Source organism: Streptomyces sp. NPDC059743 (assembly GCF_042732975.1).
Lineage (GTDB): Bacteria > Actinomycetota > Actinomycetes > Streptomycetales > Streptomycetaceae > Streptomyces.
In genome coordinates, this window is the sequence record NZ_JBHWGS010000010.1 from 130,368 (window position 1) to 187,640 (window position 57,273).

The 57,273-nt window shown below is 69.1% G+C and carries 51 protein-coding genes, 1 tRNA gene and 1 pseudogene (1 of these 53 cut by a window edge); 15 read left to right on the forward strand and 38 right to left on the reverse strand.

Features of this window, described 5'->3' with window-relative positions:
- Positions 1–143 precede the first annotated feature (143 nt).
- The 6 genes from pyrE to ACFV6H_RS19250 form a co-directional block, all read right to left on the reverse strand.
- Entirely contained in the window at positions 144–683 is a 540-nt protein-coding gene (gene pyrE / locus ACFV6H_RS19225; protein WP_385543369.1) for an orotate phosphoribosyltransferase, read from the reverse strand.
- A 127-nt stretch (positions 684–810) separates the two neighbouring features.
- On the reverse strand, positions 811–1,605 hold the full coding sequence (locus tag ACFV6H_RS19230; RefSeq protein ID WP_385543372.1) for an aldose 1-epimerase: 795 nt from the start codon (positions 1,603–1,605) through the stop codon (positions 811–813).
- Between the two features lie 9 nt (positions 1,606–1,614).
- The gene (locus ACFV6H_RS19235) at positions 1,615–2,676 is read right to left on the reverse strand and encodes an SRPBCC domain-containing protein (protein ID WP_385543374.1); all 1,062 of its coding nucleotides are present in this window, start codon (positions 2,674–2,676) and stop codon (positions 1,615–1,617) included.
- 157 nt (positions 2,677–2,833) lie between these two features.
- Positions 2,834–4,432, reverse strand: a complete 1,599-nt coding sequence (locus ACFV6H_RS19240; RefSeq protein ID WP_385543377.1) for a polyamine aminopropyltransferase — start codon at positions 4,430–4,432, stop codon at positions 2,834–2,836.
- A gap of 54 nt (positions 4,433–4,486) precedes the next feature.
- A complete protein-coding gene (locus ACFV6H_RS19245) occupies positions 4,487–5,005 on the reverse strand; it encodes a DUF2617 family protein (RefSeq protein ID WP_093599765.1) in 519 nt (172 codons plus the stop codon).
- A gap of 334 nt (positions 5,006–5,339) precedes the next feature.
- Positions 5,340–5,678, reverse strand: a complete 339-nt coding sequence (locus ACFV6H_RS19250) for a hypothetical protein (protein WP_384978565.1) — start codon at positions 5,676–5,678, stop codon at positions 5,340–5,342.
- Between the two features lie 199 nt (positions 5,679–5,877).
- Between ACFV6H_RS19250 and ACFV6H_RS19255 the strand changes: the two genes are divergently transcribed.
- The 4 genes from ACFV6H_RS19255 (at position 5,878) to ACFV6H_RS19270 (ending at position 8,055) form a co-directional block, all read left to right on the forward strand.
- Positions 5,878–7,035, forward strand: a complete 1,158-nt coding sequence (locus ACFV6H_RS19255) for a pyridoxal phosphate-dependent aminotransferase (RefSeq protein WP_385543380.1) — start codon at positions 5,878–5,880, stop codon at positions 7,033–7,035.
- An 88-nt stretch (positions 7,036–7,123) separates the two neighbouring features.
- Complete coding sequence (locus tag ACFV6H_RS19260) at positions 7,124–7,384, forward strand: CopG family transcriptional regulator (protein WP_385543383.1); 261 nt, start codon at positions 7,124–7,126, stop codon at positions 7,382–7,384.
- Positions 7,381–7,824: a PIN domain-containing protein gene (locus ACFV6H_RS19265; RefSeq protein ID WP_385543386.1), complete on the forward strand. Its 444-nt coding sequence runs from the start codon at positions 7,381–7,383 to the stop codon at positions 7,822–7,824. The genes ACFV6H_RS19260 and ACFV6H_RS19265 overlap by 4 nt, the downstream gene beginning before the upstream one ends.
- A gap of 75 nt (positions 7,825–7,899) precedes the next feature.
- On the forward strand, positions 7,900–8,055 hold the full coding sequence (locus ACFV6H_RS19270; protein ID WP_385543389.1) for a hypothetical protein: 156 nt from the start codon (positions 7,900–7,902) through the stop codon (positions 8,053–8,055).
- A gap of 47 nt (positions 8,056–8,102) precedes the next feature.
- Here ACFV6H_RS19270 and ACFV6H_RS19275 read toward each other — a convergent pair whose 3' ends face one another.
- The 5 genes from ACFV6H_RS19275 to clpB all read right to left on the reverse strand — a co-directional run bounded on the left by ACFV6H_RS19275 (position 8,103) and on the right by clpB (position 14,709).
- Complete coding sequence (locus ACFV6H_RS19275) at positions 8,103–9,275, reverse strand: serine hydrolase domain-containing protein (RefSeq protein WP_385543392.1); 1,173 nt, start codon at positions 9,273–9,275, stop codon at positions 8,103–8,105.
- Positions 9,276–9,453: 178 nt separating this feature from the next.
- Positions 9,454–9,981 (reverse strand): YbjN domain-containing protein, encoded by a 528-nt coding sequence (locus tag ACFV6H_RS19280; RefSeq protein WP_384783051.1) that lies wholly within the window; start codon positions 9,979–9,981, stop codon positions 9,454–9,456.
- Between the two features lie 81 nt (positions 9,982–10,062).
- Positions 10,063–10,653 carry an RloB family protein gene (locus ACFV6H_RS19285; protein WP_385543396.1) on the reverse strand — a complete coding sequence of 197 codons (591 nt, stop codon included), beginning with the start codon at positions 10,651–10,653 and terminating at the stop codon, positions 10,063–10,065.
- On the reverse strand, positions 10,631–11,824 hold the full coding sequence (locus ACFV6H_RS19290) for an ATP/GTP-binding protein (RefSeq protein ID WP_385543399.1): 1,194 nt from the start codon (positions 11,822–11,824) through the stop codon (positions 10,631–10,633). The genes ACFV6H_RS19285 and ACFV6H_RS19290 overlap by 23 nt, the downstream gene beginning before the upstream one ends.
- 239 nt (positions 11,825–12,063) lie before the next feature.
- Positions 12,064–14,709, reverse strand: a complete 2,646-nt coding sequence (gene clpB / locus ACFV6H_RS19295; RefSeq protein WP_385543402.1) for an ATP-dependent chaperone ClpB — start codon at positions 14,707–14,709, stop codon at positions 12,064–12,066.
- A 328-nt stretch (positions 14,710–15,037) separates the two neighbouring features.
- On the opposite strand from clpB, the gene ACFV6H_RS19300 reads away from it, so the two are divergent.
- Positions 15,038–15,442, forward strand: coding sequence for a pyridoxamine 5'-phosphate oxidase family protein (locus ACFV6H_RS19300; RefSeq protein WP_093601117.1), 405 nt, complete (start codon positions 15,038–15,040; stop codon positions 15,440–15,442).
- A 156-nt stretch (positions 15,443–15,598) separates the two neighbouring features.
- Here the strand turns inward: ACFV6H_RS19300 and ACFV6H_RS19305 are convergent, their stop codons facing one another.
- On the reverse strand, positions 15,599–15,919 hold the full coding sequence (locus ACFV6H_RS19305; protein ID WP_066951740.1) for a (2Fe-2S)-binding protein: 321 nt from the start codon (positions 15,917–15,919) through the stop codon (positions 15,599–15,601).
- 341 nt (positions 15,920–16,260) lie between these two features.
- Between ACFV6H_RS19305 and ACFV6H_RS19310 the strand changes: the two genes are divergently transcribed.
- The gene (locus ACFV6H_RS19310; RefSeq protein ID WP_384978589.1) at positions 16,261–17,274 is read left to right on the forward strand and encodes a helix-turn-helix transcriptional regulator; all 1,014 of its coding nucleotides are present in this window, start codon (positions 16,261–16,263) and stop codon (positions 17,272–17,274) included.
- 202 nt (positions 17,275–17,476) lie between these two features.
- On the opposite strand, the gene ACFV6H_RS19315 is transcribed toward ACFV6H_RS19310, so the two are convergent.
- The 4 genes from ACFV6H_RS19315 to dnaK all read right to left on the reverse strand — a co-directional run bounded on the left by ACFV6H_RS19315 (position 17,477) and on the right by dnaK (position 21,752).
- On the reverse strand, positions 17,477–17,947 hold the full coding sequence (locus ACFV6H_RS19315) for a heat shock protein transcriptional repressor HspR (RefSeq protein ID WP_384783062.1): 471 nt from the start codon (positions 17,945–17,947) through the stop codon (positions 17,477–17,479).
- Positions 17,948–17,952: 5 nt separating this feature from the next.
- Positions 17,953–19,140: a molecular chaperone DnaJ gene (dnaJ, locus tag ACFV6H_RS19320; protein WP_093601110.1), complete on the reverse strand. Its 1,188-nt coding sequence runs from the start codon at positions 19,138–19,140 to the stop codon at positions 17,953–17,955.
- Between the two features lie 96 nt (positions 19,141–19,236).
- Positions 19,237–19,899: a nucleotide exchange factor GrpE gene (grpE, locus tag ACFV6H_RS19325; RefSeq protein ID WP_093601108.1), complete on the reverse strand. Its 663-nt coding sequence runs from the start codon at positions 19,897–19,899 to the stop codon at positions 19,237–19,239.
- Positions 19,896–21,752: a molecular chaperone DnaK gene (gene dnaK / locus ACFV6H_RS19330; protein ID WP_384783068.1), complete on the reverse strand. Its 1,857-nt coding sequence runs from the start codon at positions 21,750–21,752 to the stop codon at positions 19,896–19,898. The genes grpE and dnaK overlap by 4 nt, the downstream gene beginning before the upstream one ends.
- 248 nt (positions 21,753–22,000) lie before the next feature.
- On the opposite strand from dnaK, the gene ACFV6H_RS19335 reads away from it, so the two are divergent.
- From ACFV6H_RS19335 to ACFV6H_RS19350, 4 genes are all read left to right on the forward strand, one after another.
- Positions 22,001–22,798, forward strand: a complete 798-nt coding sequence (locus ACFV6H_RS19335) for a sugar transferase (RefSeq protein ID WP_385543409.1) — start codon at positions 22,001–22,003, stop codon at positions 22,796–22,798.
- A 197-nt stretch (positions 22,799–22,995) separates the two neighbouring features.
- A complete protein-coding gene (locus ACFV6H_RS19340) occupies positions 22,996–25,323 on the forward strand; it encodes a (Fe-S)-binding protein (RefSeq protein WP_385543412.1) in 2,328 nt (775 codons plus the stop codon).
- Between the two features lie 230 nt (positions 25,324–25,553).
- A complete protein-coding gene (locus ACFV6H_RS19345) occupies positions 25,554–26,792 on the forward strand; it encodes an FG-GAP repeat domain-containing protein (RefSeq protein ID WP_385543415.1) in 1,239 nt (412 codons plus the stop codon).
- 134 nt (positions 26,793–26,926) lie between these two features.
- Positions 26,927–27,901, forward strand: coding sequence for a Yip1 family protein (locus ACFV6H_RS19350; protein ID WP_385543418.1), 975 nt, complete (start codon positions 26,927–26,929; stop codon positions 27,899–27,901).
- Between the two features lie 68 nt (positions 27,902–27,969).
- On the opposite strand, the gene ACFV6H_RS19355 is transcribed toward ACFV6H_RS19350, so the two are convergent.
- From ACFV6H_RS19355 to ACFV6H_RS19365, 3 genes are all read right to left on the reverse strand, one after another.
- Complete coding sequence (locus ACFV6H_RS19355; RefSeq protein WP_385543792.1) at positions 27,970–28,422, reverse strand: phosphoribosyltransferase; 453 nt, start codon at positions 28,420–28,422, stop codon at positions 27,970–27,972.
- Between the two features lie 43 nt (positions 28,423–28,465).
- Entirely contained in the window at positions 28,466–29,041 is a 576-nt protein-coding gene (dcd, locus tag ACFV6H_RS19360; RefSeq protein ID WP_093601385.1) for a dCTP deaminase, read from the reverse strand.
- 70 nt (positions 29,042–29,111) lie between these two features.
- Complete coding sequence (locus ACFV6H_RS19365) at positions 29,112–29,306, reverse strand: hypothetical protein (RefSeq protein WP_363081940.1); 195 nt, start codon at positions 29,304–29,306, stop codon at positions 29,112–29,114.
- A gap of 217 nt (positions 29,307–29,523) precedes the next feature.
- Here ACFV6H_RS19365 and ACFV6H_RS19370 point away from each other — a divergent pair.
- Positions 29,524–29,597 (forward strand) — tRNA-Gly (locus tag ACFV6H_RS19370).
- 426 nt (positions 29,598–30,023) lie between these two features.
- On the opposite strand, the gene ACFV6H_RS19375 is transcribed toward ACFV6H_RS19370, so the two are convergent.
- Positions 30,024–30,659 carry a flavodoxin family protein gene (locus ACFV6H_RS19375; RefSeq protein ID WP_385543422.1) on the reverse strand — a complete coding sequence of 212 codons (636 nt, stop codon included), beginning with the start codon at positions 30,657–30,659 and terminating at the stop codon, positions 30,024–30,026.
- Positions 30,652–31,443, reverse strand: a complete 792-nt coding sequence (locus ACFV6H_RS19380; RefSeq protein WP_385543425.1) for a hypothetical protein — start codon at positions 31,441–31,443, stop codon at positions 30,652–30,654. The genes ACFV6H_RS19375 and ACFV6H_RS19380 overlap by 8 nt, the downstream gene beginning before the upstream one ends.
- 259 nt (positions 31,444–31,702) lie before the next feature.
- Here ACFV6H_RS19380 and ACFV6H_RS19385 point away from each other — a divergent pair, with 259 nt between their 5' ends.
- On the forward strand, positions 31,703–32,680 hold the full coding sequence (locus ACFV6H_RS19385) for a LuxR C-terminal-related transcriptional regulator (RefSeq protein ID WP_385543429.1): 978 nt from the start codon (positions 31,703–31,705) through the stop codon (positions 32,678–32,680).
- A gap of 65 nt (positions 32,681–32,745) precedes the next feature.
- Here the strand turns inward: ACFV6H_RS19385 and ACFV6H_RS19390 are convergent.
- The 15 genes and pseudogenes from ACFV6H_RS19390 to ACFV6H_RS19460 form a co-directional block, all read right to left on the reverse strand.
- Positions 32,746–32,847: pseudogene (locus tag ACFV6H_RS19390) on the reverse strand (S-adenosylmethionine synthetase N-terminal domain-containing protein); the annotation flags it as partial.
- Positions 32,848–32,889: 42 nt separating this feature from the next.
- Entirely contained in the window at positions 32,890–33,696 is an 807-nt protein-coding gene (locus ACFV6H_RS19395) for a thioesterase II family protein (RefSeq protein ID WP_385543432.1), read from the reverse strand.
- A complete protein-coding gene (locus ACFV6H_RS19400) occupies positions 33,693–34,655 on the reverse strand; it encodes a 3-oxoacyl-ACP synthase III family protein (RefSeq protein WP_385543435.1) in 963 nt (320 codons plus the stop codon). The genes ACFV6H_RS19395 and ACFV6H_RS19400 overlap by 4 nt, the downstream gene beginning before the upstream one ends.
- A 56-nt stretch (positions 34,656–34,711) precedes the next feature.
- Entirely contained in the window at positions 34,712–35,773 is a 1,062-nt protein-coding gene (locus ACFV6H_RS19405) for a MupA/Atu3671 family FMN-dependent luciferase-like monooxygenase (protein ID WP_385543438.1), read from the reverse strand.
- A 48-nt stretch (positions 35,774–35,821) separates the two neighbouring features.
- Positions 35,822–37,060 (reverse strand): MFS transporter, encoded by a 1,239-nt coding sequence (locus ACFV6H_RS19410; RefSeq protein WP_385543441.1) that lies wholly within the window; start codon positions 37,058–37,060, stop codon positions 35,822–35,824.
- 9 nt (positions 37,061–37,069) lie between these two features.
- Positions 37,070–38,656, reverse strand: coding sequence for an amino acid adenylation domain-containing protein (locus ACFV6H_RS19415; RefSeq protein WP_385543444.1), 1,587 nt, complete (start codon positions 38,654–38,656; stop codon positions 37,070–37,072).
- Positions 38,649–39,785, reverse strand: a complete 1,137-nt coding sequence (locus tag ACFV6H_RS19420; protein ID WP_385543795.1) for an HAD-IIIC family phosphatase — start codon at positions 39,783–39,785, stop codon at positions 38,649–38,651. The genes ACFV6H_RS19415 and ACFV6H_RS19420 overlap by 8 nt, the downstream gene beginning before the upstream one ends.
- A 44-nt stretch (positions 39,786–39,829) precedes the next feature.
- Positions 39,830–40,813, reverse strand: a complete 984-nt coding sequence (locus ACFV6H_RS19425; RefSeq protein ID WP_385543447.1) for a 3-oxoacyl-[acyl-carrier-protein] synthase III C-terminal domain-containing protein — start codon at positions 40,811–40,813, stop codon at positions 39,830–39,832.
- The gene (locus ACFV6H_RS19430; protein ID WP_385543450.1) at positions 40,810–41,955 is read right to left on the reverse strand and encodes an acyl-CoA dehydrogenase family protein; all 1,146 of its coding nucleotides are present in this window, start codon (positions 41,953–41,955) and stop codon (positions 40,810–40,812) included. Before ACFV6H_RS19430 ends, ACFV6H_RS19425 begins: the two co-directional genes overlap by 4 nt.
- Positions 41,948–42,223 carry an acyl carrier protein gene (locus ACFV6H_RS19435; protein ID WP_384079847.1) on the reverse strand — a complete coding sequence of 92 codons (276 nt, stop codon included), beginning with the start codon at positions 42,221–42,223 and terminating at the stop codon, positions 41,948–41,950. The genes ACFV6H_RS19430 and ACFV6H_RS19435 overlap by 8 nt, the downstream gene beginning before the upstream one ends.
- Positions 42,220–43,143: a 3-hydroxyacyl-CoA dehydrogenase family protein gene (locus ACFV6H_RS19440; protein ID WP_385543454.1), complete on the reverse strand. Its 924-nt coding sequence runs from the start codon at positions 43,141–43,143 to the stop codon at positions 42,220–42,222. The genes ACFV6H_RS19435 and ACFV6H_RS19440 overlap by 4 nt, the downstream gene beginning before the upstream one ends.
- Positions 43,140–46,652 carry a beta-ketoacyl synthase N-terminal-like domain-containing protein gene (locus ACFV6H_RS19445; protein WP_385543457.1) on the reverse strand — a complete coding sequence of 1,171 codons (3,513 nt, stop codon included), beginning with the start codon at positions 46,650–46,652 and terminating at the stop codon, positions 43,140–43,142. Before ACFV6H_RS19445 ends, ACFV6H_RS19440 begins: the two co-directional genes overlap by 4 nt.
- A gap of 23 nt (positions 46,653–46,675) precedes the next feature.
- Entirely contained in the window at positions 46,676–47,038 is a 363-nt protein-coding gene (locus ACFV6H_RS19450) for a phosphopantetheine-binding protein (RefSeq protein ID WP_384978704.1), read from the reverse strand.
- Positions 47,035–50,154: a condensation domain-containing protein gene (locus tag ACFV6H_RS19455; protein WP_385543461.1), complete on the reverse strand. Its 3,120-nt coding sequence runs from the start codon at positions 50,152–50,154 to the stop codon at positions 47,035–47,037. The genes ACFV6H_RS19450 and ACFV6H_RS19455 overlap by 4 nt, the downstream gene beginning before the upstream one ends.
- Positions 50,151–52,055 (reverse strand): non-ribosomal peptide synthetase, encoded by a 1,905-nt coding sequence (locus ACFV6H_RS19460; RefSeq protein WP_385543464.1) that lies wholly within the window; start codon positions 52,053–52,055, stop codon positions 50,151–50,153. Before ACFV6H_RS19460 ends, ACFV6H_RS19455 begins: the two co-directional genes overlap by 4 nt.
- A 1,147-nt stretch (positions 52,056–53,202) precedes the next feature.
- On the opposite strand from ACFV6H_RS19460, the gene ACFV6H_RS19465 reads away from it, so the two are divergent.
- The 3 genes from ACFV6H_RS19465 (at position 53,203) to ACFV6H_RS19475 (ending at position 55,597) form a co-directional block, all read left to right on the forward strand.
- The gene (locus ACFV6H_RS19465; RefSeq protein WP_384978712.1) at positions 53,203–53,511 is read left to right on the forward strand and encodes a hypothetical protein; all 309 of its coding nucleotides are present in this window, start codon (positions 53,203–53,205) and stop codon (positions 53,509–53,511) included.
- A gap of 82 nt (positions 53,512–53,593) precedes the next feature.
- The gene (locus tag ACFV6H_RS19470) at positions 53,594–54,157 is read left to right on the forward strand and encodes a GNAT family N-acetyltransferase (RefSeq protein WP_385543468.1); all 564 of its coding nucleotides are present in this window, start codon (positions 53,594–53,596) and stop codon (positions 54,155–54,157) included.
- Positions 54,158–54,652: 495 nt separating this feature from the next.
- A complete protein-coding gene (locus ACFV6H_RS19475) occupies positions 54,653–55,597 on the forward strand; it encodes a CPBP family intramembrane glutamic endopeptidase (protein WP_385543471.1) in 945 nt (314 codons plus the stop codon).
- Between the two features lie 631 nt (positions 55,598–56,228).
- Here ACFV6H_RS19475 and ACFV6H_RS19480 read toward each other — a convergent pair.
- Positions 56,229–56,570, reverse strand: coding sequence for a hypothetical protein (locus tag ACFV6H_RS19480; protein WP_385543474.1), 342 nt, complete (start codon positions 56,568–56,570; stop codon positions 56,229–56,231).
- Positions 56,571–56,647: 77 nt separating this feature from the next.
- On the reverse strand, positions 56,648–57,273 hold the 3' portion of the coding sequence (locus ACFV6H_RS19485; protein WP_385543478.1) for an IS630 family transposase. The gene runs 385 nt beyond the window's last position; 626 of the gene's 1,011 nt are visible here — the last part of the coding sequence; its start codon lies off the right edge, out of view; it ends in the stop codon at positions 56,648–56,650.

Consider the following 57,273-nt stretch of genomic DNA (forward strand, 5'->3'; position numbering starts at 1 on the left):
ACGCGCCGCCTTTGTTTTTTTTTTAAAACGACCTTGTTATCCCCCCCCGCCCAAACCCCCCGGGGGGGGGGGGGTTACCCATAAAACCCCCCCCCCCCCGCGCCAAATGCCCAGCTCAGGGCCGGACTCAGACCAAGCCCAGCTCAGGCCAGACCCAGCTCGTCCGTCCCATAGACAGCGATATACGGAAGTCCCGCCTCGGCAATGGCAGGAGCCGCACCTCGCTCCACGATGACCGCGACCGCGACGACCTCGCCGCCGGCCTCCCGTACCGCCTCGACGGCCGTCAGCGGAGAGCCGCCCGTGGTCGAGGTGTCCTCGACCACCAGACAGCGGCGGCCCTTCACCTCCGTGCCCTCGATCCGGCGCTGAAGGCCGTGCGCCTTCTGCGCCTTACGGACGACAAACGCGTCCAGCCGCTTTCCGCGCGCGGCCGAGGCATGCAGCATCGCCGTGGCCACCGGATCGGCGCCCAGCGTCAGCCCGCCCACACAGTCGAAGTCCAGCTCGGCGGTGGTGTCGAGCATGACCTGACCGACCAGCGGCGCGGCATGACCGTCCAGGGTGATCCGGCGGAGGTCGATGTACCAGTCGGCCTCACGACCCGAGGAGAGGACCACCTTGCCGTGGACCACGGCCTTGTCCTTGATCAGTTGCAGCAGCTCAGCCCGTGCGTCAGTCATGGCCCCGAGCTTATGCGGTCACCCCGGCCGGGCCGTCAGAGCCGCCGCCCGTTCACAGCCGCTGCCCGTCAGAGCCACCGCCAGCCCAGCCACCCGCCACAGCCACCGCCCGTCAGACCACCGTCCGTCAGAGCCGCCGCCAGTTCCAGTTCGCCGTGATCTCCAGCGGCTCGACGGGAGTGACCAGCCGCGGCATGGTGTTGAGCCCGTTCGGCGGGCCCGACTGCGGCTCCACACAGACCGCCTCGGCCTGCTCGTCGTAGACCACGACCCACTCGGCCCGGCTCGTGACCTTCAGCTCCAGCTCGTCCGGCCAGGTGAGCGTCACATCCACACCGTCGGGCATCCCGAAGCAGTCGTCCCAGGGACCCGGGCGCGGTGTCACCCGGCGGCCGGTGGGCAGATGGTCGCTGCCGCGCTCCTCCTGCCAGTCGGGCGCGAAGTCGATACGTACGTCGCTGCCGCCCAGATTGCGCAGGAACCACGGGTGCCAGCCGGCCTGGGCGGGGAAGGACGTGTCGTACGTCTCCACGCCCAGCGCCAGCGACAGCCCGTCCTCGGTCAGCTCGAAGGTCTGGGTGACCCGGCCGCTGTACGGCCACGGATCGACCAGGTCATAGGTGAACGCCGCCTCGCTCCCGCCCACCCGGGCCGTACGCCAAGCCGTGTTCCGGCCGGTGCCATGGATCGCGTGGGGCGGGGAGTTGAGGGGCATCTGATGGACCACACCACCGTTGCGGAACTGCCCGTTCTCGATCCGCCCGCACCACGGCACCATCGGGAAGCAGCCGTACCGCTCGCCCTGACGCAGCAGTTCGGTCCCGCCGATCCGCAGGCTGCCGATCCGGCAGCCGTTCTCCGGAGTGATGGTCAACTCGGCGTCGCCCGCCGCCAGTCGGATGCTCTCTTCGCTGCTACTCACACCCCGACACTACTTGCGGCGGCGCAGTGCGCGCCCGACCACCACGGCGGACGCGAGCGCGAGTGCGGCGGCCGGCGCGACCCACCGGAGCGTGGCTCCCGCACTGCCGGACTCGGGCGCGGGCACGGGCGCGTACCGGCCGCGCGGCGGCGCGTGGTCGACCTCCTCGGCGCTGCGGCCGATCATGGTGCGCCGGGCGTGCGCGGCCTCGGCGGGCGGCTCGTCGGGAACGAGGAAGTTCCCTTCACCGGAGAAGGTCTCGCCGTCGAGGGACGACGGCGGTGCGTCCACCTCGAAGACGGATGCGTCCAGCTCGTCGTCGTCCTCATCATCGGTGCGGTCGTCGTCAAGGTCATCGGCATCAAGGTCATCGGCATCGAGGCCGTCGGCGTCCGGCCCACCGTCGCCAAGCGCGTCGTCCGCCAGTTCGCCGCCCACCAGCTCGTCGTCGTCCAGATCGTCTTCGAGCTCTTCGGCGACGCTGTCCTTCTGATCGATGACGTCGTTGACATCGTCCGGCTCCCGGTCGTCCCGGTCGTCCCGGTCGGCATCAGCGGCCTTCGCGGCCTCAGAGGTGTCTGCGTCAGAGGTGTCTTCCGTCTCCGTCACCTCCGGCGTCTGCGGTGCCTCCGCCGCCTCCAGCGGGATCGACAGCTCGCCCAGCCGCGCCGCCAGACGGTCCAGCAGCCGGTGCGCCGCCGCCGTCACCGTCTCTCCGGGCAGCTCCGCGAGCCGGCCCTCCGCGCGCGATCCGCCCGTGAAGGTGAGCGTCGTACCGCCCGGCGCCTCGGCCAGCCGGAGCGCGAGCGTCAGCTTGGCGGAGCCCGTGCCACGGGCCTCCGTGCCCTCGCCCTCAGCGGTGAAGACGCCGTCCCGTTCGGCGAGCGTCAGCGCGCCGCGATAGGTGATCGTATGGCCGCCGATCCGGACCTTGAGACGCCCGGAGAGCGGCCCCGCCGACTCATCGGCGTCCTGTTGGAGCCCTGGGACACAGCGGGCCACCCGTGAGGGATCCCGCAGCGTCTGCCGGAGAGCCTCTGTCACCACCGGAACGAACACCTCATGCTCCATGGAAACCGAGCCTACTCAGCCCCGGCGCCGGAAGCGGCCTTCTTGCCGAGCGGATTCACCGGCGCCCCACCCGACTCACCGCCCGCTCCCCCACACGTCACACCACCCGCCCCACCGCCGACCTCGCCACTCGCCTCACCCCGCCCCCGTCCCCGCTTCACTCCGTGTACCTCGGATGCACCAGCGTCGACGGCGGCAGATCCGGTATCCGCGTACGCTCCACTCCCCGCGCGCCGGCCGCCAGCAGCGGCATTCCCAGGGACCGCAGCCGAGGCGCGTCGGCCGCGAGGCCGAGCTGCGGCCGGCTTCCCAGCTCGGCCAGCTCGAATCCCCAGTCGGACAGGGCAGGCGTGCCGTCCTTCACCCGGTCGGGTCCCGCCGTGAAACCGGTGGGCGGGCCCGTCGCGCTGTACGGAGTGGTACCGAAGCCGGCCGCGCGCAGCGTGGCGTCGACCGTCCAGTACGTACGCGGCTGGGACGTGGGCGAGCCCGCGTGCACCGCCAGTCGGCCGCGGTCGGTGAGCACCCGGGTGGCCAGACCGTAGAACTCCTCCGAGTACAGCTTCGTACTGGCCGTGATGCCCGGGTTCGGCAGATCCGAGATCACCACGTCATACGTACGCTCCGGCGCCGCCCGCAGCCAGGTGAACGCGTCCGCGTAGACGGCCCGCAGCCGTGGATCGTCGTACGCGTGCCCGTTCAGCGCGGCCAGCGCCGGGTCCGTACGGGCCAGCCGGACGACTCCCGGGTCCAGCTCGACCACCGTGACCGCGCGGACGCTCCCGTACCGCAGGACCTCACGCGCGGCCAGTCCGTCGCCTCCGCCCAGGATCAGCACATGCGCATGGGGCCCGCGCATCGCGGGGTGCACCAGCGCCTCGTGATAGCGGAACTCGTCGCGCCCGCTGACCCGCAGCCGCCCGTCCAGATAGAGATCCAGTGGTCCGTCCCGGCCGCCCGTGAGCACGACCTCCTGGACATCCGTATGGACGGCGACCCGCACCCGGTCGCCGTACACCGCGCGCCGCGCCGCCCGCTCGAAGTCGTCGACCAGCACGGCCGCGGTGGCCAGCACGGACAGGACCAGGACATTGACGATCACCAGCAGCCAGCGCGAACGCGGCGTCAGATCCCGCCGGAAGAGCCACAGGACCAGCGCGCCGCCCGCCACCGCGTTGACCGCGCCCGTCAGCAGCGCGCCCGTGAGCTGGCCGAGCCAGGGCAGCAGCAGAAACGGGAAGGCGAGCCCGCCGACCAGCGCGCCCACATAGTCGGCGGCGAACAGATCGGCGACCGTCCCTTCCGCGTCCTGCCGGGAGAACCGCTGTATGAGCGTCATCAGCAGCGGGATCTCGGCGCCGATGAGGATGCCGATGGCCAGCGAGAAGCCCACCAGGGCATACCGCGACTCGCCCATCCAGACGAAACTCCCGTACAGCACCAGCGCCGAGCAGCCGCCCAGCAGCGCGAGCGCCGCCTCCAGCAGCCCGAAGCCGACCGCCGCCCGGCAGCGCAGCCGCTTGGCGAGCAGCGAGCCCACGCCCATCGCGAAGACCATCACCGACAGGACGACGGACGCCTGGGTGACGGAGTCCCCGATCAAATACGAGGCGAGTGCGACCAGCTCCAGCTCGTACACCAGCCCGCACGCGGCACAGATGAAGACCACGGCGAGGATCAGGAAACGCCCGGCATCCGCGCGCACGGGCAGCCGTTTCTCACCCTGGGACGGCGAGGACGCGGCTTGCTCGATCATGCCCGTAACGCTACGTCACGAATTCATTGCGGTTTGTCACCCACACGGGTGTAACTACAGCACCGCAGGCATACGCACGCCAACTCGTGTCCGCGTCACCACGAGCTGTCCTTCCTGGGGGTACGCATGCCAGGTACGCCAGTGGACCTGGCCCTCGTCGCGCTGCGCCAGCATCGCGGTGAAGGCGTACGGAGCACCGGGAAAGATGCCCGCCAGCCCGTTCGGATGGTCGGCGACCAGTGCGAGCAGTTCCTGCGCGCGCCCCGCGAACGAGCCGTGCGAGAGCGTCTCGACGCGCGCGGCGAATTCGTACTCCCAGTCCCCGAGCCGTTTGGAGACACCGAGCGGCAGTGGTGTGCTGCTCCCTGGGATACAGGCGACGGTCTCGGAGCAAGTGCCGTGCTCCTCCTCAAGTAACACCTGGTGGGAGGCGCCGAGCAGGCGGAGCTGGAGTCCGGCGCCGTCGAGTTCGAGGTCGAGGACGGCCAGGGCGGGGAGTGGATCCCGGCCCAACGCCCAGGCCAGATCGGCGGCACGGGAGTCGGTGTAGGCCGTATTGAGATTGGTGAGCATGGGCAGGCTCCGCTAACACGCTTGACGGGTGGACCGGGACGACCCGGACGATGAGCGGGAACTTGTGGGGGAGATCGCCGGCTCGGCTCCGCGTGAGGTCCGAGGGCTGGAAGCTCTCAACAGCGAGGGAATCACGAAGTACGCGACGCTCACAGCGTTTTTACCCAACTTGGCGGGGTTTTCCATCCGCTCGGGGGCCCTACAGTTCAACTGTTCAACCAAAGCGTCGAAGACCGGTGGCGAAGGGCCCTCGAACGGTCAACATGGAGATGCCCGGCGGGAGTTCGTTCCCCGCCGGGCATCGCCGTCGGCACCGCGGACCGGCTGCCCCGTGTCAGCCGCCTCCGCCGCCGCATCCCCCGCCGCCACCGCACGACGAGCCTCCTCCGCAGGAGGAGGAACCGCCGCCGCACGAAGCGGACGTACCGCCACCGCAACCCGCTCCGGATCCGGCCGCGCCGCCGCCTCCGGCCCACCAACTGCCCTTGGAGCGGCGCTTGGCGCCCTTCTTCTTCATCGAGATACCGGCAGTGGCACGGCTGCTGCCGGCCGTGGCACGCGCCGCGCCACGGCGCCGCCTGCGCGCCGCGCCCCCGTTGCCCACGCTCGCCACGAGCCCGACGAACGCGATCGTCGCCATGACCACGACGACCGCAATCCCCAAACCAGTCATCGATCCCACCCGTCCTTCTGTTCCCCCGTAGCGAAGCCCGCCGCGCTCCCTCGCACGACGTCATCGCTTCATTGCTTCGTTGACTGCGTTGCTTCGTTGCTTCGTTCATGAACCTCGTGCGTGACTGGGGTGTCCCCTCGGCGTCCGCGGCCCAAAGCTGACTTGAGCAACTCCAGAGGTTCGGCACAGGATGGCCGCCATGACCAAAGAATGGCTCGGCGGCACGACGATCTTCGCGGAGATGTCGGCGCTGGCGGTACGGACCGGAGCGATCAACCTCGGCCAGGGCTTCCCCGACACCGACGGCCCGGAGGAGATCAGGGAGGCCGCGGTCCGCGCCCTGCGCGACGGGCGCGGCAACCAGTACCCGCCGGGCCCGGGCGTACCCGAGCTGCGTACGGCCGTCGCCGCGCACCAGCGGCGTTTCTACGGCCTGACGTACGACCCGGACACCGAGGTCCTCGTCACGGCGGGCGCCACCGAGGCGATCGCTGCCGCGCTGCTCGCACTGGTCGAGCCGGGTGACGAGGTGATCGCGCTGGAGCCCTACTACGACTCGTACGCGGCCTGTATCGGCATGGCGGGCGGCACACGCGTCCCGGTCACCCTGCGCCCGCACGACGGCGCGTACCACCTGGACCTCGACGAACTGCGCGCCGCCGTCACCGGCCGCACCCGGCTGATCCTGCTCAACACCCCGCACAACCCGACCGGCACGGTCCTCGGCCGCGAAGAACTGGCGGCCATCGCCGAACTCGCCGTCGAACGCGATCTGCTCGTCGTCACCGACGAGGTCTACGAACATCTCGTCTTCGAGGGCGAGCACGTACCGATCGCAAGCTTCCCGGGCATGCGCGAACGCACCCTGACGATCAGCTCCGCCGGCAAGACGTTCTCCTTCACCGGCTGGAAGGTGGGCTGGGTGACGGGACCGCCCAAGCTGGTGACAGCCGTCCGTTCCGCCAAGCAGTTCCTGACCTATGTGGCCTCGGGACCGTTCCAGTACGCGATCGCGGAAGCCCTACGCCTCCCCGACAGCTACTTCGAGAAAATCCGCACCGATCTCCGGGCCAAGCGCGACGTACTCTCCGCGGGCCTCACCGCGGCCGGCTTCGAGGTCTACCGCCCGTCCGGCACCTACTTCGTCACCACCGACATCCGCCCCCTGGGCGAAACCGACGGCTTCACCTTCTGCCGCGCCCTCCCCGAACGCTGCGGCGTCGTCGCAATCCCGAACGCCGTCTTCTACGACCACCACGACGAGGGCGCACCCTTCGTACGCTTCGCCTTCTGCAAACGGAAGGGTGTCCTGGCGGAGGCCGCCGACCAGTTGCGGGAGTCGTTCGCGCGCCACTGACAGCCATCCCTTCCCCGTCGTCGGCCTCCGCAGGGGGACGACGATGCGGTACATGCACCGCTTCCAGCACATGGACTAAGCTTGGTACATGTCCATGAAGCGCACGAACGTCTACGCCGACCCCGAAGACCTCGCCATCATCAAGGAAGCGGCAGCTCGTCGCGGCATCAGTGAGGCCGAGATCATCCGCCAAGGCATCCACCTCGCAGCCATGGCGAACCGCGTCTGGGACGAGCCGCTGTTCTCGCGCACCTTTGAAGGCTCCGGCCGCACACCGAGCAAGGAGGACCTGCGCAACGCCGTGGCCGACTCCGTCCGGCGTGAGAGCGGGTCCGGGACCACCGCGTGATCATCGTCGTCGCCGACACTTCTGGCCTCTTGGCCGCACTCGACTCGGCACACCCGGAACACCAGGGAGCCAATGAAGCGCTTCTGGCCGCCGGCCTTCTCGTGATGTCGCCGCTGCTCCTCTCCGAGATCGACCACGTCGCCACCCGTGAGCTGGGACGAGAGGCGGCCGTGAGCGCCATCGACGACATCCGGCGCTGGATGCGGGTGAGCCGGATCGTCGTACCGGAGATCACCGAGTCCCACCTGGCGAGTGCACAGTCAGTGCGAGTCAGGTACGGCGCGCTCGACCTCGATCTTGCCGACGCCGTGAACGTCGCACTGGCCGCGGACTACGACACCGATGCTGTCCTCACCCTCGACCGCCGCGACTTCCGCGCCGTGCGCCCGTTGGGCCGACACAAGTGCTTCCGTCTCTTGCCCGACGACCTGCCCCTATGACCGATGAGTGCATGAACGAGGAGTGGCCTGGGTGACGGGACCGCCGGAGCTGGTGACAGCCGTCCGCTGCTGCTGGTGCGCGAACTCGTCGCGTACGCCTGCTCGTTCACCGGGGACGGCGACAGCGTCCGCCTCGTCCTCCGGCACCGGGCGGAAACACTGCGCGTCACGGTGTGCGACACGCACCCCGCCACGCTCACCCAACGGGCTGTGGCCCGGGGCGACCCGTAGCTGAAGCGTCGTATGCGACCCGAGCGTGTGCCAACTCCGTCCGGCAGCTACGCCAGCGACCTGCTCACCGCCTCCACCAGTGACGACGCGCGTACATCGTCGGGGCCCTCGATGATGTGGTTCATCACGTAGCCGAAGGCGATGCCGTGCTCGGGGTCGGCGAAGGCGAGTGAGCCGCCTCGGCCGGCGTGGCCGAAGGAGGTTGGCCCGGTCATGGGGTTGGTTCCGGTGGGCAGCATGTATCCGGAGCTGAAGCGGCTCGGTATCAGCATCACCTGGTCCGTCCCGCCGGCCTGTTCCTTGGTCGCCGACGCGAGGGTTTCCGGGGTGAGCAGGCGTACACCGTCCACCTCGCCGATCAGTGCGGCGTACATGCGTGCCAGTCCGCGGGCGGTGCCTATGCCGTTGGAGGCCGGGAGTTCCGCGGCCTGGACCTCGGGTGAGTTGAAGTCGATCTCGGCCGGGTCGGTGACCGCGAAGGCTCTGTTGCTGAGCGAGTTCGGGTCAAGCATGGCGGCGACCAGTTCGCGGAGTTCCTCGGGGATCGACTCCGCAGGCGCGGTGGTAAAGTCGGCGTCCGGCTGCTGGTACACCATCCGGCTGAGCCGGTCGCGTTCACTCGTCGGCAGCCCGATGAAGAAGTCCAGCCCCAGCGGGGCGGCGATCTCGTCGGCGAAGAAGCGGCCCGGCGTGCGGCCGGACACCCGGCGGATCACCTCACCGACCAGCCAGCCGAAGGTCCGGCCGTGATACCCGTGCGCGGTGCCCGGAGTCCACTGTGGAGGCTGAGCGGCCAGCGCGGCCACCATCGGCTGCCAGGCCAGTGCCTCGGCCAGCGGCACCGGTTGGTCCAGCGCAACCAGGCCGGCCTGGTGGGAAAGCAGCCAGCGCACCGGGATGTCCGCCTTGCCGTTCGCGGCGAACTCCGGCCAGTACGTGGCCACCGGCGCGTCCAGGTCCAGCGCGCCGCGCTGAGCCAGCAGATGCGCCGCGGTCGCGGTCGCGCCCTTGGTCGCCGAGTAGACCAGTTGCAGCGTCTCCCGCGTCCACGGACGACCGGTGTCCGGGTCGGCTGTCCCACCCCACAGGTCCACCACCGGCCGGCCGTCCCGGTACACGCACACCGCCGCGCCGATGTCCCCGTGCCGGGCGAAATTCACCGCGAACGCCTCACGCACCGGCTCGAACCCGGCCGCGGCCTCACCGTCGATCGTCGTCATGCCGCCCATCCTGGCACTCCGGCCGCCAGCTCCGAGAGGGCGGACTCGCCCTCGGTGTACACGGAAGTACCGATCGGCAAAGCACAGAGCCCGGCCGGGGTCGTGACCACGATGGTCACGGCCCGGACCGGGCTCTGTCGTACGGCTACCGGGCGGCGGGCGCCGCAGACGGCCGAAGTCAGGCGTCCTCGGGCTTCTCGTCGCCCGGCTCAAGGCCGAGCTGCTCCACGAGCCACTTGTCGAACTCGATCGAGGCCCGCACCCAGCTCACCGTCGACGACACGAAGTGCTCCAGGCTGACACCCATGCCGATCAGCATCTGGGCCTCGCCGATGAGCCGGACGGTGGGCGGGCCGTCGCCCTCCTCGTGGATGTGCGTGTAGACCTTGGGCCACAGCGTGCGACGGTTCCAGTCGTCGATCGCGTCCAGGACCTTGGACTTGTCCGCGATGGGGTGCGGCCGGTCGTAGAACGTCCGCACCGAGAAGACCTGCTGGTCCTCCTCACCGCGGAACATGAAGTACGTACGGAATTCCTCCCACGGCGCCGCGAGGTCACCCTCGTCGTCGACGACGTACTTCAGCTCCATCTGTTCGAGGAGCTGCTTGACCAGATCCTGGTCAGGGACGACGGGGCCCGCCGGTCCTGCACCCTGCGGTTGGGGCTGGCCCCCGAAATTCGGAATCGAGGACGGGTCGATGCTCACCGTGTATTTCCCTTCGTACGGTTCCTGCCATCCTCCCCCATCCCCCGAGGGCCCTGGCAACCCCGGCCACCCTTCAGCGGGTCACGGGTTCGCCATCCGGTCCGTGAGCTGCCAGACGCCCGTCGAGGGATTCAGCGTGTGCTCCGCGCCGGACGGGTCGAGTTTCCGGGCCAGCTCCCTTGCCTGCGGTACCCCGTCCCGGTATCGGGAGAAGTCCACCCGGGTCTTGTCGTAGCCGGGCACATGCTTCTCCAGGAGCGGAAGCAGCTTCTTGGGTGTGTCAATGTGCGCGCGGTGGTCCGAGAAGTGCAGCAGGAGCCACAGCTCGAAGCACGGGTTGGAGACAGCGACTCTGATGTTGTGCCGACGAGCGGCGAGGGCGGCCCGGTCGACATCCGGGTACTCATCGACGTCGAAGACGCACCACACCTCGTCGTAGCCGCCCTTGTTCAGGTCCCGCTGGCCGCGTGCGTACGTCACGAGCTGTGTCGGGGAGCATGGCTTGCCGCGTACGACTACGGAGACGGCGGGGTTACGAAGATCGTCGCGCAGCCCTTGTAAATACTGCCGCTCGGTCTCCTTGCTGCCGCAGACGATCAGCATCGTGCGCGCGGAACGCCGGACCGGGCCGCGCCGGCGGCCCGATCCCTCACGCGGAAACGACCTCGCCACGAGCCCCCCAGTACTTCTTGAGCATGTCCTCGAACGCCGTCTCCGGCAGCAGCGGCACGGCTCCGTAGCTGCCTGCCAGATAGCGGCGCTCGAAGTTCTCGCCCTTGCGCGGCTTGAAATCGGTGAGCGGATACAGCGTCGAGGCGCCGGTTCCGGCGTCCTTCTCCACGAACCAGACCTGGTCACGGCGGAGCACTTGGTCCCCGAGCATCGTGCCGAGGAGGGAGGCGTCGTGGGTGGTGAAGACCAGTTGGGCCCCGAGCGGGTTCAGCTCCGGACTCTGGAAGAGCGTGAGCAGCTTGGCGGTGAGCATCGGGTGGAGGCTGACATCGATCTCGTCGACGCACACAGGCGTTCCGTCCAGGATTGCCATGACCGCCATGGTGACCAGGCTCAGCCAGGTCTTGGTTCCGGCCGACTCGGCGTCGACCGGCAGAACGAACTCATCGTCGCCGACCCGGTGAATGAACTCCAGCGACTGCAATGCCGCATCCTTGAAATCCTCCGGCATCTCTTCCCACAGCGATTCACCCAACTGCTTTACCTGATGCGCCTCGAATTTTCTATTTTTCTCCACTTTGCGCCGAATGCCATGTACTCCTACATCCGCCGCCGCCAGAACCTCTGCCCCAAGTGGCAGTCCCAGCCTCGCGAATGCCTCGTACGTCAGAGTGGCCACCGCGCCGAGTTCTGCGACCGCCTGCCGCGAGCCGTCACCGATGACGAGCCAGTCGCCCGCAGCGTCCCACACCCGCGCAAGCTGCCCATGCGAGACTTGGGCTCCGGCCGAGAGGTAGAGGCTGTTCGGCCGCATGATGCGCTCGGCGGCCACCCGCTCACCGGTCAGCGTCGCACCATAGGTCATGGCCATTCGGTCACGCTCAAAGAGAACGCGCCTGCGGCCCTTCGGATAGGCGTACAGCCACTCCTCGGCGACTTCCCTGTCCGTGACGCTGAAGCCGTACACGTATCGCACGCCCTCCAGCAGGAGGTCCACCGCATACGACGACGGCTCATGACGGCTCTCGCGGTCAAGGAGGAAGGACCGCCGCCGCACCGGAGCGTCCGGCAGCCACCGGGCCTGCGACTCGCGCACTGCCGCCCTGAAGAACCGGAACGCGTCCACCACCGTCGACTTCCCCGAAGCGTTCGCCCCGAAGATCGCCGCCACGGGCACCGCCGGCCGGTCGTCGTCCCCGTACGTCGGTACGAAGTTCAGCTCCTGGGGTTCGCGAAGAGAGCCGTGATTGGCCACACGAAAGCTCAGCAGCACGGGCTACCCACCCCCTTAATAGCCTTGTGAACAAGTGAATCGCAAAATGCCCGGACAAGGTGATGGTAGTTCCCCATTACGAACCCGAACAGGCCCGCCACCCGGGCGGGTGACGGGCCTGGAGGCAGCCGGATCGGCTACAGCGTCTTCCGACCCGGCTCAGCAGGCCCCGCCGGTTCCGCCGGTTCCTCGGGCTCGGGCGTTGCCTTGCCCACGATCAGGCCGTCCGTGAAGCGGTCCACGCGGACCGTGTCGCCGTCGGTGATCTCGCCTGCGAGGATCTCCTTGGCGAGGCGGTCGCCGATGGCTGTCTGGACCAGGCGGCGCAGTGGGCGGGCGCCGTAGGCCGGGTCGTTGCCCTTGTCGGCCAGCCATTCCAGGGCCGCCGGAGTGACGTCCAGGGTGAGGCGGCGCTCGGCGAGGCGGCGGGCCAGGCGGTCGATCTGGAGCTTGGCGATATGCGCCAGATCGTCCTTCGTCAGGGCGGAGAAGACCACCAGATCGTCCAGACGGTTCAGGAACTCCGGCTTGAAGGAGGCCCTCACCACCTCCAGGACCTGCTGCTTCTTCGTCTCCTCGGTCGTGGTCGGCTCCACGAGATACTGACTGCCGAGGTTCGACGTCAGGACCAGGATGGTGTTGCGGAAGTCCACCGTCCGTCCCTGGCCGTCCGTGAGCCTGCCGTCGTCCAGCACTTGGAGCAGGATGTCGAAGACCTCCGGGTGCGCCTTCTCCACCTCGTCCAGCAGGATGACGGAGTACGGGCGCCTGCGCACGGCCTCCGTGAGCTGGCCGCCCTCCTCGTAGCCGACATAGCCGGGAGGCGCGCCGACCAGCCGCGCCACCGAGTGCTTCTCTCCGTACTCGCTCATGTCGATACGGACCATGGCCCGCTCGTCGTCGAAGAGGAAGTCCGCGAGGGCCTTGGCCAGCTCGGTCTTGCCGACGCCGGTGGGACCGAGGAAGAGGAAGGATCCGGTGGGCCGGTCGGGATCGGCGATCCCGGCGCGCGTACGGCGTACCGCGTCGGAGACCGCGCGTACCGCCTCCAGCTGGCCGATCAGCCGCGCACCCAGCTCCTCTTCCATACGGAGCAGCTTCTGTGTCTCGCCCTCCAGCAGCCGCCCGGCCGGGATCCCGGTCCAGGAGCCGACCACATCGGCGATGTCGTCCGGGCCGACCTCCTCCTTGACCATCGTGTCCTTGGCGGCCTCCTGCTCGGCCGCGGCGGCCTCCTTCAGCTCCCGCTCCAGGCCCGGGATCTCCCCGTACAGCAGCTTGGACGCGGTGTCGAAGTCACCGTCGCGCTGCGCGCGCTCGGCCTGGCCGCGCAGATCGTCGAGACGTTCCTTCAGCTCACCGACGCGGTTGAGGCCCTGCTTCTCCTTCTCCCAGCGGGCGTTCAGACCGCGCAGCTCCTCCTCGCGGTCGGCGAGATCGCGGCGCAGCTTCTCCAGCCGCTGCTTGGAGGCCGGGTCGGACTCGTTCTTCAGCGCCAGTTCCTCCATCCGGAGGCGGTCGACGGCGCGCTGGAGCTCATCGATCTCCAGCGGCGAGGAGTCGATCTCCATCCGGAGCCGGGACGCGGCCTCGTCCACCAGGTCGATGGCCTTGTCCGGGAGGAAGCGCGAGGTGATGTAACGGTCGGAGAGCGAAGCGGCGGCGACCAGGGCCGCGTCCGCGATCTGCACCTTGTGGTGCGCCTCGTACCGGCCCTTGAGCCCACGCAGGATCGCGATCGTGTCCTCGACGGTGGGCTCGGCGACCAGCACCTGCTGGAAGCGCCGCTCCAGCGCCGCGTCCTTCTCGATCCGCTCGCGGTACTCGTCCAGCGTGGTCGCGCCGACCATACGCAGCTCACCGCGCGCCAGCATCGGCTTGAGCATATTGCCGGCGTCCATGGCGGAGTCGCCGCCGGCGCCCGCGCCCACGACGGTGTGCAGTTCGTCGATGAAGGTGATGATCTGTCCGTCGCTCGCCTTGATCTCGGAGAGGACGGTCTTGAGGCGCTCCTCGAACTCACCGCGGTACTTGGCACCGGCCACCATCGCGCCGAGGTCCAGCGAAACCAGCCGCTTGTTCTTGAGCGATTCCGGCACGTCGCCCTTGACGATCCGCTGCGCGAGTCCCTCGACCACGGCGGTCTTGCCGACGCCGGGCTCGCCGATCAGCACCGGGTTGTTCTTCGTACGGCGTGACAGCACCTGCACCACACGCCGGATCTCCTGGTCCCGGCCGATGACCGGGTCGAGCCTGCCCGCGCGGGCCGCGGCGGTGAAATCGGTACCGAACTTCTCCAGGGCCTTGTACTGGCCCTCCGGGTCGGGTGTGGTCACCCGGCGCCCTCCCCTTGCCTTCTCGAACGCGTCCAGCAGCTTCTTCGCGTCGGCGCCCCGCCGGTCCAGCACCTCCCCGGCCTGACCGCCCTTGGCCGCGATGCCGATGAGCAGATGCTCGGTGGAGAGATATTCGTCCCCCAGCTCCTTCGCCCGCTGGGCCGCGTCCGCGATGACGGCGAGCATCTCGCGGTTGGGCTGCGGAGGCGCGACGGTGGAACCGGTCACGCTGGGCAGCGCGGCGAGCACCCGCTCGGCACCGGAGCGTACCGCCACCTGGTCCACTCCGACGGCGGCCAGCAGATCGGTGACGTTCTCGTTGTCCCGGCCTTCGAGCAGCGACAGCAGCAGATGTGCGGGGGTCAGATCGGGATGGCCGGCCGCCACGGCGCGGTTGGTGGCGGCGTTGATCGCGTCCCGGCTCTTGTTGGTCAGCTCGGCGTCCACGTGCCCACTCTCCTCCTTGCATGTCCTTGCACAGGTCGTAAGTTCTCCGGCTTTGACTGAAGCAACATGCGCAAAGTTGAGTCTATTTCACTCAAGCCTGAACCGGGAGCCCGGTCCGTACCCGGTCCCGACAGGTTTCGCCCACCTCGCGCCCTAGGGCCTCTCGTTTGGATCTCGCTGGGCTCGCGTGCCCTGGCACCGCGCCTCGCCGCGTTGTCGTCACTCAACGACGCTCCGCGTCGCCTCCCTCCTCCGCCTTGCGATCCACGGCACCAGACCCCGCTCCCTGATCCAGCCAGACCCAAACGAAAGACCCTAGGCTTCCGGTATGTCCATCGACGTACGCGATCCCAGCCCCGATTTTCTCGCGTTCTGGCGCGAGCACCATGTGTGCACCCTGACCACACTCCGCCCGGACGGCACTCCGCATGTGGTGCCGGTGGGCGTGACGTACGACCCGGAGGCCGGGCTCGCACGGATCATCACCAACAAACACAGCACCAAGGTCGCCAACATCCTGGCGGCCGGTCCTGAGGGCGCGCGGGTGGCGGTGTGCCAGGTCAAGCCCGGCCGCTGGGCGACGCTGGAGGGCCGCGCCACGGTCCGTACGGAGGCGGAGCTGGTGGCGGACGCGGTGAGCCGCTACGCGGAGCGGTACGGACGTACCCCCACGCCCAATCCGGACCGCATCGTCATCGAGATCGCCCTGGACCGGGCGCTCGGCCGCGTGTGAAAGCGCGTGAGCCGCGAGTGAGCCGCGCGTGAGAGCGCGTCGGCCCAAGCCGTGACCGAACGCGGACAGCACAACGGCGCCATCGTGTTTCAGGTCCACGATGGCGCCGTTGTGTGGGGGAAGCGCCGGAGCGATTTACAACGACGGGGGAATCGCTCAGGCGCTGCGGGGGGTGGCGATGGTGGTCTTGGGTTCGACCAGTTGGTGGTCCCGTTGGTCGAGGTTCACGAAGATCATGTCGTAACGGATGGCACACCGGACCGGCTGCGGAGCCCCCCGCGGCCTCCGAAGGCAGCGGTAGGCACGGACGTCCTCGTCCTCCTCGCGTACGACGACGATCGGCTCGCCGAACAGAGTGACCATCAGCGAGTCGCCACGGTGAGGAATGGCCGTGACGAGATCGATGAAGTGCCACCCCGACCGGTAGGCCGAGGCCATCTCGCGCCGGAAGACCCGGTCGTCCGGCGGGACGGTCACGCGCTCGAGTCGGCCGATGCGGGGACCCGGCCGATTTGCGCCGGCGCCGCGTCCGAGCCGGTGCCCTTCGGAGCGATGTCCCAGCTGATGTCACCCGACTTCAGAACCTGGACACTCTGGACAGTGGTTCCGGCAGGCGTGGAGTCCCAGCTGATGTCCCCCCCGACAGCCAGCGCGCCATAGGCCAGAGCCGCAGAGAAAGCAGTGGCAACCACCGCGCGAAGCATTCTCTTGTACATAGTCGGCTTCGTCCTCACTTGATGGATTCCTCTCCCCCGCCATGTAGACGATGTCTCACCCGGGCACGTCAACACCACCGGGACGAGGCATCATGTTCCTGTATGTTCAGGACCCTGGGGGGTGGAGATTTGCCCGCGAACGACTCAAAAACGACACATCCCCATGCCGTCACCGATATGTGTGATGACGGCAGGCGGCTTTACGCCAGTGCGCTGCGCTCCGGACGCATAGCCCGGAGCGAGGCCGCGGGGACTCCATGCCTCATGGAGTTCGCTCTTCTGCACCCCGATCCGGACGACGCCGACTGGCTTCGCCCTGTTCCGCCGTCCGCGGCGCTCGCCAAGCGCCTCCATCCGATCGAGCGGGAGATCCAGGAACGCCGGCACTTCGCTGTCGAACTGACCGACTCTTTCGAGCCGTTCATGACGATCAGCGCACAGGACCCGCCGACCACCCACGCGATCACGGTTCTGGAGGGCCTGAGCCGTATCAACGCGGCGCTCGACCTCTCCACCGCAGAGTGTCGTACAGAAGTACTGACAGTGCAGCCCGGTGGTGGCCGCAGCGAACACGCGCTGGCCGAAGCCCTGGAGCGGGGCCGCGATGTGGTCGACCGCGGCATCAGTCTGCGCACGCTGTACCAGCACACCGTCCGGCACAGCCAGGGCACGCTCGCATACGCGGAGCGGCTGGCCGAGGGCAAGGTCGAGATCCGGACGTTGGAAGAGCTGATCGAGCGTCTGATCATCTTCGACCGCACCGTCGCGTACATACCCGCGCGCTCCGACCGTCAGATCGCGCTGGAGCTGCGCCATCCCGGGCTTGTCGACTATCTGGCGCAGGTCTTCGAACAGCTCTGGCGGCGCGCCACGCCTCTGACGGAGCAGGTCTCCTACGAGCCCACGCCCGACGGCATCACGGGCATCCAGCGGTCCATAGCGAAGCTGCTGGTCGAGGGATATGTGGACGAGGCCATCGCGCGCCGGCTGGGGATGAACGTACGGACCTGCCGCGCGCACATCGCCAAGCTCGCGACGACTCTCGGCAGCGGCAGCCGCGCACAACTCGGCTATCTGGTCGCGCAGTCGGGAATCCTGAACGAGGAGGAGAACTGAGGAGGGCGAAGAGCCCGCCCGGCGCACGGCGCTGAGACGCGCTGTGCGCCCCGCACGCGGGCGCACAGCGGGGAAGCGGAAAAGGGCCCCCACCCGATGGGTGAGGGCCCTTCACAAGGCTCCACACAGCTCCACACGGCTCCTGAGCGCCGCCGCACGCGCACAACCGGCGCACGCCCCGCGCATCTGGCCCGCCGGTCGCTCAGTCCGTCGGCCGCTTCGGGCGCCAGACCACCAGCGCGCTCGCCTGCTGCACATCCTGATACGGCACCAGATCCCGCCGGTACGACGCGTGCACCTGTGCCTCGCGCTGCCGCATCGCCGCCGCCGCGCCGTCCACCGCCGCCGAGAGCTCGGCGACCTGGGCCCGGAGCGCCGCGACCTCGTGCTCCAGTTCGATGATCCGCTTGATGCCGGCCAGATTGATCCCCTCGTCCTGCGACAACTGCTGCACCTGACGGAGCAGTTCGATGTCACGGGCCGAGTAGCGGCGCCCACGGCCCGCGGTGCGGTCCGGGCAGACAAGACCGAGACGGTCGTACTGCCGGAGCGTCTGCGGATGCAGCCCGGAGAGCTGGGCCGCCACCGAGATGACATACACCGGCGTCTCCTCGGTGAGCTGATACGGATTGCGCCGCCGGCCGTCCCTGTCCGCCCTGTCCGCACCGTTCACCGGACTCACGCTCCCTTCGCCGCCTGGAACAGCTCCGCCCGCGGATCCTCGTCCGCGGTCGCCTTGCGGTAGGCCTCCAGCGCGTCACGTGCCTGCGCGCCGAGATCCCTGGGCACCACGACCTCGACCGTGACCAGCAGGTCGCCGCGGGTGCCGTCCTTGCGTACGGCGCCCTTGCCACGAGCGCGCATCGTCCGGCCGTTGGGCGTGCCGGCGGGCAGCTTCAGGGTGACAGGCGGACCGCCCAGCGTCGGCACCTTCACCTCGCCGCCGAGCGCCGCCTCCGTGAAGGTGACGGGCACGGTGACCGTGAGATTGTCGTCCCTGCGGCCGAAGACCGGGTGGGCGTCCACATGCACGACCACATAGAGATCGCCCGCGGGACCGCCGCGCTCGCCGGGAGCGCCCTTGCCGCGCAGCCGGATCCGCTGGCTGTCGCTGACGCCCGCCGGGATCCGGACCTGCATCGTCCGCGAGGACCTGGCGCGCCCGCTGCCCTTGCAGACCTCGCAGGGATCCTGGGCGATCAGCCCACGGCCCTTGCAATCCACACACGGATCGGTCAGCGAGAATCCGCCGCCGCTGCCGCGCGAGACCTGTCCGGTGCCCACACAGGTCGGGCAGACCCGCGGCGTGCCGTTCTTGTCGCCCGTGCCCGAACAGGCCTTGCAGGGCGCCTGGCTGGACATCCGCAGCGGGACCGTGGCCCCGTCGACCGCCTCGGTGAAGCTGAGCGTCACCTCGGACTCGATGTCCTGGCCGCGGCGCGGCTGCGTACGCGTGCCCGTACCACCGCGGTTGAAGAGGCCGCCGAAGACATCGCCGAGCCCGCCGCCGAAGCCGCCGGCGCCCGGGCCCGTCTGCGTACCGCCCTGGCCGCCGCCGAAGAGATCGCCCAGGTCGAAGTTGAACGAGCCGTTGCCGCCCGCGCCGGGTCCCGGCCGGAATCCGCCGTTGCCGAAGAGGGCGCGCGCCTCGTCGTACTCCTTGCGCCGCTTGGGATCGCCCAGGACGTCATTCGCCTCGGAGACCTGCTTGAAGCGCTCCTCGGCCTTGGCGTCGCCCTTGTTGGCGTCCGGGTGGAACTCGCGCGCGAGCTTGCGGTACGCCTTCTTGATCTCCGCCTCGGTGGCGTCCTTGGGTACCCCGAGAACCTTGTAGTAGTCCTTCTCCACGAAGTCCTTCGTGCTCATTCCCGACGTCCCTCCTCTCCGCCACCCACACCGCTACCGCCACTGCTGTCCGGCGGTACGGCACCGCCCGGCGCCGCACCGCCGTCCGACGCCGCGTCAGCCCTCGTCCGGGCCACCGCTCTCCTTGTCGTTCGCCGACTCCGCCTGCTCGTCCGCGGACTTGGGCTGGGCCCCGGGCTGGGGCTCGGCCACCGCGACCCGGGCGGGCCGGATCGTCCGCTCGCCGAACCGGTACCCAGGCTGGAGGATCGCGACGCACGTCGTCTCCGTGACATCCGGCGCGTACGAGTGCATCAGGGCCTCGTGGACCGTCGGGTCGAAGGGCTCGCCCTCCGTACCGAACTGCTGGAGGCCCAGCTTCGCGACGACCGTCTCCAGCGACTCGGCCACCGACTTGAAGCCGCCGACCAGCTCCTCGTGGTCCCGCGCCCGGCCGATGTCGTCGAGCACGGGCAGCAGCTCGGTCAGCAGACTCGCCACCGCGATCTCCTTGACCGTGACGCGGTCGCGCTCCACCCGCCTGCGGTAGTTCTGATACTCCGCCTGAAGGCGCTGGAGATCCATCGTGCGCTCGTTGAGCGCCATCCGGACCTGGTCGAGCTGTGCCTTCAGGGCTACTTCCTGTACGTCCCCGGCCGAGGCCGCCGGGCCCGGATCCTTGAGGGAGTCCGGCTCGGCGGCGCCCGGCGTGGCGTCGTCGTGGTTGGCGCCGGAGGGGACGTCGGGCTTCTCGTCGAAGCCCGGGGTCTCCTCGGTCACGCCGCACCGTCCTTCTTGGGCTTCTCGTCGTCCACGATCTCGGCGTCGACGACATCGTCGTCGGCCTGGGCCTGTCCGGCGCCCGCGGCGCCGTCGGCACCGCCCGCGGCGGCACTGGCCTGGGCGTCCGCGTACATCGCCTGGCCGAGCTTCTGGGAGACGGCCGCGAGCTTCTCCGTGGAGGTACGGATCTCCGCGGTGTCCTCGCCCTTGAGCTTCTCCTTCAGCTCGCCGATGGAGACCTCGACCTCGGTCTTGACGTCGCCGGGGACCTTGTCCTCGTTGTCCTTGAGGAACTTCTCCGTCTGGTAGACGAGCTGCTCGGCCTGGTTGCGCGTCTCGGCGGCCTCGCGGCGGCGGTGGTCCTCGTCCGCGTACTGCTCGGCCTCTTCGCGCATCCGGTTGACCTCGTCCTTCGGCAGCGAGGAGCCGCCGGTGACGGTCATCTTCTGCTCCTTGCCGGTGCCGAGGTCCTTCGCGGCCACATGCATGATGCCGTTGGCGTCGATGTCGAAGGCGACCTCGATCTGCGGCACACCGCGCGGGGCCGGCGGCAGACCGGTCAGCTCGAACATCCCGAGCTTCTTGTTGTACGCCGCGATCTCGCGCTCGCCCTGGTAGACCTGGATCTGCACCGACGGCTGGTTGTCCTCGGCCGTGGTGAAGATCTCCGAGCGCTTCGTCGGAATCGTCGTGTTCCGCTCGATGAGCTTGGTCATGATGCCGCCCTTGGTCTCGATACCGAGGGACAGCGGAGTCACGTCGAGGAGCAGGACGTCCTTGACCTCGCCCTTGAGGACACCGGCCTGGAGCGCGGCGCCGATGGCGACGACCTCGTCCGGGTTGACGCCCTTGTTGGCGTCCCGGCCGCCGGTCAGCTCCTTGACCAGCTCCGCGACGGCGGGCATCCGGGTCGAGCCGCCGACCAGCACCACATGGTCGATCTCGGAGAGCTGGATCCCGGCGTCCTTGATGACGTTGTGGAACGGGGTCTTGCAGCGGTCCAGCAGGTCCGAGGTGAGCTGCTGGAACTGGGACCGGCTGATCTTCTCGTCCAGGTGCAGCGGGCCCTCGGCCGACGCCGTGATGTACGGAAGGTTGATCGTCGTCTCGGAGGACGACGACAGCTCGATCTTCGCCTTCTCCGCGGCCTCGCGGAGACGCTGGAGAGCCATCTTGTCCTTGGACAGGTCCACGCCATGTCCATTGGCGAACTGCTTCACCAGGAAGTCTACGACGCGCTGGTCCCAGTCGTCACCACCGAGGTGGTTGTCACCGTTGGTGGCCTTCACCTCGACCACGCCGTCGCCGATCTCCAGCAGCGAGACGTCGAACGTGCCGCCACCGAGGTCGAAGACGAGGATCGTCTGGTCGTCCTTGTCGAGCCCGTAGGCCAGGGCGGCGGCCGTCGGCTCGTTGACGATACGGAGCACATTGAGGCCCGCGATCTCGCCGGCCTCCTTGGTGGCCTGGCGCTCCGAGTCGTTGAAGTACGCGGGGACGGTGATCACCGCGTCGGTGACCTTCTCGCCCAGATACGACTCGGCGTCCCGCTTCAGCTTCTGCAGCACGAAGGCCGAGATCTGCTGCGGGTTGAAGTCCTTGCCGTCCAGATTGATCTTCCAGTCGGTGCCCATGTGGCGCTTGACCGACCGGATGGTCCTGTCGACGTTCGTAACCGCCTGGCGCTTCGCGACCTCGCCGACGAGCACCTCGCCGTTCTTGGCGAAGGCGACGACGGACGGCGTGGTCCTGGCGCCCTCGGCGTTGGTGATGACGGTGGGCTCGCCGCCTTCCAGAACGCTGACGACGGAATTTGTCGTGCCCAGGTCGATGCCGACCGCACGTGCCATTTCGATTCCTCCAACTGACTTGAGTGGAACAGGCTCAAGGATGCATCACAGATCCCGGAGAGTCAAAGGACCTGAGTCGAGGCGACTCAACTAAGGTGCGGATGCCTTGCGCCCGGCGGGTTGCCCCCGGTTTGCGCGCCTCCTCCATGCGATCGTTCTGTATCAAATACCTCGAATGAGTCAAAAGCCATGTAAGCCTCAAAGAATCCGGAAAGTAACAGAACGCACAGAAACGGTCAGGTGTGACCTTGAAGCGACGCATGATGTGGCGCCCGCAGCACCGCCTGGAACCCAAGCGCCTTCTGGATCTGACACTCGGCTCGGCCCTCTTGGTGCTGGCCGCGCCTCTGCTCACGGCAGCCGCCCTCGTCCTCGCACTGTCCCGGCCTGCCAACGGCGTTTTCCTGCGTGACTACCGCACAGGGCTCAACGGACGGCCCTTCATCCTGAGTTCCCTGGCCACCCGGCGATTCCGGCTGGATCTGCTCTCCCGGCTTCCTCATGTCGTACGGGGCGATCTGTCCCTGGTGGGGCCCGCGCCGCTGAAGGTCGGCTCCGCCGCCGGCGCGGCGCCGTGGCGACAGCTCGTACGGCCCGGCCTGACAGGCCTGGCGCAGGTGCGGCGGCACTCGCCGCTGCCATGGGACGAGGCACCGCTGCTCGACCAGCACTATGTGGAACACCACTGGCTCGGACTCGATCTGGCGATCCTGGCCCATACGCTCCCGGCGCTCTGCAAGGCGCGTACCCGGCGGCTCACGCTGCGGCTTCCCTGGCAGTCCTCGCGGTCCGCGCAGTCCTCCCGGCGTCTGCCGCGACGGCTTCCGCGCCGGCTGGCCCTGCCGTACTCCCGGTCGGACGCCTACTGGCTGGGCGCCGTACGACCGGACGCCGGGCTGCCGCACGCCAGACGCAGCCAGGCGACGAGTACGGGCAGACATCCGGTCGGGGCGCAGGCGGGAGCGCCGGTGGGGGCGCCGGCACCGGTGGGAGCTCCGACGGGCAACGGGACCGCGGACAGAAGTGGAGACCCGAGTGGAAGCTGAGGTCCGGGTGGAGACTGGGACCTGAGGGAAGGGTGGGTACCGAGTGGAGACTGGGTACTGACCACTGAGCGACACAGATCACCGGCTCCGCCGCTACATTGCGGCGGGATAAGTGGGTAACCTCAGCCACAGACCAATTAAGTTACCGCTTAGTAGTGTGCGGATTTCCCACCCTCGCAGGCCCGAGGAGCCCCCAAATGCAACTCGCCGCGATCACCGTGTCGCTGGTACTCGCCGTCGTCGGTGTCGCGCTGTTCGGCCGAGCCATCGCGCAGATCTACCGCTTCGTGAAGCTCGGCCAGGCCGTCCCCGCGGGCACGCGGACGGACGAACCGGCCCAGCGCACCCTGACGGTCGCCAAGGAGTTCCTCGGTCACACCCGGATGAACCGCTGGGGTGTCGTCGGTGTGGCGCACTGGTTCGTCGCGGTCGGCTTCTTCACGCTCGTACTGACTCTGGTGAACGCCTTCGGGCAGCTCTTCAGGGCCGACTGGCTGCTGCCGGTCATCGGTGACTGGACTCCGTACGAGGTCTTCGTCGAGCTGATCGGTCTGCTGACGACGCTCGGCATCCTGACGCTGATCGTCATCCGCCAGCTCTCGCTGCCCAGCCGCGCCGGCCGCAAGTCACGCTTCGCGGGCTCCAACTTCGGGCAGGCGTATTTCGTCGAGGCCGTCATCCTCATCATCGGTGTGGCGATCCTCGTGCTGCGCGGTCTGGAGGGCGCGCTGCATCACGCGGACTCGTACCAGGCGGCGTATCTCGTCTCGTATCCGCTGGTCGCGGCGTTCAAGGGACTCGGTCTCGGCACTCTCCAGAATCTGGTCTATCTGGTCGCGATGATCAAGATCGGGACGTCCTTCGTCTGGATGATCACGGTCGCGCTCAAGACCGACATGGGCGTGGCCTGGCACCGCTTCCTCGCCTTCCCGAACATCTGGTTCAAGCGCGAGGCCGACGGCTCCACGGCGCTCGGCGCGCTGCTGCCGATGACCAGCGGCGGCAAGGAGATCGACTTCGAGACTGTGCTTGATGAGGAGGGTGGCGAGGAAACGGTCTTCGGTGTCTCACAGATCGAGCACTTCTCCTGGAAGGGCATCCTCGACTTCTCCACCTGTACGGAGTGCGGTCGCTGCCAGTCGCAGTGCCCGGCCTGGAACACGGGCAAGCCGCTCTCGCCCAAGCTGCTGATCATGTCGCTGCGCGACCACGCGCACGCCAAGGCGCCGTATCTGCTGGCCGGTGGCGGCAAGACCATGGAGGGCGAGGAGAAGGCCACCGCGGAGCAGTTGGCCGGTGTGCCCGCCGCGGCCCTCGCGGAGGCCGAGCGCCCGCTGATCGGGACGCTGGAGGCCGCATCCGACAGCGGTTTCGCCGCGGGCGGCGTCATCGATCCGGATGTGCTCTGGTCCTGCACCACCTGCGGTGCGTGTGTGGAGCAGTGCCCGGTCGACATCGAGCATGTCGACCACATCGTCGATATGCGCCGGTACCAGGTGATGATCGAGAGCGCCTTCCCGAGCGAGGCCGGGACGATGCTCAAGAACCTGGAGAAGAAGGGCAATCCCTGGGGCCTGGCCAAGAAGCAGCGTCTGGAGTGGACGAAGGAGGTCGACTTCGAGGTACCGGTCGTCGGCAAGGACGTCGAGGATCTCTCGGAGGTCGACTACCTCTACTGGGTCGGCTGCGCGGGCGCGCTGGAGGACCGGGCCAAGAAGACCACCAAGGCCTTCGCGGAGCTGCTGCACATCGCGGGCGTCTCGTTCGCGATCATGGGCGGCGACGAGAAGTGCACGGGCGACTCGGCCCGCCGGCTGGGCAATGAGCCGCTGTTCCAGCAGCTCGGCCAGGAGAATGTCGCGATGCTGAACATGGCGTTCGGCGAGTCCCTCGACGAGGACGGCAAGGTCGACGCCGGGACGAAGAAGCCCAAGGGGTCCAAGAAGATCGTCGCGACCTGTCCGCACTGCTTCAACACGATCGCGAACGAGTACCCGCAGCTCGGCGGTGAGTACGAGGTCATCCATCACACCCAGTTGCTCCAGCACCTCGTGGACGACGGCAAGCTGGTGCCCGTGACGCCGGTCGAGGGACTCATCACGTACCACGATCCCTGCTATCTCGGCCGCCACAACAAGGTCTACACACCGCCGCGCGAGATCATCGCGAAGGTGCCCGGTCTGCGGAACGAGGAGATGCACCGCCACAAGGAGCGCGGCTTCTGCTGTGGCGCGGGCGGCGCGCGGATGTGGATGGAGGAGCGGATCGGCAAGCGCATCAACAACGAGCGGGTGGACGAGGCGCTTTCGCTGAATCCGGACATCGTCTCGACGGCGTGCCCGTTCTGTCTGGTGATGCTGACCGACTCCGTCAACGGGAAGAAGAACGAGGGGCAGGCGAAGGAGTCGCTCCAGGTGGTGGATGTGGCGCAGCTGCTGCTCGACTCGGTACGGACGCCCGCGGGCCCGGCCGGGTCGGAGGAGCGGGAGAGCGCGCCGGATCCGGAGCCGGAGCCGGTGAAGTAGCCCTGCGCACAAGCCCGTAGTGGGTGGGAACAGCCGGACCTGTCTGGGAGTCAGGTCCGGCTGTTTCTGTTGGAGCGCCGCCCGCGCTTTCTGTTGGGGCGTCGCTCGCGCTCGTTCGCTCTCGCTTGTTCGCTCTCGCTTGTTTGCTTTCGTTCTACGGTCGTACGAGAGCATCATGTGTGCCTGGTTGTACGGACGGGCTGTACGGGACGGATGGGGCGAGGTCGGTCGTGCGGATACGCATCGCGAGAACGTTCGTCGCGGGAACTGTGGGGAACGCCGGTGTCTGCGCCCTCGTCTGTACGGCGATGCTGCTGGCGGGATGTACGGCCGGGCCGGACCAGGCCGCCGGGGGCGGGAAGACGAAGGCCAAGAACGGCGACACAGCGCCGCTCACGGGCAAGGCCGGTGCCGTACGCCGCCCGGTCCCGCCCGGCCGGGGCAGCCGCCTCCCGGACGACTTCAATGGCGACGGTCACCGTGATCTCGTACTGAACGACCTGGTCAAGGCGCCGGGCGACTCGTACGGCGATGACGCGGGCATCGGGATCGTGTACGGAACGGCCGGGGGCGGCGGCAAGGGCGCTTCGGGCCGGGGGAAGGTTTCCGGGGCCGGCGCTGGTATCGGCGCCGGTATCGATCCTGCGATACGTCAGACCATCAGTCCGCGTACACACGGCGCCCGGGTGGCGGGCGTGCTGCCGGCCGCGTTCGACGCCGAGGCGGCGTGCGATCTGGATCAGGACGGGTTCGGCGATCTGATCATCGCCACGGATCCGCCGTACGACGGCAACGGTATGCCGCCCGTACCGCTCCAGATTCTCTTCGGCGGCCCCACCGGACTGGGCGGCAGGGCGGTGGTCCTCCAGATCCCGGGCAAGGCGCGCTTCGGCAACGAATGGCCCGACCACCCGGTCTGCGGCGACTTCGACGGCGACGGAAAGGTGGATCTCGCGGTCACCGCGAGCGCGGGCCAGGTGAGTTTCCTGCGTGGCCCGTTCACCCGGACCGGCGCTCCGCGCGCCGCCTCGGCGCCGATCCCAGGCGGCGGCCCGGTCCTCGAAGCGCCCGCGCCTGCGGCGGATGTCGACGGCGACGGCTACGACGACCTGGTGTACTCGGCCCGCGCCCGTACGCCGGGCAGGGCCGCGCAGGGCGAGCTGCTGCTCGGAGGGCCGGACGGTCCGGGGCGTCCGGGCGGCACGTACCGTTTCAAGGCCGTGGAACTGCCGCCCGCGCCGACGCTTCCGGGATCGGGAGCCGGCTCGTCGGGCAAGGGCGGGACGGGCAAGGGCAAGGCCGTCACCGACTTCCTCCTCGCCGCCGACTTCACCGGGGACAAGCGCCCGGATCTGGTGACCCGTACGCACCGTGGCGAGGCGACGGATCTGATCGCGCTGTACGGGACGACCGGTGGCGTGACGAACCGTCCGTTGATGACATTCAGCACAGCAATCTTCCTGGGGTAGACCACCGGGGTACCGGGGTAGCTGGGGCAAACCCCCCAGGGTCCCCCTAGGGGATGTCACAGCTCGGCCGCAATGGCCCGCCCGTTCCGCCGCCTCCGCCGTCCCACCGGCCGAGACCAGGTACGTTCGATTGCGTGGCTGGATTCAGGATCGGACGCGGCCGGGACAACCGCACACCGCAACAACAACCGCAGCGGCAGCGGCAGCAGCCGTACGGACGGCAGGCAGCGCCGCCACCTGGTTACGGGGGCGGGCAGCACCAGGCCGCGCCTCCGTACGGGCAGCAGCAGTGGCCTCCGGCGAGCGGTGGCAGCGGCCAGTACGGCGGACACGGCGGGCAGGGCGCACACGGCGGCGGACAGCACGGCGGCGGTGGCGGACACGGCGAGCCGGAGTACTTCGGCGACCCGTACGCCCAGCAGCCCCCGCACACGCCCCAGGGCCGGCCGGGCGCGCACGGCGACCCGTACGCCAACAACCCGGGCCACACCCAGGCGTTCAGCCTCGGTGACGACCCGTACGGCGACGGCTCCACGTACCACGCGGGCGCGGCCCCGGCGCCCGTCGGCCCGCGGCTGCGCTGGAAGGAGCTGCTGAGCGGCATCGTGCTGCGCCCTGGCGCGACGTTCCTCCAGACGCGCGACTACCCGGTCTGGGGCCCGGCGCTGATCGTCACGTTCCTCTACGGTCTGCTGGCGCTCTTCGGCTTCGACACGGCCCGCGACGACGCGATCAACGCGACGCTGACCACCGCCATCCCGTACGTCCTGACGACGGCCGTCGCCTTCGTACTCGGCGGTCTGATCCTGGGCGCGGTGACCCATACGCTGGCCCGCCAGCTCGGCGGCGACGGCGCCTGGCAGCCGACCGTGGGCCTCTCCATGCTGATCATGTCGATCACGGACGCGCCGCGCCTGGTCTTCGCGCTCTTCCTGGGCGGCGAGAACTCCCTCGTCATGCTCCTCGGCTGGGCCACCTGGATCGCGTCGGGGGCGCTCTTCACGATCATGGTGGGCAAGTCCCACGATCTGCCGTGGCCGAAGGCGCTGGGCGCGTCGGCGATCCAGCTCGTCGCGCTGCTGTCGCTGCTGAAGCTGGGCACGATCTGACGACAGGCAGGACCTCTGAGCAGCCGGGCTGACGGCTTGGCCGGGCCGGTCAGGCGGGTCGGGCCCGGTCAGCCAGGCTGGCGGCGCACGACGGGCGGCTGGACACTCCAGGGGAAGTTGATCCAGTCGTCGGTGCGCCTCCAGATGTACTCGCACTTCACGAGGGACTGGCTCTTCTCGTAGATGACCGCGCTGCGCACCTCGGCGACATGGTCCGCACAGAAGTCGCGGACGAGCTTGAGCGTCTTGCCGGTGTCGGCGACGTCGTCGGCGATGAGGACCTTCTTGTGGGAGAAGTCCACGACGTTGGGTACGGGCGCCAGCATGACCGGCATGGCGAGGGTGGTGCCGACGCCGGTGTAGAACTCGACGTTGACCAGATGGATGTTCTTGCAGTCCAGGGCGTAGGCGAGACCGCCGGCGACAAAGACGCCACCGCGCGCGATGCTGAGCACGACGTCGGGTTCGTAACCGTCGTCGGCGATCGTCTGCGCGAGCTCTCGGACGGCCACGCCGAACATCTCGTACGACAGATTCTCCCGTGTCACACCGTCACACCTGCCGTCACACCTGAGTCCGGTGGAAATTCAGATAGGACCGCGAGGCGGTCGGCCCACGCTGTCCCTGATAGCGCGAGCCGTACCGCTCGGAACCGTACGGATGCTCCGCGGGCGAGCTGAGCCGGAAGAGACAGAGCTGTCCGATCTTCATACCCGGCCAGAGCTTGATGGGCAGCGTCGCGAGATTCGAGAGTTCGAGCGTGACATGCCCGGAGAAGCCGGGATCGATGAAGCCGGCGGTCGAATGGGTCACCAGCCCGAGCCGTCCGAGGCTGGACTTCCCTTCCAGCCGGGAGGCGATGTCGTCGGGCAGCGAGATGATCTCGTACGTCGACGCGAGAACGAACTCGCCGGGATGCAGGATGAACGGTTCGTCCCCCTCCGGCTCGACCGTACGGGTCAGATCGGCCTGCTCGACGGCGGGGTCGATATGCGGATAGCGGTGGTTCTCGAACACCCGGAAGAACCGGTCGAGCCGCACATCGATGCTGGAGGGCTGCACCATCGATGCGTCGTACGGCTCGATGCGTACGCGTCCGGAATCGAGCTCGGCCCGGATGTCCTTGTCTGAGAGAAGCACGTCCCGAGGATACGCAGAGCGCGCGGGCCCACCCCCATCGGGCGGGCCCGCGCGCCTGTGCCGACCTGGGTCAGCGCTGCTCAGACTCCACGGCCGCCTTCACCGGCTCCACGGGCACGGCATGCCGCAACCGCGCACACCGCGGACACCGGATGAGCCGACCGGGCCCGATCCTCGCGGTGTCGAGCTGCTGCATCGGGAACGTCGTAGTACTGAACACATGCCCTTCGGCACAGCGGACGACGGTGCGCTCCATCAAGTCCATCAGGTCCCTTCCCCAACAAACACGGACGAACGCCCACACTAGGGGATGAAGGGGACGCCCCCCGCCCCGGCACTCCGCCCCAGACCCTACGCCCCAACTCCCGCCCGCCACCCCCACTTCCACCCCCGAACACCACAGAAACCCCGCGGCGCAATCCGCCCGGGGTCCCAGATGAGGTAGAGTGTCCGACGACGCAAAGCCGATCACCGGCCGCCTCGCGGGTGTAGTTTAATGGTAGAACATGAGCTTCCCAAGCTCAGAGCGCGAGTTCGATTCTCGTCACCCGCTCCACACAAAAGCCCCAGGCCAGCGGCCCGGGGCTTTGTTGTTGTCTGGACCATCACATGGCCGCATGCCATAAGGCACCGATTGTCGCAGGAACGCCGGACGCCAAGCGTCGAGGATGGAACTGTCGTGGCGGTGCGCCGCCAATCCTGATCGGCCGCCAGGCGTCCACCGGTGACATCGAAGTCCTGTACCGACCGGCGCACGCCGAGGGGTGCCTGGAACTTTGTGTTCCGGGCACCCCTCGGTCTACGTAGCCGTCTGGTGTTATGTCTGCTGACCCAGTTCCCGCATCAGGAGGTCGGCGAAGCGCGGCACGTCGGCCTTGGACTTACGTCGGCCCCACTCCGGCCATGGTCCCGTCCGTGACAGCCGCCAACCTGCTTTTCGTCATCGGACGCGCACCCGCACCCGGAACGTGAGCCCTCGGGCTCAGTGCGATCGGAGTTCCGCGTGGGCGGGGCTGAAGAAGGCCGCGGCGTGGTGCGCGACCTCCTGGTCCGCCGGTTCGCCGGTGCTGCGTGCCTGGTGCAGGAGGGCGCCTCCCCAGCGCATGTCCAGATAGCGTGCGGTACGCCGGAGCATGCCCACCAGGGGCTCGGCGTCGTCGGCCTGACCGCGGGCAAAAGTGCTGACGGCCCAGAGGGTCTTACCGCGCATCCGACCGCGGAAGTCGAGGTCGGCATGGCTCATCCACGCCGCCCAATGGTCCAGGTAGAGCTTGGTCTGCGCGGAGACGCTGTACCAGTAGAGCGGGGATACGACCACGATGTCCGTGTGCTCCAGCGTCGCGTCCAGCAGCAGCCTCTCGTGCCTTTCCCCATCAAGGCGATCGTCCTTCGCAAGGGCCGCGGAGGGCGGGCCGAAGCCTTCCACTCCGGAGTGATGGAGCCCGCTGAGCCGCAGCCAGCTCCGTTCGGCCTCCGCGGGGAGACCCTCGGCCGCGCGTCGGGCCAGCAGTTCCGTGGCACCACCCACGCGTGGGCTGCCCAGCATGAAGGCGAAGCTGCGCGCGCGAGGCTCGTCGAGAACCCTGCCCACCACCGTCGCCCTCCCGACCTCAGTCATGGGCCGGTACGGCGGCACCGGTGCCGGCCGCGAGGCGGAGGTGGCGCTCAGCATCCTGGCGCAGTTCCTCGCTGTACCGGATCTCGCCGCCCCGTCCCGCGTAGCGGCGGTCGCGCACCCCGCTGGTGCGGCGCAGCACGGTGATGCTGTTCTGCATCAGCTTCTGCGATTCCAGGAGGCTCACCACCTCCAGTTCGCCCGGGTTGGCCTGCTGGAACTTCTCGATGTAACGCAGCAGAGCCTCACCCTCCGGATAGGTCATCAGATAGTGCATGACCACGAGTCCGCCGTCCGGGTTGATCAGGTCCCAGAAGCGGTCGAAGAAGTAGAGGCATTCCCATGCGTCGACCCAGGCGAAGTCGATGGGGAAAAAGTCCTCGGGGAGACGTTCGGCAGCGTCCTTGAGGTCGGCGTTCACGACCGTGACCCGCGCGTCGAGGTCCAGCTCACGCAGAGCCTCCTGGACGCGGTCGGCGGAGGAGTCGGCGATGGACAGATTGTCCACGGCCACCAGGCGCGGGAGGTAGGGCTCCAGGTGGTGCGAGGGCGACACCAACGGAGGGTCGGCCAGCAGCCACGCGTCGTCCAGCTCCGTCTCTCGGTCGAGATGTTCTCGGGTCTTGGCGGCGAGCGCCCGGGACTCGAGCCGCACAGCGTCCTCCGCATCCGCGAGGGCACCGGCGAGGAAAGGCGTGGTGTACCCCATCCCCACTTCCAGGACTCGCTCCGGTCGCAGCAGTTGAACCAGATTCGCGAGCAGCGGGCCCACAACTTCGGTGCCCATACCCGGCACGCTCAGCCCACCCACCACATTACGGAACTGTTCACTGTGAATTCTCTGGGCCATATTCATGTCCTCTTCCTGTGAAACCCGGCTCGGCAAGCAATCAAGGGGAGATACCTGATGCGCAGGAACGACTGTTCTGTATTTTTTTGGGAGACTTGTCGGGCTCAATCCCCGGCGGTACTATCTGCACGCATTACACAATCGAACAGGAGGACATTTGGGGCACAACCGATGCAATCAGGAGGATTGCGGAGCAGTGCTCTGCGAGGTGGGGTTACTCCAGTACCGGGAGGCGGTATCGGTCGGCTCGATCGCCGCGGACTCGGCGACTCCTTGCATCACCGCCCTCGGCCTGCTGGAACCCGCAGCGGACGACGCCGGACACCTGATTCCCGTACCCCCCTCCGTGGCCGCCGGCCGAGCGCTGGCCCCCATCGAGAAGGAGGTCGCGGCCAGGCGCCAACACCTTCTCCACTTGACGGAGTCCTTTCAAACCGCGGAAGAGGTATTCGCCTCGGTACGCAAAGGTGAACTGCCCAGCTCCACGGTGTTGCGCGGCGGTGAACTCATCGCCCGTACTATCGATGCCTCGGTGGCTGCTTGCAGGTCCGAGTTGCTCACCGCGCAGCCCGGAGGCCGCCGACCGCCGGAAATACTGGAATCGGTGGCGCAGCGCAATCTCAATCTCCTGGCGAGGGGAATCCGCCAGCGGACGCTCTATCAGCATTCGGTGTGGTCGCACCCACCGACCGTCGAATACATCAGGAAGGTCGCGGAGGCCGGCGGGGAAATTCGGACGGTGGATGAAATGTTCGACCGGCTTATCATCTGCGACCGGGAGGTGGCCTACATTCCCACAAAACCGGACTACTCCGACGAGGCGCTCGAAGTTCGCGATCCGGCGATCGTCTGGTTCCTCACCAACTTGTTCGAATACGCCTGGGCACGGGGTACCCCTGTCGAGCCGAACATGAAGAACCGCCCGCGCGTCGTCGTCTCCGAGATAGAGCAGAGCATCATCCGCTTCCTCGTCGCCGGGCACACCGAGGAGAAGGTCGCCCGTGGGCTCGGTATCAGCCGACGCACGGTGGCCGAGTACATCAGCCGCATCTCGCGCCAGCTCGGCAGCGTCAGCAGGGCGCAGCTCGGCTATCTCATCGCCATCCATGGTCTGCTCTCCGACCAGGTGGTCGTCGCCCCTCACGACGCGGCGAACCATGACGTCACTGAGTAGGCGATGTCCCGCCTTCACTCGCCCGCCGCCTTCCGCAGCGCGTCCACTCGGTCGTGCGCTCCCACGTCGCGCAGAAGCGCGCCGAGAGAGGTGCCGCTGATCTGGTCAGCGATCTTGTCGGGGTGGCCCTCGGTCACGGACTCCGAGGTGAAGAGACGAACCGGCATGGCAGGTGCTCCGGAAAGAGGGGGAGGAAACGTGGACGCCGCTCAGCGGCCCGCGAGGGACACGGCGGCGACCTCGTCGCGGATGGCGGTGCATACCTCGTCCACATGCTCGAACAGGTAGAAGTGACCGCCCGGCCAGGAGCGGGCGGTGGTCCGGGCCGTGGAGTGCCCGCTCCAGGGAGCGGCGATCCGCGGACCGGCCACGGGGTCGTTCTCACCTGTGAAGACCGTGAGCGGGGCGTCGAGCAGCGGTCCGGGGTGCACCTGGTAGGTGTCCACGATCGAGAGATCGCCGCGTAGCACCTCGACCATGAGGTCCAGCAGGTCGGGCAGCTCGAAGACCTGCTCGGGAGTGCCTCCCAGGCCCTGCATGAAGGCGGTCAGCCGCTCTCTCGGCCACAGGTGGCGCTGGGCGCGGTCGAGCCGGTGACCGGGCGCGGGCGCCCCCGAGAGCCCCACCCACTCGGGCCGCAGGCCCGACGTCGAGAGCTCCCGGGCCGCTTCGAAGGCGATCAGCGCACCCATGCTGTGCCCGAAGACCGCATAAGGGCCGGACAGCAAGGAGCGGAGCTCCCGCACCACGTACGCGGCGGCCTGCGCGGAGGTGCGGCAGGCCCGCTCCCCGGTGGCCATCAGTCGTCCCGGAAGGTCGACGGACCACAGGTTCCAATGTGCGGGAAGCTGTCGGGTGAAGGGTGCGAAGGACGCCGCCGACCCTCCGGCATGGTGCAGGAACACCAGAGTGATGGGCGCGAAGGAGGACTCGGCGCGCGTCCCTCCCCGAGCGGACACCGGTGCGAGCGAGTGCCGCAGATCCTTCACACCGGCCCCCATGGTCATGCCGTTCATAGGCCCCGGTACTCCACTGCCGTAACGGCCCAGGTGAACCCCATGCCGCTGCTGGCGAGCAGCACGAGGTCGCCCTGTTTGAGTCGCTTGTCGTCCATGAGGCCGCGCAGAGCGATCAACAGGTCGGATCCGCCCATGTGCCCGAGCCGGTCGTAGTTGAAGACGCTCTTCCGCGCGGGGATGCCCAGTTGGTTCAGCAACCGTTCGTGCATGCCCTTGTCACCCTGGTTGATCAGGAGGTACGCGACGTCGGAGAGGTCCCTGCCCAGCGTGGACAGGACGTCCCCGATCCGGGCCGGGAAGTTCTCCAGGTAGGCGTCGGCGAGGCCGGGCCTGCGGCCGCGTCGGCGCATCAGAATCCGATCGTCCTCGACGTCCCCCGAGTAGTAGTCCGCCCAGGACGGGTCCGTGCGCATCGACGACGTCAGCACCTCGAAGGCGCAGTCGCCCCGGCCGAGAAGCAAGGCCGAGGGGGCATCGCCGAAGTTGAACAGCGCCTTGGAGTCGGGATCCTGGTAGTCGACGAGTTGGCTGAGGCGGTCGCCGACGAGCACGAGGACGAATGGGCCGCCGCTCACAGCGAGTTCGTTGAGACCGGCACGTACGGCGGCCATGCCACCGTTGCAGAAGTTGGTCACCTCGAAGCAGTGCGCGCGGGAGATGTCCAGTTCCAGCGCGACCCGGGCAGCCGGTGACCAGAAGGGCAGGTCCCACTCGCCCGAGCCGGTGTAGATGACGTGACTGACCTCCTCGGGCGACACCGCGTTGCGCTCCAGCACCGCCCGTGCGGCCTCGGCCGCCAGCTCCCACGCCTGTTCGTGATCCCCCAGGACGGGGAAGTCCTCAGTGTGCGTGATCGCGAGGATGTCATCGATCGGAATGCCGGATTCCGTGTGCATGTGGTACGCGTCCGCGCGGGACGTGGGAAAGCGCACCTCGAAGTCGACTATGCCGCCCATGGCCCTCTCCGTTGTCGTGTCGTCGGGGTCCGGTCCGCCCATCCGTGTCCGACCGCTCACCGGGCCCCGTCGTCCTGGGCGGAGAGCATGCGCAGCCGGTTCAGGTGGGTGAGACCTGTCAGGACCGAATGCGTCGGCAGTCCGAAGTCGATGAGACAGGCCACCTCGTCCACACCGATCTCCCGGAAGCGGTTCACGGTGTCCCGTACCTTCTCCGGCGTGCCCAGCAGACCGCCGCCGTCGTAGTAGCGGTCGAAGGAGCGGTTGACGATGAAGTCCACGTCCTCGGGAGCGAGCCGCGACGCATCGATCCGGCGACCGTCCAGCTGGGAGCCCAGGAGCAGCCCGAGCGAGCTGCGAAGGTACCCGGACAGCGGGCCACGGACCGCCGCACGGATGGTGTCCTCGTCATCTCCCAGGAAGGTGTGCACCATGAGGGCCACATGACCGGTCCACCCGTCGGACCTGCCCTGCTCCATGACCGCCTTGCGGTACTCCGCGATCTTCAAAGCGAGGTCGTCCAGGTCCTGGCCGAGGAGGTGGGTCAGCAGCCCGGCGCCGAGCCGCCCGGCGTTGCGGAAGGTCTCCACTCCGCCGGCGCTGGTGACCCAGACGGGCAGCTCCGGCTGCACCGGAGGCGGGAACACACCGAGCTGCTGTGTGGTGCCGACGCCGTCGGTCACCGACAGCTTCTCGCCCCGCCAGAGCGCCCGTACCTGCTCCACCCGCTCCAGCAGCAGTTGCCGGCGGTTCTCGTAGTTCTCCGGGTAGAACGCGAAATCGGTGGCGTGCCAGCCGGAGGCGAAGGACAGCCCGACCCGGCCGTTGGACAGGTTGTCCACGACCGACCACTCCTCGGCGATCCGCAACGGATGGTGCAGCGGCGCCACCACACTGCCCGCGCGGACTCCGACCCGCTCGGTCACCGCGGCGACCGCCGCCGCCGTGACGGAGGGGTTCGGGTACAGGCCGCCGAAGGGGTGGAAATGCCGTTCCGGCGTCCACACGGCGGAGAAGCCGTTACGGTCCGCGAACCGGGCGCCTTCCAGCAGGAGCTCGTAGCGGTCCTTCTCCTTCTCGGTGCTGTCGTTGGCGAAGTAGAAGAGACTGAAGTCCATGGGTTCTTCTCTCCGGGCGGCCCAGGGCCGACCCGCTCGGCGGACGGACTACGCGACGGACTCTTCGACGCTGGACGGCGGCGTCCGGCGGGTCCCGGCAGCCCATGAGGCCACCGCCGGCGCCACCAGTCCCGCGGCAAGCAGCAGGGCCGAGAAGACCAGCCAGCCGGCCGCGCCCAGACCGGCGATCAGCGCGGTGGCCAACGCCGGCGTCACCACCGTCCCGAGCTGGGTGGACATACCGAACATTCCCTGGTACTGGCCCTGGGCGTGGTCCGGTGCCAGCCCGAAGGCGAGCGACCAGGAGCCGGCGCTGTAGAACATCTCGCCGACCACATGGACGATGGCTCCCGCCAGCAGAATCAGCACGGCGAGCCACACGGGCCGGTCTGCCGCCAGGGCGAAGAGCACACAGCACACCGCGAGCAGAACACCCGACTTACGCAGCGTCCGGGCTCCGCCCGGCACGTCGTCGCTGCCCTTGCCGGCCCGCACCTGGAACAGCACGACCATGATGGTGTTGAGGATGATGATCAGCGAGTACACCCACGTGGGCGCCGTCGTCCGGTCGGTCAGCCAGACGGGCAGCGCAACGGTGAGGATGGCGACGTTCATCACCAGGACCGAGTTGAGCAACGCCACGAAGGCGTAGGGAACGTCGCGCAGCACGATCCACTTCGAGCCGGACTGCTCCTTGGGAGCCGACGCGACCTGCGGCACGGTCAGGTAGGCCAGCCCGGACACCACGAACATCGCCCCGCCCGCGATCAGCAGACCGACGTAGCCGGTCCGGTTGTCGAAGAACAGGGCGACCGCCCCGGCGGCGGCCCCCAGTGACACGCCCAGATTGCTGACCGCTCGCATGTAGGACCAGGCCCGGACCCGCTCCTGCTGCGGAATCAGCCCGGCGATCAGCGCGCCGCGGGCCGCGTCCGTCGAGGACTCCGCCATCAACGCCAGGCTTGTGACGACCACAAGGCCCGGGAACCCGTCGACGAAACCGTAGCCGCAGACGAACACACCGAGCAGCAGCAGGAAGCCCACCGTGGTGTTGCGCGGCCCGGCCAGGTCCGCGAGCCGGCCGGCCGGGATACTGGCGGCCATGCCCACCGCAGCGCCGATCGTCATGGCCAGACCGACTCGTTCAGCGGGTATGCCCACGGTCCGCGTGAAGAACAGCAGGCTGACGGACATGAGAATGCCGTGGCCCGCTGTCTTGGCCAGGTTGCTCAGGCACAGCGTGCGCACCACGCCCTTGGGCGGGACGATGTTCTGAAGGATGGACACTGTGATCTCCTAGGCGACCGTGGACGCCGGATCCTGCGACATGAGGTCGGATGTGATGCGGAGCCGGTCGATCTTTCCGTTGGCGTTGAGCGGCATCGTCTCCAGATGCCGGAAGCGGCGCGGCACCATGTGGAGGGGCAACTGCTTGCGCAGCAACCGGGCGAGGATGCCCGACTCGGCCGGCTCGCCGGTGTAGCAGCCCACGAGCTCGGTCTCGTCCCCTCTGCGCAGCGCGACCACGACGGCCTGGTGCACGGCGGCGTGCCGGCGCAGGGCGGCCTCGATCTCGCCGAGTTCGATGCGGTAGCCGCGCACCTTCACCTGGTTGTCCAGCCGGCCCAGGTGCACGAGATGTCCGTCCTCCCACCGCACCCGGTCGCCGGTGCGGTAGTAGTGCTCCGCCGTCAGCTCGCCCGTACCGTCGTACACGGCGACGCCGTCCGCGCTGTGCAGCAGGAAGCGCCCGCTGTTGTCGGCCGGGTCGAGGTAGCCGTCGAAGCGCTGGGACCCGCGCACCACCAGCTCGCCTTCCTCGGCGGGGTGGCCCTGCTCGTCGAGGACCAGATGCTCCAGGAAGCCGTGGACGGGCCCGATGGGGACCGTGTCGTTGGACGTCTTCGGCCAGTCCCCGATCTCGGTCGGCAGGGTGTACTCGGTGCAGGCAACGGTGAGTTCGGTGGGACCGTAGACATTCACGAGGGTCGCCTCGGGGGCCACCGTGTGCCAGGCCGCGGTCTGGTCGTACGACAGCTGTTCGCCGATGAACACGCTCATCCGCAGGTTGGTCGCCCGCCCTGCCGGCAGGTTGCCCAGCTCCTGTCCGACAGAGACCACGGACGGCACCGAGAACCAGTGCGTGATCTCGTTGTCCACCACGTAGTCGACCGGCGACAGCAGTTCGGCCCGGTCGGGCACGACGAGGGTCGCGCCGGCGCCCCAGGTGACAAACAGGTCGAAGACCGACGGGTCGAAGGTGAGGTCGAATGTGTGCGACATCCGGCAGCCCCGCCCGATACCGAAGCGCGCGATGTTGTGCGCGAGGTACGGCGAGACGTTACGGTGCCGGATGGGCACGCCCTTGGGCCGCCCCGTCGATCCAGAGGTGAACAGCACGTACGCCACATCGTCCGGGGACGCCGTACATGCGGGCAGCGGGCGCGTCGGCGGGGTGCCCGCGCGCCCGGCGGACGCCACCTCGTCCGCGGCCAGCCGCAGTTCGGTGGGCACGACACCGCCCAGCTCCTTGTCGAGCTGTGCGGAGTCGGCGGCGTCCGCGATCAGTACCTCGCTGCCCGCCAGTTCGCAGATCACGCGGTTGCGCGAGGCCGGGAAGGCGGGGTTGATCGGGGTGACCGCGGCACCCAGGCGAAGCGCCGCCAGGTAGCCGGACAGGGCCACCACGCTGCGAGTCGCGATCACGGAAACCCTGCTGGGTACCGTGCCGTGCTCCTGGAGGATCCGGCCTGCGACCGCCTCGGCGGCGGCGCGCAACTCCCGATAGGTGAGCCGTTCGCCACCGGCTTCGAGAGCCGGCTGACCGGCGTGGCGGGCGACGGAACGCTCGAACCACTCGTACATCGTCAGCACGTCAGTCACGGCCCACCTCCCCGGCAGGCCGGGCCGTCCCCAGGTCGGGCGCGTCGAGACGCATCGTGGTGGGCGGATCCTGCCGGGCAGGCTCGATGTGCAGCAGCTCGACCCCCTCGTGGTCCGCGGCATCGGCCTCGCCGCGGAGGACGTCGGAACGCTCTCCCTCGTACGGGGCGAACCCTGCGAAGCGGTAGGCGACCTCCATCATCCGGTTACGTTCGGTGCGGCGGAAGTCCGCGAAGAGCCGTACCCCGGAGCGCGCCGCCTCGTCGACAAGCCAGCGCAGGAGCACCGCGCCGGCGCCGAAGGAGACCACCCGGCAGGACGTGGCGAGCAGCCTGAGCAGCCAGGCGCCGGCGTGCCGCTCCAGCAGCACGATGCCGACGGCCCCGTGGTCACCGAACCGGTCGCGCAACTGGACCACGAGGACCTCGTGCCTCGGGTCGGTCAGCAGGGCACGCAGGTGTTCGTCACCGTAGTGGACACCCGTGGCGTTCATCTGGCTCGTACGCAGGGTCAGTTCCTCGACCCGGGCGAGGTCCGGTTCGGTTGCCCGGCGGATGGTCATCTCCAGGACAAGAGTGCGCAGGAACTCCTCGTCGGGCCCGGCGAACTCCTCACGGGCCGTCTCACGGCGGAAGCCTGCCTGGTACATCTCGCGGCGGCGGCGGGAGTCAACGGTGACGACAGGGCTGAACTCCGGCAGCGAGGCCAGCTCCACCGCCTGTTCCGCCGGGTAGCAGCGCACCGCGGGCAGGTAGTGGGCGACCTCGGCCCGCTCGGCGGGCTGGTCGTCGACGAAGGCGATCGTGTCGAGCGCGAAGTTGAGCTGGTCGGCGATCCGCCGCAGGGACTGGGACTTGGGACCCCACCCGATGTGGGGCAGCACGAAGTACTCGGCAATTCCCAGCTTCTCCAGCCGCGCCCAGGCGTGGTCGTGGTCGTTCTTGCTGGCCACCGACTGCAGGATGCCGCGCTCGTCGAGGTCCTTGACGACTTCGCGTATCCGCTCCGGCAGCGTGACCTCCCCGTCCTCCAGGAGGGTCCCGTTCCACAGCGTGTTGTCCAGGTCCCACACCAGGCACTTGACCGCTTTGGCCGGTCCCGGCGGGGTAGAGGCGTCGGCCTCGTTCATCCTGTCCATCTCCGTCTCGCTTCCCGCTTTCGCCACTGACACGGTCAGACCTCCCACAACGTCACGGCCCAGGCGGCCACCGGGCTGTTGTTCAGGACCAGAACGAGGTCGCCCTGCCGCAGCTCGCCGCGGGCCAGCAGCCGGTCGAGGTTCAGCACAACGTCCATGGCGCCCAGATGTCCGTAGGTGACCAGGTGCTCGTTGCAGACCGGGTGGATGGGCAGACCGAGGAGGGACTCGTAGAACTCGTAGGCGCTCGCCGTCACGTTCTGCATGAGGGTCGCGGCGACGTCGTCCTTGGCCACGCCCGCCTCGGCGAGGGCCTCGTCCACCATCCGGCCGAGTCGCAACCGGCTGTGCATGGCCAGATCGAAGCGGTAGCGGTCTGCCGAATGGCACTCCTCACGCCACTCGTAGGACGGCACCTGTTTGTAGTCGACCCGGAACAGGTCGTGGAAGGAGCCGTCGGTCTCCATTCGATGGGCCCGCAGTACGGGACGCCCGCCCCGCACCAGGGTCATGGCGCAGGCGCCGTCGCCGATCACGGTGACCGGGTGGCGGACCCGGTCCAGGCCGGTGGGCCGGCTGCCGTGGGCGATCAGCACGCTCTGCCGTGAGGGATCGGCCAGCAGCAGGTCGCGGCCGAGTCCCCAGGCGGCGCTGGAGCCGGTGCAGCCGAGCCCGTCCACGGTGAACGCGAAGGCACCGTCGAGCTTGGTGTCCGCCTGCACGCGGCACACGTCGGAGCCGAGCAGCACATCGGGCGCGCGCGGAGCGACCAGCATCAGGGTGTCCGGCCGCTGCGAGGCACCAGGCGTGTTCTCGTCCAGCCGGGCCAGCAGGCCCTGGACGGCCTCGACCGCCAGGTCTCCGGCGGTACGGCCCTCAAGAACACCCACCGTCGCGATGCCGCTGCCCTTGAGGAACTCGGCTTCGTCAGGGCCGAGTTCGGGGACCTCCGGGAGGTCCTGCACGAGCATGGACTCGGTGGGCAGCACACAGTGGATGGTGCCTATTCCGATGGTCATGACCACACCGCCAGTGCGTGCTTGCCCAGCAGCAACTGGCTGATCTCGTTGCTGCCCTCGATGATCTCCATGAGCTTCGCGTCGCGGTAGGCGCGGGCCACCGGCCCGCCGTCGCCGGCTCCGGCCGAGGCCATCACCTGCACAGCCGTGGCAGCGCCGCGCGCCGCCTGCCCGGCCGCCAGGTGCTTGGCGGTCACGGCGGCGGTCACCAGTTCGGGGCTCCCCTCGTCCCAGCAGCGGCTGACGTGCTCGCAGCAGCGGGTGGCGGCCTCCTGGGCGACGTGGAGCTCCGCGAGATGCCGGGCGACCAACTGGTGCTCGGCCAGCACGGCACCGAACTGCTCTCGGGTGGCGGCGTGCCCGCAGGCCGCCCGCAGGCAGGCACGCAGTATGCCGACGCAGCCCCAGGCCACCGAGATCCTGCCGTAGGTCAACGCCGAGGTCACCAGCCAGTCGATGGGAAGACCGGCGCCGCCGAGCAGGCTGTCGGCGGGCAGCCGCACCCCTTCGAGCCGGATACCGGCGTGGCCCGCCGCCCGGCAGCCCAGCGGATCGGCCACCCGCTCCAAGCTGACACCCGGGGCGTCCGCGGGGACGACGACTGCGGCTGCTCCCGTGCCGTACCGGCCGAAGACGACCAGGAGGTCCGCGTACGCACCGACGGTGACCCACACCTTGCGGCCGTCGACGACGACGGTGTCGCCTTCCCGCCGGATCGTGGTCGCCATGGCGGCGAGGTCGCTCCCGGCGCCGGGCTCGCTGAACGCGACACCTGCCAGCTGACCGGACGTCAGCGCGCCCAGGTGAGCGGCCTTCTGTTCCTCGTCGCCGAAGCGTTCCACGGCCCAGGCAGCCATGCCCTGGGAGGTCATCACGCTGCGCAGGGAGGAGCACAGGGAGCCGACGTGCGCGGTGAGCTCACCATTGGCGACGCTGCTCAGGCCCGGGCCACCGTACTCCGCCGGGACCTGGGCCGTCAGCAGGCCCTTGCCACCCAGCTCGCGCAGCAGGTCGCGGGGCAGTTCTCCGGCCAGGTCCCAGGCGTCCGCGCGGTCGCCGACCAGGTCGGTGGCCAGCCGCTCCAGTTCCGGCCGCGCCGCGTCCGGGGACGGCACGGGCTCCCGCGTCTTCCGTTCACGCATCGGTACCGCCGCGCAGGCGCAGGACGAGTTCGGTCATCCGGTTCACGCTGCGGAAGTTGTCCAGGGTGAGGTCCGGGCCGGCCACCTGCACCACGAAGGTCCGTTCCACGTGGACCAGTAGTTCCATGGCGAAGAGCGAGGTGACCAGACCAGTGGCGAAGAGGTCCACGTCGGGAGCGACATCGGTCCTGGTACGCCCTTGCAGGAACTCGGTCAGGTTCTCGCGGATCGACTGGGCGGTCTCCGCCTGGCCGGTGGGGGTGGTCATGACGCGCTACCTCCGTACTCGAAGAATCCGCGGCCGGTCTTGCGGCCGAAGTCGCCCGCGGCGACCTTGTCCAGCAGCAGGGCGCAGGGCTCGTAGCCGGCGTCGCCGGTGCGCTCGTGCAGCACGCGCAGCGAGTCGACCACGTTGTCGAGGCCGATCAGGTCGGCGGTGGCGAGCGGGCCGGTGGTGTGGCCCAGGCAGCCCTGGAAGGCGGCGTCGACGGATGCCGGGGAGGCGATGCCGTCGGCCACGATGCGAGCCGCCTCGTTGATCATGCGCTGGAGGATCCGGTTGATCACGAAGCCCGGTCCGTCACCGACGACGATGCCGTTCTGCCCCAGCGTCCGGAGCAGGGCGCCGGCCGCGGCGACGGCGTGCTCCCCGGAGCGCGGCCCACGAATCAGCTCCGCCGTCTGGATCATGTAGGGCGGGTTCATGAAGTGGATGCCGACGAGGTCCTCCGGCCTCCGCACCGCGTCCGCCTGTTCGTCGATGGGCACGGCGGAGGTGTTGGAGACCAGCAAGGTCCCCGGGGCGACCAGTGCGGACGCCTCGGCCAGTACCTTGGCCTTCAGCGGGGCGAGTTCGGTGACCGCCTCGATCACGGTCGTGGCCCCGGCGATGTCCTCCAGGCGGGTGGTGACGACCAGGTCACCGGTCGCGCCCTCCCGGGGCAACTTGCCCATCATCCGGGCCAGCCGCAGCTGGTTGGCTATGTCGGCGCGGGCCTTGCCGAGGACATTCTCGTCGAGATCGACCAGAACGACGGGCAGACCGTGGCCGACGGCCAGGGTGGTGATGCCCTTGCCCATGACGCCGGCGCCGATCACCGCGAGCCGGTGGACCGGCCCCTCCGTGCCGGCCTCCGGGCTCTGCGCGGCGCCGGGGGTGTACCTCTTCTCGTTGCCGGTGTCGCTCATTTCTCCTCCTTCGCGGCGTTCCGCGCGCCCTCGGCCGCCAGCTCGGGCAGCAGGGAGCCGATCTCGTCGGTCCGGTGGGCCAGGAACGACAGTCCCCTGCGCAGCTGCTCACCGCTGACGACGGGGGACAGTCGGGAGCGGCGCAGCCAGGGCTGCCAGCCCTTCGCCTGGACGCCGGCCTCGTCGAGTTCGTGACCCTCCATCTCGTACAGGGCGGTGGCGGAGAGCACCTTGCTGCCAGTGGCCTGGGCCTGCTCGGCGATCAGCCGCTGCCACTCGGTCAGCGGCACGACGCGGGTGGGCAGACCGGCCTCCTCCAGGGCTGCGAACAGGTCCTCCAGGCTGGGCGAGGTCTCGTCCACCAAGTGGTAGGCGCGGCCGACGGACTTGGCGGACAGCATGAGTTCGGCGACCGCACGGGAGAGCACGTCCACCGGCGAGACCGGCATGCCACGGTTGTCGACCGGACGCGCCCCCACCACCAGGCCACTGGCGAGCAGGAACCAGATGAGGTCCTTGTCGTTGCAGGCACCGGACTGAGAGGAAGCCATGATCAGGCCGGGCCGGAAGAGCCGGACCCGCATACCGTCCTGGTCCGCGCGGTCCAGAATGCGTTCGCCGACCCACTTGCTCACGCCGTACCCACCCAGCTGCGGGTCCAGCGCCTGATCGCGGGTCTCCAGCAGCCGTCCCTCGGGCCCGGCGGGCGCGGTGGCGGCGACCGTGGAGATGAAGCCGATGTCACGGATGCCCAAGGGACGCATCCAATTGAGCAGCCCGACCAACGGCAGGACGTTGTCCTCACGCAGCATCCGGTACGGCTCGGTGAAGACGACCTTGGCCGCGCAGTGCAGGACGTGCCCGATCCGCGTGGCGAGCTCACCGCCCCGGTACTCCCCGCACACGGTGCCGATGTCCCGCAGATCACCGGGGACCGCGTGCACCCGCTCCGGATCCGGCTCCGGCAGTCCGAACTTGGCCGCGGTGGCCTTCAGCCGAGCCATGCCCTCGGTTTCGTCCGCAGCCCGTACGACGCAGTAGACGCGGCCCTTGGAGGCGGAGACCAGTGCGTCGAGGAGGAAGGCGCCGAGGTAGCCGGTGGCGCCGGTGAGCAGCACGTCCCGGCCAGGGGTCGACTGCTTGGCCAGCGGCTCCAGCGGGATCTGCAGGTCCGCGTCGATCAGCGCACCGTCGCCGTCGGCGGCGGGGTCGACCTCGGCATCGCCCAACCCGGCACCGTTCTGCAGCCCGGAGACCATCTGCGCGAGTCGACGGAGGGTGGCCTGGCTGCCGCCTGCCCGGTGGATGTTGACGAGGACGCCGTGCCGCTGCTGGATCTCCAGAACCATCCGCACGGACAGCAGGGAGGTGCCGCCCAGGGAGGCGAACTCGTCGTCGAGGCCGATGGTGTCGTGACCGAAGAGCTCCTTCCAGAGCTCGGTCAACTGCGCCTCCAGGGTGGTGGGCGCGACGCCCGCCGGACCCGCGGTGCCTGCCGCGGAACCCGACCCGGCCGGGGCGGTCACGCCGGTGTCCGGCGGTCGCGTCGCCGGCTGGTCGAACCCGGGCAGCCGGTCCAGGGCCCAGTGCCGCTTGCGGGTGAACGGGTACGTCGGCAGCGTCACCCGGCGCCCCCTCCCGTCCGCCAGCGCCTCCCAGTCCACCTCGACGCCGTACAGCCAGGCCGCCGTCGCGGCCTCGTCCAGGAGCTCGGCCACGGTGTTCTCGTCCGCGTCGGCGCAGGACTCCGCGGTGATCACATGACGGTCGTCGGCCGGCTCTCCGTGCCCGGCCAGGAGCACGAAGCGACCCTCGGACTCCTTCTCCAGGGGGGCGGTCACGACCTGTGTACCGGCCGGCAGCGCCGTCTTGAGCCCCGCCACGAGCGCGGCGGGCGGCTGCGGTGCCCCGGCCGGCGGAAGCACCACCAGCGCGGAGCGCACACCGTCGATTCGCCTGGTCCGTACGGAGGGCGGGCGCGGCAGCCGGAGCGCGGCGGTCAGCCGGTGCGCCGGAGCGGTGACCACCCGTCGCTCGTCGAAGGCGGCCCGGCCGACCCGGAGCGTGTGGGCGACATCCGCGGCGGGCAACTCGCCCTCGTCGAGGGCGTCGGCCAGCCTGCGGGACTGCTGGTCCAGCTCGGCACGGGTGCGTGCCGACAGGACCAGCCGTACCGTGGACCGCCGCGGCGCGACGGGCCGTTCCGGCTGGGGCGGCGGGGCCAGCACCACGGCGGCGTTGGTGCCGCCGACACCCATGGAGTTCACGAGCACATGGCGCTCGGGCTCCGCGCAGCGCTCGGGCGCGGTGGTGACGAAGAACGGGCTCTCCTCCAGGATGCCCGGGTCGCGGGGCCTCTCGAAGGTCGGATGCGGCGGAATCTTGCCCGTGCGCGCCACGTGCACCGCCTTGATGAAGCCCGCGATGCCGGCTGCCGGGCCGGTGTGTCCGATGTTGGACATGACCGAACCGAGACCGCAGTAGCCGCTCTTGGCCGTGGTGGCACGGAATGCCTTGGTGAGGGCGATGAGTTCGATGTTGTCGCCCACCGGGGTGGCGGTGCCGTGGGCCTCGACGTACCGGAGCCGGTCCGCGGAGACGTCGGCGGTGCGCAGCGCGGCGGCGACCACGTCGGCGACGCCGTTGGGGCTGGGGGCGACGAAGCCGAGCCGGTCCCCTCCGTCGTTGCCGACCGCACTGCCGCGGATCACCGCGAGCACCTCGTCACCGTCGGCGAGGGCGTCCTCCAGACGACGCAGGGCGACCACGCCGACGCCCGAGCTGTAGGTGGTACCGGTGGAACTCGCGTCGAAGGAACGGCAGTAGCCGTCCTCGGAGAGCACCCCCCCGAGCTGGTACTGGTAGCCGCGGAAGGGCTCCAGCACAGTGGCGCCGCCGGCCAGCGCGATGTCGCACTCGCCGGACAGGAGGCTCAGGGTGGCGTAGTGCACCCCGTACAGGGAGGAGGAACAGCCGGTCTGGATACTCAGGGCCGGGCCCCGAAGCCCCAGCTTGTAGGCGACCCGGGAGGTCATGAAGTCGGCCTGGCCGCCAACGGTGAGCTCCAGGTCGTCCACCGCGGCGCGCAGCCCGTGCTGCCGGGCCTTGGCGGCGAGCAGGGCCGCCGAATAGTTGCCCGCGGCACTGCCGGCGAAGACACCGATCACCGGCCCGTCCTTGCGTGCCGGGTGTCCCGCGGCCTCCAGAGCCTCCCAGCACGCCTCCAGGAAGAGCCGCTGCTGGGGGTCGATCGTCTCTGCCTCGCGCGGCGGGTAGCCGAAGAAGTCGGAGGCGAATTCCTCCACTCCCGGCAGCGAGGTGGCCACGCCCACGAAGGCGGGGTCGGCGAGCATCTCGTCGGTGACGCCGGCGGCCTTGAGCCGCTCCGCGGACATCTCCCGCATCGAGATGACGCCACGGTCTATGTTCTGCCAGAACTCGTGCGGGGTGGTGGCGTCCGGGTAGCGGAGGCCGACACCGATGACCGCGATGTCCGTGCTGTTCGTCATGGATGTGTCCCGTTCGTTCGCCATCACTCGGATACGAGCCGGCTTCGGCGCGCCCGTCTCAACAGGCCCTCACGGTTGTGCGCGCCCAGCCGGGCGGCCGGCTCCTCACCGGTCTCGTCGGAGCCGGCAAGCAGGGAGACCTGCGCCTGGACAGTGCTGTGCTGGAAGAGGTCGGAGACCTTCAGGGTGCGGGAGGCGAGCGGGTGGAGCTCTTCCCAGAGCATGATCAGCAGCAGCGAACTCCCGCCTGCTTCAAGGAAGTTGACATCGTTGGGCACGTGGTCCGCACTGTCCAGGTCGAGCACGTCGGCCCATGCCTGCCGGACCTTGAGGAGAAGTTCCGTCCGGTTCGGGGCCGACGCCTGCTCGGCTGTGGCGTCATTCACGACATGCTCCTCTTGAGTGGATGCGAATCCGGGTCGGCGACCAGGTCCGCGGCTGCCACCGCCATGTCGGCGAGCAGCCCGCGCACCGTGTCCTCACCGAACAGGCCGGTGTTGTAGGAAAAGGCCAGTTCCATGTCGTGCTCCCCGTGCTCCGTCACCACGAGTTCGAGCTCGTACTTCAGGTGCAGCGGGTCGAGCGGCAGATAACGGCCGGTGTTACCGGGGCTGAGCTCGTCCGGTACAGGTGCCCTGTTCTGGGAGCTGAGGTAGACCGGTGTGAGTGCCGGGCGGCTCAGGTCGCGGTCGGGGTGCAGCTCGGCGGCAAGCGCGTCCAGCGGGACGTGGGCGTTGCGGTACGAGGTCATGCAGCTCTCCCTGACCCGGGCCAGCAGATCGGCCCAGGTGGTGCTGTGCCGCAGGTCCACCCGTAGCACCAGGGTGTTGACGAGCATGCCGACCGCCTCCGTGCTGCCCCGGGTCTCCCGGCCCGCCCAGGGAAAGGCGAAGAGGAAATCCCGCTGGCCGCCGAGCCGGGCCAAGGTGACCGCGAGCAACGCGGCACTGGTCATGAACATCGTGCAGCCGAGGGCCCCAGTGGTGACCGTGCGCAGCTTGGTGACCACCTCACCGCCGATCCAGGTGGTGCACAGCCCGGCGTTGGTGGTCTGCAATTCGCCGCGCAGCCGGTCGTGCGGCAGGACGACATCCACCGGTGCGCCGCGCAGGTGCTCCTGCATCGCCGCCGTCTGCGCGGCAGCGTCCGCGTCGGTGCGCGCGTCATGGGCGGTGTCGAGCAGCGCGGGGTGCACGGCATCCCGCAGTTCCGGTTCGCGGCCGCTGGTCCGGGCTCGGTACACCTCGGCGATTTCGGCCATCAGCAGGTCACGCGACCACCCGTCGGCGACGATGTGGTGCACCACGAGCACCAGCAGTGTGCGGTCCTCCCGCACCACGATCTCCGCCTGGGCGGGGGTGCCCCGCGCCAGGTCCATCGAGGCCCAGCAGAGCCGGGACAGATGCGCTCGCAACCGTGCCGCGTTCCAGCCGGAGGCGTTCGTGACGGACGTGTTCGCCGGTACGCCGTCCGTGCTGTAGTACACCTGCCGCTTGCGGCGATCGAGGAAGAACCGGGAGCGCAGCGAGGGGTGCCGGGCGAGCACCGCGTCCACCGCGGCCCGAAGCGCGTCGCAGTCCACCGCGCCGGTGTACTCCACGACGGTCGGAATCAGGTATGCCGCGCGCAGCGAGGGCAGCCGGTCCAGGAACCAGAACCGCTGCTGGATCGCGGACGCCGGGTGCTGCTGCTCGTCGGTGACCGTGACGGCCGGCGGACGGCCGGCGCCGGACGAGGCGCTCTCCCCGTCCACGGCCCCCGCGGCGGCGAGCTGCCGACCGAGACCCCCGACCGTCGGGTCGGCGAGGAAGTTCCGGGGCGAGAGCACGAGACCGTACCGGCGCTGGACATCCGAGAGCATCGTGACAGCGAGCAGCGAGTGGCCGCCGAGCACGAAGAAGTTCGCGGTGGGCGCCAGAACCGCCGGGTCGACCGCCGGGCCGGAGTGGTCCCGGCCGGAGAGCGCGGCGGCGAAGAGTTCGGCCGCTCGGCGCTCGTCCCCCGTTTGTCCGGGCCGCTCGGCGAGTGCGGCAGAGCGGGCTGTCACCGGATTCGTCATGCCGCTTCCGGACGTCACGGGGACGCGTGCGGCGACGGGCCGCGGCAGCGGTGGCAGCGCCTCGGCGGGTGGCTCCCCCGGCAGCGGGGGGAGCTCTCGCAGCGGGGCCGAGGATTCCTCGACGACCCACTCCAGCAGTTCCGCCAGCCCGTCCGCCACGGCCTCAGCCGTCTTTGCGGGGTAGCGGTCGGTGTCGTACTCGACGGTGACGAGGAGCCCGTCCTCGGTCTCGTCGACCATCAGCAGCAGATCGAACTTGGCGGTACCGGTCTCAAGCACCTCGGGTGGCGTCCACCAGGTGCGCGCCGACCGCGGAACGGTCATGTTCTGGTAGACGAACCCGATGTCGACCAGTGGCCGTCTGCCCTCCCCCTGCGCCACGGTGGCGGCCGCGGTGAGCCGGTCGAACGGAATGCTTTGGTACGTCAGCGAGCGGAACGCCTCGCGCCGGGCGGCGCCGCACAACTCGGTGAAGGACTGTTCCGGGTCGACCCGGCAACGCAGCGGCACCGTGTTGACGAAGAACCCCACCGCCTCTTCGAGGTCGGCGTGCGCCCGATTGGCGGTCATCGTCGCGAGCAGGAACTCGCTCCGTCCCGACCAGCGGTGCAGGACCGCCTGGAACGCCGAGGCCAGCACCACATACGGAGTCACCCGCAGCGAACGTGCCAGCTGTGCCACGCCCTTACGGACCTTCTCCGGAACGCCGCGGGCGACCTGCCGCCCCGGGCGGGAACCGTCCGGGGCGGCGAGGGCCGGCATGCGTCCGGCCAGCTCCAGGCCCACGGGAATGCTCAGCAGCTCCGCGACCCTGTCCTCGACGCCTTGCCGAAGGGCGGGATCGTCCGCCGTGCGACGCTCACGCACGGCGAAATCCTTGTAGGCGGCGGGCAGGGCGGGCAGCGCCGCGTCGCGACCGTCCAGGGCCGCGTCGTAGGCCGCTGCCAGGTCGTCGAAGAGCGGGGCGAGCGACCAGCCGTCCACCGCTATGTGATGGACCGTCAGCAGGACGGCGTTCCCGCCCTCCGGCAGCCCCTGCCACACCGTGCACCGCAGCAGCGGTCCTTCGGCCAGATCGAAGGGCAGGCGGCTACGGGCTGCCGCTTCCGTGCGCACCCGTGCCCCGGCATCCGCCGAGCCCGCGACGTCGACGACCTCCACCTCGACGGGGCGTGCCTCCAACACCCTCTGTACGGGCCTGCCGTCGTCCAGTCGGAAGACGGTCCGCAGCGGCTGGTGCCGTACCGTGACCGCTTCCAGGGCACGGGCCAATGCCGCGGCGTCCAGCGGCTGGTGGGAGCGGAACAGCAGTGGGACGTTGTAGGTGGCGTTCCCGGGGGCCGCGGCGTCCACGAACCACAGCCGCTCCTGCGCGAAAGACAGCGGAAAGACCGGCGGCTCGACGCGTGCGGCGGTGTTCCCGGTGCCAGTTCCGGCCGTCACGATACGGTGACCTCCCGCTCCGGTCCGGCCGGCTCGGAGCCGGCCGCGAGACCTTCGCCCGGAAAGGTGCCGGCCACATGGAAGGCCAGTTCCCCCAGGGTGTCGCACAGCAGCACCGCGCCCGCGTCGACGGGTGCGTCGAGCCGTTGCCGGGCCCTGGCGGCCACCTGCATGGCGAGGATGGAATTACCGCCCAGTTCAAGGAAGTTGTGCTCGGGGAGCACCTGCTCGGTGCCCAGCACCTCACGCCAGATGTCGCCGAGCACGGCCACGAGCTCAGAGGTGACGGGCGGCTGCGCCAAGGCGGTTTCGGCCGTGGAGGCGGAGCCGGCCGGGTCCGGGGCAAAGGGCGCGGCCGAGAGCAGCTTCAGCAGCTGCGCCCGGTCGGCCTTGCCGGTGGAGCCGAGCGGGACCCTGTCCAGCACCAGCCAGCGGGCGGGGCGCATGTAGGTGGGGAGGGTCCGGGCCAGCCTCGCGTCCAGCGACGCGGGCAGTTCGGCGACGGCACCGACACCCACCGCGGCGAGTCCGTCCGCGGACGGCAGGACGAAACCGACCAGGGACGCGGCCGGGCCCTCGCCGACCTTCTCCACGAAGGCGGAGTCGGCGAGCCCGCAGTCCAGCGCGGCACGCTCGATCTCCTCCAGCTCGATGCGAAAGCCGCGCAGTTTGACCTGGCGGTCGCTTCGGCCGAGGAGTTCGATCGCCCCGTCCGGAAGTTGCCGACCGGTGTCACCGGTGCGGTAGATCCGCTCCCCGTTCGCGGGGAGGGTGGTGAACCGCTCGGCCGTGAGCTCCGGGCGACGCAGGTAGCCGAGTGCGACGCCGGGGCCGCCCACGCACAGCTCGCCGGTGTCACCGGTCGGGATGGGCTTGAGGTCCTGGTCCAGCAGGTGGAGTGTGGTGTCCTGGAGCGGGTATCCGACGGGGATACGTTCCAGACCGGCGAGGGTGTCCTCGGTGCAGTCGAAGTAGGCGGCGAAGGTCGTCGTCTCCGTCGGTCCGTATCCGTTCACCAGCCGGCCCGGCGGTTCGGCCGCCAGCACCTTCCGCACGGCCGCCATCTCCAGCTGTTCGCCCCCGACCACGAGGTTGCGCAGCGTGCCGAACGCGTCCGGACGCTCCCTTGCCACGGTGTGGAACAGGGAGGTGGTCAGGAACATGGTGTCGATCCGCTCGCTGCGGATCAGCGCCGTCCAGTCGTCAAGGGGCAGGCCGGTGGCCGAAGGGAAGACGACCACCGTTCCGCCGGCGGTGAGGGCGTTCCACAGTTCGAACGTGGTGGCGTCGAACGCGGGATTGGCGGCGCTGGCCACCTGGTCGCCGGGCTCGACGGCGCAGAATTTGGACCGCAGGGCCAGCCGCAGTACCGCGCGGTGGGGGACCACAACGCCCTTGGGTCGCCCGGTCGAGCCGGAGGTGAAGGACACGTACGCGGGGTCGTCCCCCTGGCTCTGCACATCGGGCACCGGATGCCCCGGATCCTCGTAGAGCACGGGGAGCGGTTCCACCCCGCGGGGCAGCCAGGACATGAGCTCCGCCCAGCAGCCGGCCGGCCCGGCGAGCGCGTCCTGGCGGGGCGAGTGGACGGCCCAGCGTGTGCCCGACTCGGCGACGATGCCGGCAAGCCGGTTCTTCGGGGCGAGCCCGTCCAGCGGCAGGTAGGCGGCGCCGCAGCGCAGGATGCCGAGGAAGGTCACGACGAGGTCGACGGACCGGTCCTGGGGGACCGCGACCAGATCCCCGCGACGGACTCCGCTCCGCGCCAGCTCCGCGGCGAGCCACCCGGCCCGCTCCCAGAGTTCGCGATACGAAAGCCCCTCCCCTTCTGCCGGATCACGTACGGCACAGCCGTCGGGTCGCTGCTCGACCTGTTGTGCCACGACGTCATGCACGCTCATAGCTGCCATCACAGCCCCACCCTCATTCCTGCACTGGAATTCCGGCCCCGGAAGGATCGAAATGCGCACGCCGCTGTCGCCATTACGGCGTCAGGGGCCCCACCCATGGTCGGCAAGCACCTTGACCTCGGCCTCTCCGGATTCACCCTGCCCGGCACCGATCTGCGCCGAAATAACGCACGAAGAAGCGCCGAATATGACGGTAATTGCCACACCCAAGAGCCCAGAAAAGGATTTATTCACGTACTTTCCCCCTGAATGGAAAGTTACCTTGATAAGTCAATTCGCTCAGGACTCGATCCTTCCGAGTGGCCAAAACCCACACAATAGATTTCGCCTGCACATCCATGCGCTGCACGATCACGCTAGGATGATTTACCAAGACATATATGGACACCACTGACCATATTTCGGCCATCCGCGCCCAACCCTTCAGTTGTAGTGCGCTGATCAGGTTCGTCGGGGTGACTTTCCGTCCTGGAAAAGTGGTCCGGTGAGGTTTCACAAGTAGCTGAGTGGGACGCCGAGTCGGAGGAGTTGTTGCCGCAGGTCGGCGACGTCTTCCCACGGGCGGACTTGCGGCGGCGGGCGAAGGCATGTGTGTACGCGGGTCGTTGGGCCCGGTCTCGCGCGAGAACGGTTGACAGTTGGCCGGGTAGCCGGCTGGCGTCGTCCCGACGGGCAGCAGCACTTGCTGGACCGGGCGAAGTGGGACGTTGACGAGCTGCGCGACCGCGTCCGCCGGTATGCGCTGGACGGGCCGGCCGACAGCGCGGACGGGGTGCTGGTCATCGATGAGACCGGGTTCGCCAAGAGCTGCCGCGAGTCCGGGCCAACGATCGCGAGCGCTGCGCGACCGCGCACGTGCCCGGGACGGTGGGCTTTGCCACCAAACCCCGCATCGCCGAGAGCCGACAACTGCCTTACGTGGTCAACGTCTCCGGTGCCCGGACGGTACTGCCCCGGCCGGGCCGGCGGCGGATCGACAAGCTGGTCGCTGCCGCGGAGAAGAGCGAGTGGCAGCCGATCGAGGCAGGCCCGAGCCCGGCAGGTTCCCGCTGGTGGCAGTGGCGGATCCGTCGGATCGTCGACCCCGGAGGAGCCCGCGGGCGCCGCGGAGCAGGGGCAGCCCTGGTACTGCCGATGGATGATTGCCCGTCGCCGCCCCGAGACACCCGACGACCTCGGCTACTACCTGGCCCAGGGCCCGGCCGACACCCCGCCGGAACACCTGGCCCACGTCGCCGGCGCACGCTGGAGGGCTGAAGACGCGATCGAACTCGGCAAGCACCGGTGCGGACCGGCCGACTGCGAAGTACGCCACTGGCACGGCCGGTACCGCCACATCACACTGCCCATGCTGACCGCCGCCTCCTGGCAGTCCAGGCCGCCCGCGCCGGAGACGAAACGCCATCGTAGACGCCGGACCAGCGAACTCGCTCTGAGCTACGGCTGAAGGACCTGGTGCCGCGACCGGCACTAGCATGGTTCGGCACGGCGACCGAATACCCGGAAATCACGAACGCGGGAGACTTACTGTGGCACTTTTCGGCCATCTCTTGTCCGAAACTGCAGAGTTGCGCCCACTGGAACCCTGGCAAGCCACGGCATTCGCCGCCTACGTGGACCGGGTGCGCCCCCACCTGTCGCCCTGGCTCCCCTGGGCCCATGTCATCACCGATACGGAATCGGCCCGTCAGTGGCTCCAGCGGTATGCCGATGAACAGGCCAAGGGAAGTGGCCGGATATTCGGAATCTGGGTGGACGGAAAACTGGAAGGCGGCGCCCTGTTTCGGGTCTTCGACACCCAGTCCGGGGTGTGCGAACTCGGCGCCTGGCTCTCCCCCGAGGCAGGAGGAAGGGGACTGGTGACCCGGGCGGCCGACCACCTGGTCAACTGGGCAGTGAAAGAGCGGGGGATGGCCCGCGTGGAATGGCGGGTCACCCCCGCGAACACCCGGAGCATCGCCGTCGCCAAACGTCTGGGAATGCGCCACGAGGGAACCCTCCGTGAGGTTTTCCCCTTTAACGGCCTCCGCCAGGACCTGGAGATCTGGGCGCTCCTCGCCGGTGACCTGACGGCGGGTCGCCCCACGGACTGACCCTGCCGGGCAGCGCCGGGCCACGGTGCCTCCTCGGCGCGCTGCGACCCGGTTCCTGCCGGCCGGACCGGCGGCGCGCAGTCCGGGATGCGGGGCATGGAACCCACGCAGGACACCCCCGTACTCACGCACATAGGCGCGCGGACGGAGTGGCCCCGGGCGCGGGCCACACCCACGTGATCACGGGGACCTTCGTCGAACAGGCCGGGTAGCAGCACGCCGGGCAGCGATGCCGCGGTCGCTCCGCGAGTACCGAAAGGAAGGGACACGTTCCTGGGACTGCGACACCGCGCCGGCAATCGGGTCGTTCGCCAACAGTCGTTCCCGCCGACCGTCTCCGCCGACCCGATCGGCGGGATCGGGTCCTGACCGGTCAGCGTGGGTGTACCCAGCACCACCCCACGGCCGGGCTGTACACCCAGTGTGCCGAGTTCTCGCTGTCCGTAGCGTCATGGACATGGCGCAGGGAGCGCCTCAGCGGAAAGGGCGGCGGACATGTTCCAGCGGAAGAGCGGGACCGGACTGACCGGGAGCGGCGAAGCGCCGCGGCAGGCCGGGGCTGGCGACGTCCAGGGCCGGCCGGGCGGCCTCGCTCTCTTTTTCGCTGTCACGTTCACGACGACCTGGGCCTTCTGGCTGGTCGCGATCGTGCTCGGCGGGTCGCCGACGAGTTCCCCGACCGCCGTTCCTTATCTGCTCGGTGGTTTCGGTCCGGTGTTCGGCGCGATCGCGGTCCGGATCCGCCGCACCCGCCGCGGGGAACCCGTGCCCGCTCGTGCGGTGAAGTTCCGGCAGGGCATACGGCTGTTGTGGGCGCTGCCCCTGCTGGTGCTGGCATCGGCGAGCGTGGTGGCGGGCGCGCTGCTCGCGGACTTCCTGGGCGGTCCGGGGGTGAGCCTGACCGAGGGCAGGGAACTGATCTCGACCGTCGGCGGAATCGTCCCGTTCTTCGTCAGCATGCTGATCGCCGGTCCGCTGGCCGAGGAGCCCGGCTGGCGCGGCACGGCATATCCGCGCCTGCGCGCGTCCATGAGCCGTCTTCAGACCGGCCTGGTGCTGGGTGCGGTCTGGGCGGTATGGCATCTGCCGCTGTTCTTCATCGAAGGAACGGTCCAGGCCGAACTCGGTCTGGTCAGCTGGAGCGGCCTGATGTTCTCGCTCAGCGTCCTGCCGGTGGCACTGCTGACCGGTTACGCCTACGAGCGTGCCGGAGTCGCGGCATCCATCGCGGTCCACCTCGGCTTCAACGCCACCATGGCCGTACTGACCGTCGACTCACCCATAACACAGGCATTCATCCTGACGGTCCAGGCCGTCCTCGCGATCACACTGCTCGCCACCCAGCGCGACCGCCGTACGGAACCGCCCGTACAGGCGGCCCCTCACCCGCACCAGACCGCCACCGACGCGCCGCACCAGATCAGCCCGACCCGAGCCTGACCGATTCGCGCGACACACCAGAGCTGCCCGGCGGCAACGCCGCGGCTCAGAGCCGGCCGCCGCGTTGCCGCCGTCAGGCCGGCCTGGAAACGGGTGGACGCGTTCAGTCCGGTCATCAAGCCCGGTGGATCAGATACGCGAACCACTGGTCGCCGGGCGCGAGGCCGAACGGGAAGATGGCCGACCGGTCGTCGCCGATCACTGGCTTCCGCCCAGTGGCAGGCCAGCCCCATCCCAGCCCTTCAGTGCGGTACACCGAGGTCAGAAGCGGTCAACCCGACCGGCTCCGATACAGCTCGCAGGCCCAAGTAATCCCTGTTCAGGGCAGTGCGGCGCTCCTGGGCGCCGTTGATTCCCAAGCTCAGAGCGCGAGCTCGATTCTCGTCACCCGCTCCACATGAAAGCCCCGGGCCAGCGGCTCGGAGGCTCTTCGTACGTACCCGTCGGCTGGCCGACAACGAAATCCCCCGGCGCGTCAGCCAGGTGATCCTGCCCGTGCCGGGAGACCCCAAGACCAACACGGGGATCATCTACCGAGCAAGCAAGGTCACGCCGGAGATCATCGACAACCTCGTCGAGGTGGTACGAACGGAACTGGCCGGATTGAAGCCCAGCCAGGCAGCCGGTGCCCTCAGCCGGCGCTACTGGCCGCCGGCTGCCCGGCGAACGACACGATCTCCTCGATACCCGGGGCGTAGCCGTCGCTCGTATCCACGACCAGCGTCGGTACATCCAGCGAGATCGGAACCCACGCCTCCAGTGGCCACTCGCCATTGGCGATGGCCCGCAACAGGTCGTGGTCGGCGTGCGCCGCCCTCCGCACGTTCACCTCGGCCCGGCGGACGATCCGCTCATGGGCGACGGCACTGCCGACAGCGCAGCAAACCACCCGGATGTCCGCGACCCCGGCCAAGGGCTCCAGGTTCGGCCGCCACAGCTTGTCCTGGAAGGCCGCTTCCGCGACGACGGTCACACCTGCCTCCAGCATCGTCCGCAGGACGCTGAAGAACACCGTGAGAGTCCGCCACGTGAGCGGATCGCGGCACTCGCCTAGTGCTCTGACCGCATTGCATGCAGCGCGCGGGGCTGGACGGTGTGGTTCGGGTGGTGAGAGTTGGCAAGGGTGAACTGCCGTAAGGGTCCGAAGTGGGCCTCGATCGGGTTCGCCCAGGAGGCGTTGGTCGGGGTGAAGCACAGCTCGACCCGATGCTTCTTCGCCCAGGTTCGGATCTTGGCGCCCTTGTGGGCGGACAGGTTGTCCGTGATCACGTATATGGGGGCGCCGTCGGGACGGGCGGCACAGATCGACTTCAGGGCGGCCAGGGACTGCACGGCGCCCTTGTGGCGGCGGTTGACGCCCCACAGAGTGTCGTCACCGATGGAGTAACAGCCGTGAAAGTAGGTGACGCCGTGGGTGCGGTGGTAGGTCGCCGGGATCCGCTGGGGTCGGTTCTGCGGCGTCCAGCAGGACCCTGTGGTGGGGCGGATGCCGAGCGGCCCGAACTCGTCGAAGGCGAAAACGCGGTCGGGTAAGTGCTCCAGAACGTGCTCAATGCGCTCCAGCTTGAGGTCTCGCTGCGGGTCGGTGGACTCCTTCCAGGCCTTGGTGCGCTGGAACGTAACCCCGCGTCGCGACAGGAGGCAACGGAGTGCCTCGCAGCCGATGCGTATCACCC

Excerpts from the sequence above, each read along its gene's own strand:
- ACFV6H_RS19240 (WP_385543377.1), bottom strand. The coding sequence starts at position 4,432 with ATGATCGAGCAAGCCGCGTCCTCGCCGTCCCAGGGTGAGAAACGGCTG.
- ACFV6H_RS19460 (WP_385543464.1), bottom strand. The coding sequence starts at position 52,055 with ATGAGCGTGCATGACGTCGTGGCACAACAGGTCGAGCAGCGACCCGAC.
- ACFV6H_RS19260 (WP_385543383.1), top strand. The coding sequence starts at position 7,124 with ATGTCCATGAAGCGCACGAACGTCTACGCCGACCCCGAAGACCTCGCC.
- ACFV6H_RS19465 (WP_384978712.1), top strand. The coding sequence starts at position 53,203 with ATGATTGCCCGTCGCCGCCCCGAGACACCCGACGACCTCGGCTACTAC.
- ACFV6H_RS19435 (WP_384079847.1), bottom strand. The coding sequence starts at position 42,223 with ATGACCACCCCCACCGGCCAGGCGGAGACCGCCCAGTCGATCCGCGAG.
- ACFV6H_RS19340 (WP_385543412.1), top strand. The coding sequence starts at position 22,996 with ATGCAACTCGCCGCGATCACCGTGTCGCTGGTACTCGCCGTCGTCGGT.
- ACFV6H_RS19430 (WP_385543450.1), bottom strand. The coding sequence starts at position 41,955 with ATGCGTGAACGGAAGACGCGGGAGCCCGTGCCGTCCCCGGACGCGGCG.
- ACFV6H_RS19235 (WP_385543374.1), bottom strand. The coding sequence starts at position 2,676 with ATGGAGCATGAGGTGTTCGTTCCGGTGGTGACAGAGGCTCTCCGGCAG.
- ACFV6H_RS19420 (WP_385543795.1), bottom strand. The coding sequence starts at position 39,785 with ATGAACGAGGCCGACGCCTCTACCCCGCCGGGACCGGCCAAAGCGGTC.
- ACFV6H_RS19275 (WP_385543392.1), bottom strand. The coding sequence starts at position 9,275 with ATGACGACGATCGACGGTGAGGCCGCGGCCGGGTTCGAGCCGGTGCGT.
- ACFV6H_RS19395 (WP_385543432.1), bottom strand. The coding sequence starts at position 33,696 with ATGAACGGCATGACCATGGGGGCCGGTGTGAAGGATCTGCGGCACTCG.
- ACFV6H_RS19300 (WP_093601117.1), top strand. The coding sequence starts at position 15,038 with ATGTCCATCGACGTACGCGATCCCAGCCCCGATTTTCTCGCGTTCTGG.
- ACFV6H_RS19380 (WP_385543425.1), bottom strand. The coding sequence starts at position 31,443 with ATGGGCACCGAAGTTGTGGGCCCGCTGCTCGCGAATCTGGTTCAACTG.
- ACFV6H_RS19355 (WP_385543792.1), bottom strand. The coding sequence starts at position 28,422 with ATGTTCGGCGTGGCCGTCCGAGAGCTCGCGCAGACGATCGCCGACGAC.
- ACFV6H_RS19375 (WP_385543422.1), bottom strand. The coding sequence starts at position 30,659 with ATGACTGAGGTCGGGAGGGCGACGGTGGTGGGCAGGGTTCTCGACGAG.
- ACFV6H_RS19310 (WP_384978589.1), top strand. The coding sequence starts at position 16,261 with ATGTTCAGGACCCTGGGGGGTGGAGATTTGCCCGCGAACGACTCAAAA.
- ACFV6H_RS19405 (WP_385543438.1), bottom strand. The coding sequence starts at position 35,773 with ATGGACTTCAGTCTCTTCTACTTCGCCAACGACAGCACCGAGAAGGAG.
- ACFV6H_RS19255 (WP_385543380.1), top strand. The coding sequence starts at position 5,878 with ATGACCAAAGAATGGCTCGGCGGCACGACGATCTTCGCGGAGATGTCG.
- ACFV6H_RS19400 (WP_385543435.1), bottom strand. The coding sequence starts at position 34,655 with ATGGGCGGCATAGTCGACTTCGAGGTGCGCTTTCCCACGTCCCGCGCG.
- pyrE (WP_385543369.1), bottom strand. The coding sequence starts at position 683 with ATGACTGACGCACGGGCTGAGCTGCTGCAACTGATCAAGGACAAGGCC.
- ACFV6H_RS19445 (WP_385543457.1), bottom strand. The coding sequence starts at position 46,652 with ATGACGAACAGCACGGACATCGCGGTCATCGGTGTCGGCCTCCGCTAC.
- ACFV6H_RS19365 (WP_363081940.1), bottom strand. The coding sequence starts at position 29,306 with ATGGACTTGATGGAGCGCACCGTCGTCCGCTGTGCCGAAGGGCATGTG.
- dnaJ (WP_093601110.1), bottom strand. The coding sequence starts at position 19,140 with ATGAGCACGAAGGACTTCGTGGAGAAGGACTACTACAAGGTTCTCGGG.
- ACFV6H_RS19245 (WP_093599765.1), bottom strand. The coding sequence starts at position 5,005 with ATGCTCACCAATCTCAATACGGCCTACACCGACTCCCGTGCCGCCGAT.
- ACFV6H_RS19250 (WP_384978565.1), bottom strand. The coding sequence starts at position 5,678 with ATGACTGGTTTGGGGATTGCGGTCGTCGTGGTCATGGCGACGATCGCG.
- ACFV6H_RS19475 (WP_385543471.1), top strand. The coding sequence starts at position 54,653 with ATGTTCCAGCGGAAGAGCGGGACCGGACTGACCGGGAGCGGCGAAGCG.
- dnaK (WP_384783068.1), bottom strand. The coding sequence starts at position 21,752 with ATGGCACGTGCGGTCGGCATCGACCTGGGCACGACAAATTCCGTCGTC.
- ACFV6H_RS19425 (WP_385543447.1), bottom strand. The coding sequence starts at position 40,813 with ATGACCATCGGAATAGGCACCATCCACTGTGTGCTGCCCACCGAGTCC.
- ACFV6H_RS19440 (WP_385543454.1), bottom strand. The coding sequence starts at position 43,143 with ATGAGCGACACCGGCAACGAGAAGAGGTACACCCCCGGCGCCGCGCAG.